General features: G+C 62.5%; 51 protein-coding genes (2 of these 51 running past the window's edge). 39 read left to right on the forward strand and 12 right to left on the reverse strand.

Annotation, left to right across the window (positions count from 1 at the left end; translation table 11 throughout):
* The 7 genes from NCT03_RS15495 to NCT03_RS15525 form a co-directional block, all read left to right on the forward strand.
* Window positions 1-778 carry the end of an NADH:flavin oxidoreductase gene (locus NCT03_RS15495; protein ID WP_250493046.1) on the forward strand. Its footprint begins 1,286 nt before the window's first position, so only the last 778 of its 2,064 coding nucleotides appear in the window; the start codon falls outside the window, past its left edge; its stop codon occupies window positions 776-778.
* Window positions 779-793: 15 nt separating this feature from the next.
* Entirely contained in the window at window positions 794-2,707 is a 1,914-nt protein-coding gene (locus NCT03_RS15500; protein WP_250493047.1) for a (Fe-S)-binding protein, read from the forward strand.
* Window positions 2,708-2,711: 4 nt separating this feature from the next.
* Window positions 2,712-3,872: an electron transfer flavoprotein subunit alpha/FixB family protein gene (locus NCT03_RS15505; RefSeq protein ID WP_250466430.1), complete on the forward strand. Its 1,161-nt coding sequence runs from the start codon at window positions 2,712-2,714 to the stop codon at window positions 3,870-3,872.
* Window positions 3,869-4,627, forward strand: a complete 759-nt coding sequence (locus NCT03_RS15510) for an adenine nucleotide alpha hydrolase family protein (protein WP_250466431.1) — start codon at window positions 3,869-3,871, stop codon at window positions 4,625-4,627. The genes NCT03_RS15505 and NCT03_RS15510 overlap by 4 nt, the downstream gene beginning before the upstream one ends.
* A 73-nt stretch (window positions 4,628-4,700) precedes the next feature.
* The gene (locus NCT03_RS15515) at window positions 4,701-5,996 is read left to right on the forward strand and encodes an aromatic ring-hydroxylating oxygenase subunit alpha (RefSeq protein ID WP_250493048.1); all 1,296 of its coding nucleotides are present in this window, start codon (window positions 4,701-4,703) and stop codon (window positions 5,994-5,996) included.
* 20 nt (window positions 5,997-6,016) lie between these two features.
* Window positions 6,017-7,219, forward strand: coding sequence for an FAD-binding oxidoreductase (locus tag NCT03_RS15520; protein WP_502800375.1), 1,203 nt, complete (start codon window positions 6,017-6,019; stop codon window positions 7,217-7,219).
* A 107-nt stretch (window positions 7,220-7,326) separates the two neighbouring features.
* Window positions 7,327-8,181 (forward strand): glycine betaine ABC transporter substrate-binding protein, encoded by an 855-nt coding sequence (locus NCT03_RS15525; RefSeq protein ID WP_244829046.1) that lies wholly within the window; start codon window positions 7,327-7,329, stop codon window positions 8,179-8,181.
* Window positions 8,182-8,240: 59 nt separating this feature from the next.
* Here the strand turns inward: NCT03_RS15525 and purU are convergent, their stop codons facing one another.
* On the reverse strand, window positions 8,241-9,116 hold the full coding sequence (purU, locus tag NCT03_RS15530; protein WP_250493049.1) for a formyltetrahydrofolate deformylase: 876 nt from the start codon (window positions 9,114-9,116) through the stop codon (window positions 8,241-8,243).
* 120 nt (window positions 9,117-9,236) lie between these two features.
* Entirely contained in the window at window positions 9,237-10,145 is a 909-nt protein-coding gene (locus NCT03_RS15535) for a choline sulfate utilization transcriptional regulator (protein WP_244829048.1), read from the reverse strand.
* 129 nt (window positions 10,146-10,274) lie between these two features.
* On the opposite strand from NCT03_RS15535, the gene betC reads away from it, so the two are divergent.
* A complete protein-coding gene (betC, locus tag NCT03_RS15540; protein WP_250493050.1) occupies window positions 10,275-11,810 on the forward strand; it encodes a choline-sulfatase in 1,536 nt (511 codons plus the stop codon).
* Between the two features lie 42 nt (window positions 11,811-11,852).
* The gene (locus NCT03_RS15545) at window positions 11,853-12,800 is read left to right on the forward strand and encodes a choline ABC transporter substrate-binding protein (protein ID WP_250493051.1); all 948 of its coding nucleotides are present in this window, start codon (window positions 11,853-11,855) and stop codon (window positions 12,798-12,800) included.
* A gap of 10 nt (window positions 12,801-12,810) precedes the next feature.
* Here NCT03_RS15545 and NCT03_RS15550 read toward each other — a convergent pair whose 3' ends face one another.
* On the reverse strand, window positions 12,811-14,127 hold the full coding sequence (locus NCT03_RS15550; RefSeq protein WP_250493052.1) for a glycosyltransferase family protein: 1,317 nt from the start codon (window positions 14,125-14,127) through the stop codon (window positions 12,811-12,813).
* 322 nt (window positions 14,128-14,449) lie between these two features.
* Here NCT03_RS15550 and NCT03_RS15555 point away from each other — a divergent pair, with 322 nt between their 5' ends.
* Window positions 14,450-15,634, forward strand: a complete 1,185-nt coding sequence (locus NCT03_RS15555) for a porin (protein WP_250493053.1) — start codon at window positions 14,450-14,452, stop codon at window positions 15,632-15,634.
* A 12-nt stretch (window positions 15,635-15,646) separates the two neighbouring features.
* Here the strand turns inward: NCT03_RS15555 and NCT03_RS15560 are convergent, their stop codons facing one another.
* The gene (locus tag NCT03_RS15560) at window positions 15,647-16,612 is read right to left on the reverse strand and encodes a GlxA family transcriptional regulator (RefSeq protein WP_250493054.1); all 966 of its coding nucleotides are present in this window, start codon (window positions 16,610-16,612) and stop codon (window positions 15,647-15,649) included.
* A 222-nt stretch (window positions 16,613-16,834) separates the two neighbouring features.
* Between NCT03_RS15560 and NCT03_RS15565 the strand changes: the two genes are divergently transcribed.
* From NCT03_RS15565 to NCT03_RS15580, 4 genes are read left to right on the forward strand one after another with little or no spacing between them, the layout of a single operon-like run.
* Window positions 16,835-17,794, forward strand: coding sequence for a choline ABC transporter substrate-binding protein (locus NCT03_RS15565; RefSeq protein ID WP_250493055.1), 960 nt, complete (start codon window positions 16,835-16,837; stop codon window positions 17,792-17,794).
* 23 nt (window positions 17,795-17,817) lie between these two features.
* Complete coding sequence (cdhC, locus tag NCT03_RS15570; RefSeq protein ID WP_250493056.1) at window positions 17,818-18,747, forward strand: 3-dehydrocarnitine:acetyl-CoA trimethylamine transferase CdhC; 930 nt, start codon at window positions 17,818-17,820, stop codon at window positions 18,745-18,747.
* A 30-nt stretch (window positions 18,748-18,777) separates the two neighbouring features.
* The gene (locus NCT03_RS15575; RefSeq protein WP_250493057.1) at window positions 18,778-19,725 is read left to right on the forward strand and encodes an L-carnitine dehydrogenase; all 948 of its coding nucleotides are present in this window, start codon (window positions 18,778-18,780) and stop codon (window positions 19,723-19,725) included.
* 13 nt (window positions 19,726-19,738) lie between these two features.
* Window positions 19,739-20,227 carry a thioesterase family protein gene (locus NCT03_RS15580; RefSeq protein ID WP_250493058.1) on the forward strand — a complete coding sequence of 163 codons (489 nt, stop codon included), beginning with the start codon at window positions 19,739-19,741 and terminating at the stop codon, window positions 20,225-20,227.
* On the opposite strand, the gene NCT03_RS15585 is transcribed toward NCT03_RS15580, so the two are convergent.
* Window positions 20,167-22,341, reverse strand: coding sequence for a heavy metal translocating P-type ATPase (locus tag NCT03_RS15585; RefSeq protein WP_502800376.1), 2,175 nt, complete (start codon window positions 22,339-22,341; stop codon window positions 20,167-20,169). The two genes, NCT03_RS15580 and NCT03_RS15585, sit on opposite strands and share 61 nt — an antisense overlap.
* A 163-nt stretch (window positions 22,342-22,504) precedes the next feature.
* Window positions 22,505-23,152: an FMN-binding negative transcriptional regulator gene (locus NCT03_RS15590; protein ID WP_250466444.1), complete on the reverse strand. Its 648-nt coding sequence runs from the start codon at window positions 23,150-23,152 to the stop codon at window positions 22,505-22,507.
* A 249-nt stretch (window positions 23,153-23,401) separates the two neighbouring features.
* On the opposite strand from NCT03_RS15590, the gene NCT03_RS15595 reads away from it, so the two are divergent.
* From NCT03_RS15595 to NCT03_RS15605, 3 genes are all read left to right on the forward strand, one after another.
* A complete protein-coding gene (locus tag NCT03_RS15595; RefSeq protein WP_250493060.1) occupies window positions 23,402-24,865 on the forward strand; it encodes a DUF1254 domain-containing protein in 1,464 nt (487 codons plus the stop codon).
* A gap of 97 nt (window positions 24,866-24,962) precedes the next feature.
* Complete coding sequence (locus NCT03_RS15600; protein WP_250493061.1) at window positions 24,963-28,667, forward strand: DUF748 domain-containing protein; 3,705 nt, start codon at window positions 24,963-24,965, stop codon at window positions 28,665-28,667.
* Window positions 28,668-28,783: 116 nt separating this feature from the next.
* Window positions 28,784-29,707 (forward strand): restriction endonuclease, encoded by a 924-nt coding sequence (locus NCT03_RS15605; protein ID WP_250493062.1) that lies wholly within the window; start codon window positions 28,784-28,786, stop codon window positions 29,705-29,707.
* 40 nt (window positions 29,708-29,747) lie between these two features.
* Here the strand turns inward: NCT03_RS15605 and NCT03_RS15610 are convergent, their stop codons facing one another.
* The 3 genes from NCT03_RS15610 to NCT03_RS15620 form a co-directional block, all read right to left on the reverse strand.
* Complete coding sequence (locus tag NCT03_RS15610; protein ID WP_244829063.1) at window positions 29,748-31,331, reverse strand: DHA2 family efflux MFS transporter permease subunit; 1,584 nt, start codon at window positions 31,329-31,331, stop codon at window positions 29,748-29,750.
* A gap of 106 nt (window positions 31,332-31,437) precedes the next feature.
* Entirely contained in the window at window positions 31,438-32,220 is a 783-nt protein-coding gene (locus NCT03_RS15615; RefSeq protein ID WP_244829064.1) for an ABC transporter substrate-binding protein, read from the reverse strand.
* A 21-nt stretch (window positions 32,221-32,241) separates the two neighbouring features.
* Window positions 32,242-33,396, reverse strand: coding sequence for a methionine aminotransferase (locus tag NCT03_RS15620; RefSeq protein WP_250493063.1), 1,155 nt, complete (start codon window positions 33,394-33,396; stop codon window positions 32,242-32,244).
* 126 nt (window positions 33,397-33,522) lie between these two features.
* Here NCT03_RS15620 and NCT03_RS15625 point away from each other — a divergent pair, with 126 nt between their 5' ends.
* Window positions 33,523-34,452, forward strand: coding sequence for a LysR substrate-binding domain-containing protein (locus NCT03_RS15625; protein WP_250493064.1), 930 nt, complete (start codon window positions 33,523-33,525; stop codon window positions 34,450-34,452).
* A 13-nt stretch (window positions 34,453-34,465) separates the two neighbouring features.
* On the opposite strand, the gene NCT03_RS15630 is transcribed toward NCT03_RS15625, so the two are convergent.
* Window positions 34,466-35,611: a branched-chain amino acid ABC transporter substrate-binding protein gene (locus NCT03_RS15630; protein WP_244829067.1), complete on the reverse strand. Its 1,146-nt coding sequence runs from the start codon at window positions 35,609-35,611 to the stop codon at window positions 34,466-34,468.
* A gap of 350 nt (window positions 35,612-35,961) precedes the next feature.
* On the opposite strand from NCT03_RS15630, the gene NCT03_RS15635 reads away from it, so the two are divergent.
* Window positions 35,962-36,396 (forward strand): MarR family winged helix-turn-helix transcriptional regulator, encoded by a 435-nt coding sequence (locus NCT03_RS15635; protein ID WP_244829068.1) that lies wholly within the window; start codon window positions 35,962-35,964, stop codon window positions 36,394-36,396.
* Between the two features lie 29 nt (window positions 36,397-36,425).
* On the opposite strand, the gene NCT03_RS15640 is transcribed toward NCT03_RS15635, so the two are convergent.
* Window positions 36,426-36,842 carry a YciI family protein gene (locus NCT03_RS15640; RefSeq protein WP_244829069.1) on the reverse strand — a complete coding sequence of 139 codons (417 nt, stop codon included), beginning with the start codon at window positions 36,840-36,842 and terminating at the stop codon, window positions 36,426-36,428.
* A 186-nt stretch (window positions 36,843-37,028) separates the two neighbouring features.
* On the opposite strand from NCT03_RS15640, the gene NCT03_RS15645 reads away from it, so the two are divergent.
* The 8 genes from NCT03_RS15645 (at window position 37,029) to NCT03_RS15680 (ending at window position 45,597) form a co-directional block, all read left to right on the forward strand.
* Window positions 37,029-38,051, forward strand: coding sequence for a LacI family DNA-binding transcriptional regulator (locus tag NCT03_RS15645; RefSeq protein ID WP_244829070.1), 1,023 nt, complete (start codon window positions 37,029-37,031; stop codon window positions 38,049-38,051).
* A gap of 2 nt (window positions 38,052-38,053) precedes the next feature.
* A complete protein-coding gene (locus NCT03_RS15650; protein WP_250493065.1) occupies window positions 38,054-39,541 on the forward strand; it encodes a sugar ABC transporter ATP-binding protein in 1,488 nt (495 codons plus the stop codon).
* Complete coding sequence (locus tag NCT03_RS15655) at window positions 39,522-40,538, forward strand: ABC transporter permease (protein ID WP_244829072.1); 1,017 nt, start codon at window positions 39,522-39,524, stop codon at window positions 40,536-40,538. Before NCT03_RS15650 ends, NCT03_RS15655 begins: the two co-directional genes overlap by 20 nt.
* 28 nt (window positions 40,539-40,566) lie before the next feature.
* Window positions 40,567-41,529 (forward strand): substrate-binding domain-containing protein, encoded by a 963-nt coding sequence (locus NCT03_RS15660; RefSeq protein WP_244829073.1) that lies wholly within the window; start codon window positions 40,567-40,569, stop codon window positions 41,527-41,529.
* 54 nt (window positions 41,530-41,583) lie between these two features.
* Window positions 41,584-42,645 carry a sugar phosphate isomerase/epimerase family protein gene (locus tag NCT03_RS15665; RefSeq protein WP_244829074.1) on the forward strand — a complete coding sequence of 354 codons (1,062 nt, stop codon included), beginning with the start codon at window positions 41,584-41,586 and terminating at the stop codon, window positions 42,643-42,645.
* Window positions 42,642-43,766 (forward strand): Gfo/Idh/MocA family protein, encoded by a 1,125-nt coding sequence (locus tag NCT03_RS15670; protein WP_250493066.1) that lies wholly within the window; start codon window positions 42,642-42,644, stop codon window positions 43,764-43,766. Before NCT03_RS15665 ends, NCT03_RS15670 begins: the two co-directional genes overlap by 4 nt.
* 161 nt (window positions 43,767-43,927) lie before the next feature.
* Window positions 43,928-45,094 carry an XRE family transcriptional regulator gene (locus NCT03_RS15675; protein ID WP_250493067.1) on the forward strand — a complete coding sequence of 389 codons (1,167 nt, stop codon included), beginning with the start codon at window positions 43,928-43,930 and terminating at the stop codon, window positions 45,092-45,094.
* Window positions 45,095-45,096: 2 nt separating this feature from the next.
* Complete coding sequence (locus NCT03_RS15680) at window positions 45,097-45,597, forward strand: DUF4411 family protein (RefSeq protein ID WP_250493068.1); 501 nt, start codon at window positions 45,097-45,099, stop codon at window positions 45,595-45,597.
* Window positions 45,598-45,657: 60 nt separating this feature from the next.
* Here the strand turns inward: NCT03_RS15680 and gnd are convergent, their stop codons facing one another.
* On the reverse strand, window positions 45,658-47,064 hold the full coding sequence (gene gnd, locus NCT03_RS15685; RefSeq protein WP_244829078.1) for an NADP-dependent phosphogluconate dehydrogenase: 1,407 nt from the start codon (window positions 47,062-47,064) through the stop codon (window positions 45,658-45,660).
* 331 nt (window positions 47,065-47,395) lie between these two features.
* On the opposite strand from gnd, the gene NCT03_RS15690 reads away from it, so the two are divergent.
* From NCT03_RS15690 to NCT03_RS15745, 12 genes are all read left to right on the forward strand, one after another.
* Complete coding sequence (locus NCT03_RS15690) at window positions 47,396-47,737, forward strand: hypothetical protein (RefSeq protein ID WP_250493069.1); 342 nt, start codon at window positions 47,396-47,398, stop codon at window positions 47,735-47,737.
* Between the two features lie 45 nt (window positions 47,738-47,782).
* On the forward strand, window positions 47,783-48,715 hold the full coding sequence (gene panE, locus NCT03_RS15695; RefSeq protein WP_250493070.1) for a 2-dehydropantoate 2-reductase: 933 nt from the start codon (window positions 47,783-47,785) through the stop codon (window positions 48,713-48,715).
* 161 nt (window positions 48,716-48,876) lie between these two features.
* A complete protein-coding gene (locus tag NCT03_RS15700) occupies window positions 48,877-49,443 on the forward strand; it encodes a chromate transporter (RefSeq protein ID WP_250493071.1) in 567 nt (188 codons plus the stop codon).
* The gene (locus NCT03_RS15705) at window positions 49,440-49,967 is read left to right on the forward strand and encodes a chromate transporter (RefSeq protein ID WP_250493072.1); all 528 of its coding nucleotides are present in this window, start codon (window positions 49,440-49,442) and stop codon (window positions 49,965-49,967) included. Before NCT03_RS15700 ends, NCT03_RS15705 begins: the two co-directional genes overlap by 4 nt.
* Before the next feature lie 95 nt (window positions 49,968-50,062).
* Entirely contained in the window at window positions 50,063-50,401 is a 339-nt protein-coding gene (locus NCT03_RS15710) for a thioredoxin family protein (protein WP_244829083.1), read from the forward strand.
* Between the two features lie 91 nt (window positions 50,402-50,492).
* A complete protein-coding gene (locus NCT03_RS15715; protein ID WP_250493073.1) occupies window positions 50,493-51,197 on the forward strand; it encodes a FadR/GntR family transcriptional regulator in 705 nt (234 codons plus the stop codon).
* A 28-nt stretch (window positions 51,198-51,225) separates the two neighbouring features.
* Window positions 51,226-52,119: an L-threonate dehydrogenase gene (gene ltnD, locus NCT03_RS15720; protein ID WP_250493074.1), complete on the forward strand. Its 894-nt coding sequence runs from the start codon at window positions 51,226-51,228 to the stop codon at window positions 52,117-52,119.
* Window positions 52,119-53,405, forward strand: a complete 1,287-nt coding sequence (gene otnK / locus NCT03_RS15725) for a 3-oxo-tetronate kinase (protein ID WP_250466459.1) — start codon at window positions 52,119-52,121, stop codon at window positions 53,403-53,405. The genes ltnD and otnK overlap by 1 nt, the downstream gene beginning before the upstream one ends.
* A complete protein-coding gene (gene otnC / locus NCT03_RS15730) occupies window positions 53,405-54,046 on the forward strand; it encodes a 3-oxo-tetronate 4-phosphate decarboxylase (protein ID WP_250493075.1) in 642 nt (213 codons plus the stop codon). Before otnK ends, otnC begins: the two co-directional genes overlap by 1 nt.
* A 138-nt stretch (window positions 54,047-54,184) precedes the next feature.
* On the forward strand, window positions 54,185-54,973 hold the full coding sequence (gene otnI, locus NCT03_RS15735) for a 2-oxo-tetronate isomerase (protein WP_250493076.1): 789 nt from the start codon (window positions 54,185-54,187) through the stop codon (window positions 54,971-54,973).
* Between the two features lie 13 nt (window positions 54,974-54,986).
* Window positions 54,987-55,952, forward strand: a complete 966-nt coding sequence (gene denD, locus NCT03_RS15740) for a D-erythronate dehydrogenase (RefSeq protein ID WP_250493077.1) — start codon at window positions 54,987-54,989, stop codon at window positions 55,950-55,952.
* 273 nt (window positions 55,953-56,225) lie between these two features.
* Window positions 56,226-56,868, forward strand: the 5' portion of a protein-coding gene (locus tag NCT03_RS15745; RefSeq protein WP_502800377.1) for a DedA family protein/thiosulfate sulfurtransferase GlpE. The gene runs 482 nt beyond the window's last position; the window shows 643 of its 1,125 coding nt (coding positions 1-643); the start codon lies at window positions 56,226-56,228; its stop codon lies beyond the right edge, outside the window.

Below are 56,868 nucleotides of genomic sequence, written 5' to 3' on the forward strand. Positions count from 1 at the left end.
GCTTGCCGCGAAGGCGCCGCAGCGCGAGCAGATGGCGGGCATCGTGCGCTGGTTTGACATGGAAACGAAGCGGCTCGGCGTGGATCGTCGTCTCGGTGTCGCCGCCGACGACAAGGCCATCATGGCCGAGAAGCCGGACATCGTCGTGCTCGCGACGGGCGGCTCGTCGTTCACGGATCAAGTGCCTGCATGGGGCGTCGAACGAGGTCTCGCGGTGAGCGCCTGGGACATTCTCTCGGGCAAGGTCGAGCCGGGCAAGAACGTGCTCGTTTATGACGGCGTGAGCACGCATGCGGGCGCGGGCGTCGCGGACTTCATCTCGAGCCGTGGCGGCAATGTCGAGATCGTGACGCCGGACGTGAAGGTCGCCGATGACGTCGGCGGCACCACGTTCCCCATCTTTTATAGAAGGCTTTATGCGCAAGGCGTGATCCATACGCCGAACTACTGGCTCGACAAGGTGTACGAGGAAGACGGGAAGAAGATTGCCGTGATCCGCAACGAGTACACGGAAGAACAGGAAGAGCGCGCGGTGGATCAGGTCGTGATCGAGAACGGCAGCACGCCCAACGATTCCCTGTACTGGAAGCTGAAGCCCGAATCGCTCAATCGCGGGCAGGTGGATGTGCACAAGCTCTTTGCATCGGAAGCGCAGCCGTGTCTTTCGGAAGAGCTTGGAAACGGGCGTTTTCTCTTGTTCCGCGTCGGCGACTGCATCTCCATGCACAACATCCACGGCGCGATCTACGACGCGCTGCGTCTTTGCAAAGACTTCTGACGAGGGCTTTAGACGATGAACCCCGTGTTTGTCATCACCGTCTTGCTGTGGGTATCGGTGGCGGGTCTCGCCTTCGCCGTGATGAAGCGCGCGGCCTATTGGCGAGAAGGACGCGCCACGACTGCCGGTGCTTATGGCTGGGCTAACCTGCTGACCATCCCGAAGCGTTACTTCGTGGATTTGCATCATGTGGTGGCGCGTGATCCGTATATCGCGAAGACGCACGTTGCAACCGCTGGCGGCGCCATTCTCGCGATGGCGCTCGTATTCCTCAACTACGGCCTCGCCATTTATTCGCCGTGGCTCGACAAGCTGATCTTCCTCGCGGCTATCGTCATGCTGGTGGGCGCGGTGTTCGTGTACCGTCGCAGACACGGCGCGAAGGAAGTGCCCGCGCGTTTGTCACGCGGACCGTGGGACAGCCTGCCTTTGCTGCTCGGTTCATTCGCGCTTGGTCTTGCATTGTTCATGCTGTTGCCGGCTTCGTGGATGTCGGGTGCACTCGCGATCATCGTTGCATTGCTGATCGCGGCGGGCGCATACACGATGACCTTCGGCGCGGCGCAAGGCGGCCCGATGAAGCATGCGATGGCGGGCTTGCTGCATCTCGCGTTTCATCCGCGTCAGGAGCGCTTTGCAGCGAAGAACGTGCACGATGTCGTGCCCCCCACCGCGCTCAAAGTGCCCGTACTCGATGCGCAGGAATATGGCGTGAGCAAGCCCATCGAGTTTCGCTGGAACCAGTTGCTGAGTTTCGATGCCTGCGTGCAATGCGGCAAATGCGAAGCGGCGTGCCCCGCGTTCGCATCGGGACAACCGCTCAATCCGAAGAAGCTGATTCAGGATCTCGTCGTCGGCATGGTCGGCGGTTCGGATGCGCTCTACGCCGGCAGCCCGACCCCCGGCATTCCGGTTGGCAGGCATTCGGGCGCACCGGGCAAGCCGCTCATCTCCACGATGATCGAAGCCGATACCATCTGGTCCTGCACCACGTGCCGCGCCTGCGTGCAAGAGTGCCCGATGCTGATCGAACACGTCGATGCCATCGTCGATATGCGCCGCAATCAGACGCTCGTGGAAGGCAACGTCCCGGGGAAAGGTCCGATCACGCTTGCGAATCTGCGTGAAACGGGCAGCGCGAACGGGTTTGACATCGGCGCGCGTTACGACTGGTCGGTGGATCTGCAAGTGCAGGTCGCGCAGCCGGGTCGTCCCGTCGATGTCTTGTTGATCGCGGGCGAAGGCGCGTTCGACATGCGTTATCAACGCACGCTGCGTGCGTTGGCGAAGGTGCTGAACAAGGCAGGCGTGGATTACGCGGTGCTCGGCGGCATTGAAACGGACACCGGCGATACGGCGCGTCGTCTCGGCGACGAAGCCACCTTTCAGGCATGCGCGAAGAAGCTCATAGGCACGCTTTCGCAGTATTCGTTCCGGCGCATCGTGACGGCGGACCCGCATGTGCTGCATAGCTTGCGCAACGAGTATCGCGCGCTTGGCGGCTTCTATGAAGTGCAGCATCACACGGCGTTGATGGCAGAACTCGTCGCGAACGGCAAGCTCTCGCCGAAGGCCGCGACCGTGCTCGCCGACAAGAAGATCACGTATCACGATCCGTGCTATCTCGGCCGCTATAACGGCGAAACCGAAGCGCCGCGCAAGCTGCTGAAGTCCATCGGCATCAAGGTGGTGGAGATGGAGCGTAACGGCATGCGCGGACGGTGCTGCGGCGGTGGCGGCGGCGCGCCCCTGACCGACATTCCCGGCAAGCAGCGCATTCCCGATATCCGCATTGCCGATGCCCGCACGATAGGCGCGGAAGTGGTCGCCGTGGGTTGCCCGAATTGCACCGCGATGCTCGAAGGCGTGGTCGGCGCGCGTCCCGAAGTGCTCGACGTGGCGGAGCTGGTCGCCGCGGCGCTGGAGTAACACGATGAACGACAACATCAAACGAATCGATCCGCGCAGGCCGTTTATCGTCACGAGCGCGGGGCTCAAGCGCATCACGCTCGGCGAGATCGGCAGCGGCGCGCTGCTTGACTTCGTCGCAACACACCATGATGCAGCGAAGCCGCGCCGCACGGCGAAAGCGTCGCGTCGCGCGGTGCTGGTGGCGGCGCATACGGATCGCGGCGCGCTCGACGATCACGGCCGTCAGGCACTGGCCGCCGCCGCCTTGCTCGCGGACGATGAAACCGAAGTCGTGTTGATCGCGTTCGGCGCGTTCAGTGACGATGCGGCGTCGCTCGGCGCGGATCGTTATATCGAGCTGCCCGGCTTCGATCGCCGCCATTTCGCACCGGATGAAGAACTGCGCGCGCTCGCTGCCTGCGTCGCGGCGTTCACGCCCGTGCATGTCTTCATGCCCGACAACGCAACCGGCGACGGCGATCTCGGCCGGCGTTACGCGGCGCGCGCCGGTGCGAGTATCGCCACACACGTGGTGGAACTCGACCTTCAGCACGTCGCTGCGTATGCACATGCTGGCCGCGCGGTGGCATTGCGTGCGCTACCCGATGTGATCTTGCTCGCACCGAATGCGGTCGATGCCAAGCTGCCTTACGTCGGCGCAGGCGCGCGCGTGAATAGCGAAGACGTCGTGCCCGCGACGATGCCGAGCGCGTATGTCGATCTCGGCATCGAGGAAATGGACGCGGCCCAAGTCGCGCTCGAAGAAGCGGACTTCATCATCTCGGCGGGCAACGGCGTGACGGACGTGCCCGCATTCGAAGCGTTGGCAAGCACCTTGGGCGCGGCTATCGGCGCGAGCCGGGTGGCTGTCGACGACGGCAAGTTCTCGCGCGACAAGCAGATCGGCGCCACGGGCAAGACGGTGGAAGCTAGCGTGTATATCGCGTTCGGCATCTCGGGCGCGGTGCAGCACCTGCAAGGCATCAAGGATTGCCGGCATGTCATCGCGGTCAATCTCGATGCGAGCGCGCCCATTGCCAAGCGTGCGGATCTGACCATCGTCGCGGATACGCAAGAGACCATCAAGGCGCTGACGGACGCGGCGTCGGCCGCGCGTGCATCGCGTACCAATGGCAGCCCGATCCTGCAGACGGCGACGCTTGCCGAAGGAGCGTACGCATGAAAATAGCCGTTCTCGTTTCTACTGGCCGGCATCCTATTAGCGGCACGGCGCGTTATAGCCGCAACGACGCGGCCGCGCTCGCCCTCGGTATCGACATTGCAAAGGAACACGGCGCGCAACTCGATGTGCTGCATGCAGGCGACCCCGCCAATCCCGCGCTTGCCGAATATCTCGCACTGGGCGCGCCGCGCGTCGAAGTGCTCAACACACCGGGCGATGCCTGCGCGGCACTCGCGCAACGTCTCGCGGGTTATCGACTCGTCTTGACCGGCACGCGTGCCGAAGGCGCGTTCGATAGCGGCACGTTGCCGTATCGGCTTGCCGATGCGTTGAACGTCGCGCTAGTCGGCTCGGCTGTCGATATCGACGTGACGAACGAAGGCGTCGAAGTGCGCCAGTTCATGCCGAAGGGCTTGCGTCGTCGTGTGCGCGTGCAGTTGCCCGCGCTCATCGCCGTGCATCCGCTCGCCAACGCGACACCGCGCTACGCGTATGCGCGTATGCGCGAAGGACGCGTCGCACCGGTTGCAGCGGCCGCGCCTGTCGATCCGGAAGCGAGCGCATGGAGCGTCGGCCCCGTGAGCGCGAAGCCCAAGCGCCTCGCCGCGCCCGAAAAGCGCACCGGCCATGCCCGCATGCTTTCCGCGACCACGACCGAAAGCCGTGGCGGAAGCGTCGTAATTGAAGGGAGTTCCGTCGAAAAAGCACAAGTGATCCTGGCGTATTTGCGCGAGCATCAACTGGTGGATTATTAAGTTCAAAGCGCAGCAAGCCCGCATTTCAGGGGTGTTGGCGGGGCACCAGACGTGACGCACAACGGAGCACACGATGAAAGTTTCGGCAGACGTTCGCGCAATGATCGAACGCCGCAAAAAGGGCCACACGCTCGAAGCGCCGTTCTACACGAGCGACGAGATTCACGCGCTCGACCTGGACGCGATTTTCCGGCAGCACTGGATTCAGGTTGCGATCGAGCCGGACGTGCCGGAGCCGGGCGACTATACGACCGTCGATATCGGCAACGATTCGATCCTGATCGTGCGCGACGACGACATGCAGATTCGCGCGTTCCACAACGTCTGCCGTCATCGCGGCGCGCGTCTTTGCAATCAGGAGAAAGGCTCGCTCGGCAATATCGTGTGCCCATATCACAGCTGGACCTATAACCTCAACGGCGACCTCATGTTCGCCGAACACATGGGCGACCAGTTCGACCGCTGCAAACATAGCCTCAAGAAGGTTCATGTGCAGAACCTCGCGGGCCTGATCTTCATCTGTCTCGCCGATGAACCGCCCGCCGATTTCTCCGTGCTGCGCGAGTCGATGGAGCCGTATCTTTTGCCGCACGGTCTCGCCGATTGCAAGATCGCGGCGAGCATCGACATCGTGGAAAAGGGCAACTGGAAGCTCACGATGGAGAACAACCGCGAGTGCTATCACTGCGTGGCGAACCATCCCGAGTTGACCATTTCGCTCTATGAATACGGCTTCGGTTATCAACGCACCCCTGCGAACGAGGACGGCATGGCCGCGTTCGAACGCACGGTGAGCGAACGCACGAAGCAATGGGAAGCGATGAACCTGCCTTCCGCCGAGATCGAACGTCTGGCGGATCTCGTCACCGGTTTTCGCACGCAACGTCTGCCACTCGACCGCGATGGCGAATCGCAGACGCTCGACGCGAAGGTGGCATCGAAGAAGCTGCTTGGCGGCTTCGAGCGCGCGGACCTGGGCGGCTTGTCGTTCTGGACGCAACCGAATTCGTGGCATCACTTCATGAGCGATCACATCGTCACGTTCAGCGTGATTCCGCTGTCCGCGGGCGAAACGCTCGTGCGCACCAAGTGGCTCGTGCATAAGGACGCGCGCGAAGGTATCGATTACGACGTCGACAATCTCACCGCCGTGTGGCGCGCAACGAACGAACAGGACCGCACGTTGGTCGAGTATTCGCAGCTGGGTGCAACGAGCAGCGCTTACGAGCCGGGCCCGTATTCGCCGTTCACCGAAGGGCTCGTGGAGAAGTTCTGCGAGTGGTATATCGGCCGCCTCGATAACTATGCGAACACGCCCGACAAGGACGTGGTCACGCATGGCGAGAAAGTCGTTTCCTTCATGCGCTAAGCGCGTTCGAGAGGCAAAACATGATGCGCGATCAGGCCACGTTCGAGCCGACTGCAAGCCGTGTCACCCAGCCGCGGTTCTGGGGGGCGCTGCCCGCGCGCTGGAATAGCGATACCGACGACACACTCGTCTGCTGTCACGTCCGGCAGGAAACGCACGACGTGAAGAGTTTTTTCTTCAAGGCGCCGAGCGAACGCAGCTTCGTGTTCGAACCGGGGCAGTTCATTACACTGGAACTCGATATCGACGGCGAGCAGATCAATCGCTGCTATACGATTTCCTCTTCGCCCACGCGGCCGCACACCATTTCGATCACGGTCAAGCGTGTACCGGGCGGAAAGGTTTCGAACTGGCTGCATGACAACGTAATTGCGGGATCGCGCGTGCGTGTGCTCGGACCTTCGGGCGAGTTCACCTGTGCGCGGCATCCGGCGCGCAAGTTCCTGTTTCTTTCGGCGGGGTCGGGTATCACGCCGCTCATGTCGATGAGCCGCGCGCATCACGAACTCGGCGAGGACGCGGATATCGTTTTCGTGCACAGCGCGCGCACACCCGACGACATCATCTTCTCGCGCGAGCTGGATCTCATTGCATCGAATCAGACGAACTTTCGCACGGCCTTCGTTTGCGAGCGCGTGGGCACGCGCACGAACTGGGCCGGTGTGACGGGCTTTCTCAGCTTGCCGCTACTGAAGCTGATTGCACCGGACTATCTCGAACGCGAAATCTTCACGTGCGGTCCAGCGCCTTATATGAAGGCGGTCCGCGATCTTCTCGATGAAGGCGGTTTCGATCGCAAGCATTATCACGAAGAGAGCTTTTCATTCGAGACCATTGCGGAGGTCGCATCGCAGTTGACGACCGCGCACGTGGCCGACGCCATCGCCACACAGACCGATTTCGTCGAAGCGCGTGAAGAGGCAGTCGGCTTTGCGCCTCGACCAGCGGCGCCTCTCGATACGACATACAAAGTCAGCTTCGCCAAGATCCGGCGCGACATCGAATGCGGTAGCAACGAGAACGTGCTCGATGCCGCGAAGAAAGCCGGGGTGCGTTTACCCTCATCGTGCACGCAAGGCATGTGCGGTACATGCAAAGTCAAGCTCGTATCGGGCGAAGTGAGCATGAAGCACGCAGGCGGCATTCGTCAGCGCGAAATCGATCAGGGCATGGTGCTGTTGTGCTGCAGCAAGCCTTTGAGCGACCTCGTGGTGGATAAATAAAACTCGGCGTCGCTTCTGGACAACTGAGTGTCGGAAAAGTGCGTTACTGGCCAATTCTGGCTGGTGATTCTGGACGCTACGGCGTGGGGCCGCAAAGGGGAAATCAAATGAAAGCGATGAGAAGACTGTTCGTGCTGAGCGCCATGGCTGCGGCACTGGCCACGAGCATGGGCGCAAACGCCGAAGATAAACCGACCATCAAGATTGGCTACGTCGAAGGCTGGGACGACAGCGTGGCGACGTCGAACGTGGCGGCGCGCATCATCGAAAAGAAGCTGGGCTATCAGGTGCAACTCGTGCCGGTGGCGGCAGGCGTGATGTGGCAGGGCGTGGCGCGCGGCGATCTGGATGCGACGCTGTCCGCGTGGCTGCCGGTGACGCACGGTGCGTATTGGAACAACTTCAAGACGAAGGTCGTCGACCTCGGACCCAACTTCAATGATGCGAAGATTGGTCTGATCGTTCCTGAAAATGTCGATGCCAACAGCCTGACCGACCTCGAAGCGAAGAAGGCCGAATTCGATTCGCGCATCGTCGGTATCGATGCGGGCGCGGGCGTGATGCAAAAGACGAGCGAAGCCATCAAGGCTTATAACCTCGACTACAGGCTGATGCCGAGTTCGGGCAGCGCGATGACCGCTGAACTTGCGCGTTCGGAAGCGGCGAAGAAGCCGATCATCGTGACGGGCTGGAAGCCGCACTGGATGTTCGCGAAGTACAAGCTGAAATTCCTCGAAGATCCGAAGAAGGTCTTCGGCGAAGCGGAACACGTCGATAGCGTGGTGAATCCGGAACTTGAAAAGAAGGCCCCGCCGGTCGTGGCCTTCCTGAAGAAATTCCAGTGGAAACCGGGTGAAATCGACAGCGTGATGCTCGCGACGCAAAACGGTGAGAAGCCGCAAGCCGCCGCCGATGCATGGATCGGCGCGCATGGCGATCGCGTGGACAGCTGGGTGAAGTAAGGTCTCAGCGCCTGGATCAAGAAGGGGTGCCGCGAATCCGCGGCACCCCTTTTTTGTGCTTACCTTAGAACGACAGTGCGCTCGCCGTTGATGAACACGCGCCGTTCCGTGAACGCCTTGATGGCGCGCGCAAGCGTGATGCATTCGACATCGCGTCCCGTTGCAAGCAGGCGCTCGGGGCTATAGGAGTGATCCACGCGCTCCACTTCCTGTTCGATGATCGGGCCTTCGTCGAGATCGTCGGTGACGAAGTGCGCAGTGGCGCCAATCAGTTTTACGCCGCGCGTATGCGCCTGGTGATAGGGCTTCGCGCCCTTGAAGCCAGGCAAGAACGAATGGTGGATGTTGATCGCGCGGCCCTTGAGTTTGCGGCTCGTATCGCCGGAAAGAATCTGCATGTAGCGCGCGAGAATCATCAGTTCCGCACCGGATGTCTCGAAGAGATCGAGCAGACGCGCTTCCTGCTGCGCCTTGGTATCGGCCGTGATCGGCAGATGATGAAAGCGCAGACCGTGTTGTTCCGCAAGCGGCGCCAGGTCCGGATGATTCGATGCAATGCCGACGATATCCATCTTCAGTTCGCCCATGCGCCAGCGGAACAGCAGGTCCGCGAGGCAGTGTTCGAGCTTCGACACCATGATGAGCACCTTGGGCCGCGCGCTGAGATCGTGCATCGACCAGTTCATCGAGAAGCGTTGGGCAATGGGTTCGAACTCGCGCTGCAGCATCGGCAGATCGAGCGTGTCGTCTCGGCTTGCGCCATGAAACACGCAGCGCACGAAGAAGCGTTCGCTCAGGTCGTCGTCGAACACGGTGAGTTCGTCGATATAACCATGATGGCGTTCGAGAAAGCCGACGATGGCGGCAACTTGCCCCGCCGCGCTCGGACACGCAACGGTCAGCACCAGTTGATTGGGACGGGTTTCAGCGGACATGCACGCTCCACATTTGATAAAGGTCGCCACGCCGCTCGTGCGGCGAACGTTATCGCTAGTAGAGCAAATGCACGGGCACGACGGATAGAAGCGAAGCGCCGTCGCGCTGGTATGCAAGCGTCAGGCGATCACGTCGCATTCATCGAGCAGCCAGTTGCTGAACGCGCGCACGACGGCAGACGGCTCGCGTTGCGTGACGAGCACGTAGCCGCGATCGGTGACGAGCGGAGTATCGTCTAGCGCGATGAGATGACCTTTGGCGATGAGGTCATCGACGAGCGGCGCCCAGCCAAGCGCGACGCCCTGGCCCATCACGGCCGCATGCGTGACGAGCGCGTAACTGTTGAAGGTGAAGCCGCCTTGCGCCGGCGGCGCGCTCAGCCCATGCGCCTCGAACCAGCCGGCCCATGAAAGCCAGCGTTCGGGCAACGTAGCCTGCAGATGCAAGAGCGGCAAGTCGAGCAGATCGGCGGCACTCGACGGCTTGTTGCGTGCCACGAGCGCCGGGCTGCATACCGGCACGACGCTTTCAGGAAAGAGCCGGATGGCGTGCGGCGAACTCCACTGCGCGCGCGAACTGCCGAATGCGATCACCACGTCCGCCGGTTCGCCGTCGGCATCCGATACATTTTGCGAGGTGACGATCTTCACATCGACATCGGGCATCAGCGCCTTGAATTGCGGCAGGCGCGGCATGAGCCAGTAAGTCGCGAAGCCGAAATCGGTCAACAGCGTGAGCGTGCGCTGAGCGTTACGCGCGCGAATCTCGCCGGTAGCCGTGCGGATGATATCGAGGCCTTGACGGACCGCTTCGAAGAGACGCGCGCCGTCTTCAGTCAAGGTGACGCCCCGGTGCCCGCGCTCGAAAAGCGGCACGCCGAGCGCTTCTTCGAGTTGCACCACGCGCTGGCTCACGGCGGGCTGTGTCGAGCCTAGTTCACGCGCGGCGGCAGTGAAGCTCGCGAGACGCGCGGCGGACTCGAACATCGAGAGCGCCTGCATGGGCGGTAGACGGTCCTGGCGCGGCATAAATCCCCCTTATGGGCGCATAACGATTTGCTCTCTTCACAGCGGCCATTTGAACGGCAATAGTCACATGAAGCGAACCTGCATCGCCATGCGCGTGTCCGCTGTCGATTCTATTCGAGGTATGCATTCATGCTTGAGACAAAACAAAATATCCTTATTCTCATGGCCGATCAGCTCACGCCGTTCGTGCTTGCGGCATACGGCAACGGAGTGACGAAGACGCCGTGCATCGACGCGCTCGCGCGTGAAGGCGTGGTGTTCGAATCGGCCTACTGCGCGAGTCCGCTCTGCGCGCCGTCACGCTTTTCGTTGCTCGCGGGTAAGCTGCCTTCGCAAATCGGCGCTTATGACAACGCGGCCGAGTTCCCTTCGGAGACGCTCACGTTCGCGCACTACTTGCGTGCCGAGGGATATCGCACGATTCTTTCCGGCAAGATGCATTTCTGCGGCGCGGACCAGTTGCACGGCTTCGAGGAGCGGCTGACGACCGACATCTATCCCGCCGATTTCGGCTGGACGCCCGACTGGGAGAATTTCGAGGCGCGTCCCTCGTGGTATCACAACATGAGTTCCGTGATCGACGCAGGTCCGTGCGTGCGCACGAATCAACTCGACTTCGACGACGAAGTGACCTTCACCACGCGTCAGAAGCTGTTCGATATCGCGCGCGAGCGCAATGCGGGCAAAGACGTACGACCGTTCATGATGGTCGCGTCGCTGACGCATCCGCATGACCCGTATGCCATTCCGAAAAGATACTGGGACCTGTATGGCGATGACGACATCGACATGCCTTCGTATCGCGATTCGCTCGAAGCCAGCGACCCGCATTCGCAGCGCCTGCGTCATGTCTGCGAGACGGATCGCACGCCGCCAACCGAGAGACAGATTCGCAATGCTCGCCGTGCGTATTACGGCGCGGTGTCGTACGTGGACGATCAATTCGCATCGATACTCGAAGCGCTGGAACAGGCGGGTCTCGCAAATGACACAACCATCGTCGTGACGTCGGATCACGGCGAGATGCTCGGCGAGCGCGGCCTCTGGTACAAGATGACGTTTTTCGAGGGCGGCTGCCGTGTGCCCTTGATCGTGTTTGCGCCGAAGCGTTTCGATGCGCATCGCGTGAGCGCTTCGGTATCGCATCTCGATGTGTTGCCCACGCTCGTCGAACTTGCGCGCGGCGATGCGCCGTCAGCGTGGCCGGATAGCATCGATGGGCAAAGCCTCGTGCCGCATCTCGCGGGCGCGGACGGCCATGACGAAGCCATCGGCGAGTTCCTCGCGGAAGGTGCAATCGCGCCTATCGTGATGATCCGGCGGGGGCGCTACAAGTTCATCCATACGAGTGTCGATCCCGATCAACTCTACGATGTCGCCGCCGATCCCCTCGAACGCAATAACCTCGCGAGCGATGCGCGGCACGCGTCGCAGGTCACCGCGTTCCGCGATGAGATCGCGCGACGCTGGGACCTGGAAGCGCTGCATCGCGATGTGCTCATGAGTCAGCGCCGCCGCCATTTCCATTTCGCCGCGACCACGCAAGGTGCGATCCAGTCATGGGACTGGCAGCCGCATGTCGATGCGAGCCAGCGCTACATGCGCAATCACATCGACCTCGATACGCTCGAAGCCATGGCGCGCTTTCCAGCGGTCGAGCGCTAGTCCCGCGCTAGTCACCAGCAACTCCAACGACAGGAACGCCCCATGAAAAAGCCCTTGTTTCATGCGCTCATTGTTGCCGCGCTCGTCGCCGTGGTCTCGCCCACATTCGCCGCCGATCCCTCGACCTGCACGCAGGTGCGCATGGCAGGTCCGGGATGGACCGACATCGACGCCACCAATGCGATGAGCGGCGTCATTCTGAAAGCGCTCGGCTACAGGCAGAACGTGGCGAACCTGTCTGTGCCGATCACGTATCAAGGCCTCAAGAAAGGCCAGATCGACGTGTTCCTTGGCAACTGGATGCCGGCGCAGGCGCCGCTCGTGAAGCCGTTCATCGACGACAAATCGGTGCAGGTGGTGCGCGCCAATCTATCCAACGCGAAGTTCACGCTGGCCGTGCCCGACTATGTCGCCGCAGCCGGCGTGCATTCGTTCGCCGATCTCGCGAAGAACGCCGACAAGTTCGATGACCGCGTCTACGGTATCGAGCCGGGCGCGCCCGCGAATCAGAACATCAAACGCATGATCGACGACAAAGCCTTTGGGCTGGGCGGATGGAAGCTCGTGGAATCGAGCGAGACGGGCATGCTCACGCAAGTGGATCGCGCGGTGCGGGACAAGAAGTGGATCGTGTTTCTGGGCTGGGAGCCGCATCTCATGAACACCAAGTTCAAGCTCGCCTACCTCGATGGCGGGGATCTATACTTCGGCCCGAACTTCGGCGGCGCGACGGTCAACACGGTGGCGCGTAACGGCTACGAGCAGCAATGCCCGAACGTCGGCCGCCTGTTCAAGCAGATGGCGTTCGACGTAGATCTGGAAAACGGCGTGATAGCCGACGTGCTGGAGAAGAAGACGCGTGTCGATACAGCCGCCACGGACGCATTGAAACGGCATCCGGAACTGCTGAAGACGTGGCTCGATGGTGTGACGACTGCGAGCGGCGGGAACGGCCTGGAAGCCGTTCAGACCGCGCTCGGGGTGAAGTGATCGAAAACGATCAGTTGAGTTGCAAGCTGACGCGTTCCTGCTGCGACATCAGCATGGCGCGCATGGGCGACTGGATGGCGAGGAAGTGGACCATCAGGCTGGAAGGCTGCTGAAAATACCACGGCGTATTGATGCCGATGCAGTCCAGTCCGTCCTCGAGCGCCCAGTCGAGACGTTCGCGCAAGAGGTTTGCAATGATCGTCTGATCGCCGCCGTTCGCATACGTGCTCGACTTGTCGGGCGCGGCGCTCACGGCGCGATAGATCTCTTCGACGAACTCGACATTGTGGTCCGTGCGTTTGAAACCGAGCACGCCTGCATTGATGATCCAAGGACCGATGTCGTGCGCGGCGAGAAGATCGCGATTCGCGAAGAGCGGTTCGAGCGGCTTGGATTGATCGACGAAAAGAATGTCGGCATCGACCCACATGACCCATTCGTGATGCGGCAGATATTTGCGCAGGAACCACGGCTTGAGCCAGGTGCCCGTCGTGCCTGGTTCCACCTCGGCGGGCGTATCGCGATAGACGTAGAGCGTGTAGCCGTGACGCTCGCAATAACGCTTGAAGTTCAATTCGGCGATTGCGCCGTACTCGCGCACGTTAGCCGTGTAGTAGGTCACGAGCGCGATGGGCTGGCCGGGGTTGTAGACGCTGAAGGGTTCGGCGGGCACATTCGCATGGGCTGAAAAATCGAGCAGGCGCGCGCCTTTTTGCTGGCAATCGTTGATGTGCTCGGCGAGCGCGTTGCGAAAGCTCGGATGAATGTAGCCGTACATCTTCTCTTCGTCCATCACGATGGTCCACAGATTCGGATACGTAGCCCAGACAGGCGTGAAGCGTGGATTGCAGAACATGGCGCACGTGACACCACCGCGCTCGCCCATCGGTTCGATGACGTCGAGCGGGGCGAGCAAGGTTTCTTCGTCATCGGTTGCGCCGCCGATCTTGCATTCGCCGATGCAACGAACGATGAAGTTGCGAATGTCCTTCGTGTTACGCCAGACCTGCACGGCGGCCTGATGACTGCCCGTGTTGCCGTTGAGCGAAGGAAGCAGATGTTGCCTTCCTTCGGCCATGGGTTCGACGGGATACATGTTCAGCACGAGGCAGTCTTCGCTGAAGCAGACGAGCAAAGCCATTTCAGGCATCTGCCGCAAGTGATGCAGCACGAGTTCGTACTTGAGAAGCGTTCGTTGGGCTTTGCCCTGCATACCCGCCATGGAAACAGCGGTGTGCTCATAGCCCATGCGAGAGCTGTAGTGCTTGTGATTGGCAAGAACGTGAGGGGCGTCGACGTGGAAGATGCTCAGGCAGCGAGTGGTCATGTTCGATCAGTGGTTGATGCAGATGTTGCGATGTAGCGCTTTTTTACAGATTCAGAAGTATGGGTAGGAGCAGAGGAATCCGATATCGGGCATGTCCGAAATAGAAGGGCTGCAAATGAGCGCGAGTCGCAACTGGACATGTTTGCGTCGCACCGGGTCGAGCCGTGGCTTATATGTGGCCTTACTTTTACGACGTTGGCGCACGCACGCCGATGCATCGAAATGCAGCGTTTCAGCGGCAGTCTTTAGCACTTTCAGCAGGACACGACGAACGATCAGCAACCTTCAACGACACGACAACCCACAAGAAGAGGAGCAGCAGATGAGAAGAGGACATGCCGCACGAAGCGTTTCGAGACTCGCCCGCGGCCGTCGTTCCAGTCTTGCGGGACTCGCGCTCGCGGCGAGCGCGGCAGGCGCGCCGGCCCTATCGCACGCGCAGAGCAGCGTGACGCTCTACGGCATTCTCGACGCAGGCATCACCTATGTGAACAACACCGGTGGCTCGCATGTCGTGAAGTTCGACGATGGCGTGTCCTACGGCAACCGCATCGGCTTTCGTGGCGTGGAAGATTTGGGCGGCGGACTGCAGGCGATCTTCGCGCTGGAATCGGGCTTCCGCCTCGGGACCGGGCGCTATGCATTCGGCGGCGCGGAGTTTGGACGGCAAGCCTATGTGGGCCTCAAGAACCCGTGGGGGCAAATCTCGTTCGGTAATCAGCTAGATATGACCGAGGAGATGGTCTACCTCTACAACATCTCGGCATGGGGAAGCGGCTATGCCATCCACCAGGGCGACTTCGACCGGATGAACGGCGACCGCTTGCCGAACTCGGTCAAGTTCCTCTCGAACAATATCGCGGGCTTCACCTTCGGCGGCATGTATTCGTTCGGCAATAACGCGGGCGACTTTCATCGCAACAGCGCGTGGAGCGTGGGCGCGCACTATGCGGCCAACACCTTTAACGTGGGCGCGGCCTATACGCAACTGAACAACCCGTTCGGCATTTACGCGTTCGATCCCTACGCGATGATCGGCGCGCGCACGTTCTTGGGCCAGCCGACGGTATCGGTCGATCCGGCCACGGGCGCAGTCACGGACCTCTACAGCACGAACTCGTTTCCCGTCGATAAACAAGGCGCCTTTGCAGTCGGCGGCGCGTGGACGCTCGGCGACCTGATGCTCTCGGGCAACTTCACGTACACGACCATCAAGGGCCTCGGCGTGACCTCGCATATGCAAGTCTACGAAGGCGGCGCGTCGTATTCGTTCAGGCCGGATCTCGCGCTTTACGGCGGTTATCAGCACACGCGCTTCGAAGGCAATCACTGGAACCAGGGTTCGCTCGGACTGCACTATCTGCTTTCGAAGCGTACCGACGTCTATGTTTCCGGCGATTATCTGCGTGCGTCGGGTCCGATTGATGCCGTAATCGGTTATAGCTTCACGCCGTCGACTTCGAATACGCAGTCGGATGTGCGCATCGGCATGCGGCACTCGTTCTAGGCGAGACGAAGATCATGCGGCGGCAGGCACGGCGCGCAACGCGCTGCGGTCCTGCCGCGGACTTGCATTGAAGCGCGCGCGATACGTCCGCGAAAAGTGCGACGGCGATTCGAACCCGCACGCGACACACACGGCGAGTATCGACATATCGGTTTGCTGCAGTAGTTCGCGTGCGCGCGTGAGACGCAGCCCGAGATAAAAATGCGTCGGCGTGTCCTTTAGCGCGGTGCAGAACAGGCGTTCGAGCTGACGTCGCGTGACGCCGATGGATTGCGCGAGCTCATCGGGCGAGAGCGGCTCTTCCATATGCTGCTCCATCACGCCGATCACCTGAATCAACTTGCGATTGTGAATGCCATAGCGCGCCGCGATCTTCATGCGCTGATGGTCCGAGCGCTGCCTGATGCGCCCCAGCACGAACTGCTCCGACACTTGCGCCGCGAGTTCCGCGCCATGATCGCGCGCGATCAGGTCCAGCATGAGGTCGATGGACGCAGTGCCGCCCGCGCACGTAATGCGCCGCGTATCGATCTCGAACAACTCCTGGCTCGTTTCTATCGCGGGATAGCGCTCGGCGAAGGCCGCCGCCGCTTCCCAGTGCAACGTCGCGCGCTTGTCCGCGAGCAGGCCGGCTTCGGCGAGTATGAAGCTGCCCGTATCGATGCCGCCAAGCGTCGCGCCCGCGCGATCCAGCCGCTTCAACCACTCGCCGATGCCGCGTGTATAGCGCGCGAGCGGCTCGAATCCCGATACGACGAACACGGTATCCGCATGTGTCACGCTGTCGAACGCGCTTTCCGCATTCAGCGAGATGCCGTTGCTCGCGGCCACCGGCCCGCCATCGGGCGACAGGATATGCCAGCGATACAACTCGCCGCTGAAGCGATTTGCAACCCGCAAGGGCTCGATCGCCGACATGAAGCCAATGGACGAGAACTCGGGCAGCAGCAGGAAGTGGAAGTCTTGGGGAACGGGCATCGAATGGCGTGTGGCGCTTTGGACGAACGCTCCACGCTAGCAAGCACAAAAAGCCCGCGCAATCCGGCGTGGCCCGTATTCGCAGGCCTTTCTTCTAGCACGTCGCATGCGGTCAAGTCGCGGTCGCAAGCGGTCGTTCGTTCGCCTTTATGCGGCGTTACTTTTGATGCACGCCGGCACGACGAACCGGCATCCAATGAACCCTCACCGGAACAGCACGCCATGAGACATCGCCTGGTTTCGAAACTGCTCCTGACTGGCGCCTGTGCCGCGACCGCACTGACTCACGGCGCCTTCGCGCTTGCCGCCGATGATGCGAGCTGCCGCAACGTGCGCTTCGTGGATATCGGCTGGACGGACATCACGTCGACGACCGCGCTCGCTTCCGTCGTCTTCGAAGGGCTCGGTTATGCGCCGAAGACCACGGTCGCCTCCGTGCCCATTTCGCTCGCGGGTCTGAAGAGCAAGCAGATCGACGTGTCGCTCGGCTACTGGTGGCCGGTGCAGGAAAAGGCGGTCGAGCCGTTCCTCGAATCGAAGAGCATTCAGAAGCTCGATCCGCCGAATCTCTCTGGCGCGAAGGCCACGCTTGCCGTGCCGAGCTATGCGTATGACGCGGGCATCAAGTCGTTCGCGGATATCGCCAAGCATCGCGATGAGCTCGACGGCAAGATCTACGGCATCGAACCGGGCAGCAGCGCAAACGCCAAGATTCAGAGGATGATCGACACGAATCAGTTCGGGCTCGGCGGATTCAAGCTCGTGCAATCGAGCGAGGCGGGCATGCTGGTGACGGTGGAACGCGCCATTCGCGACAAGAAGCCGGTCGTGTTTCTTGGCTGGGAGCCTCATCCCATGAACATTCAGATGAAGATCAACTATCTCGCTGGCGGCGATGAAGTCTTCGGCCCCAACTATGGCGAAGCGCGCGTTTACACGCTCACGAATACCGACTTCCTCACACGCTGCCCGAACGCCGGCAAGTTCGTATCGAACCTCAAGTTCAATACCGATCTCGAAAACCGTCTCATGGAACCGGTGATGAACAAGGAACGCCCCGCCGAAGCGGCAAAGGCGTATCTCAAGAAGAATCCGCAGGTGCTCGATTCATGGCTTGCGGGCGTGAAGACCGTCGATGGCAAGGATGGTCTGCCAGCGGTGAAGCAATACCTCGGACTTTGAACTGAATAAGGACAAGCGCCACCATGAACCATGACGTGATCGTGACCTGCGCGGTAACGGGAGCAGGCGACACAACGGCCAGACATCCGGCAATACCCGTCACGCCCAGGCAGATTGCCGAAGCGGCTATCGAGGCCGCGCGTGCGGGCGCGACCGTGGCGCATTGCCATGTGCGCGATCCGCAAACCGGGCGCGGCAGCCGCGACCCGGCGCTGTATCGCGAAGTGGTGGATCGCATTCGTTCATCGGATGTCGATGTCATCATCAACTTGACGGCGGGCATGGGCGGCGATCTGGAAATCGGCGCGGGCGAAGAGCCGATGCGCTTCGGCAAGGGCACCGATCTCGTCGGCGGTCTCACGCGTCTTGCGCATGTCGAGGAACTGCTTCCGGAAATCTGCACGCTCGATTGCGGCACCCTCAATTTCGGCGATGGCGACTACATCTACGTCTCGACGCCCGCGCAACTCCGAGCCGGGGCAAAGCGCATCCAGCAGCTTGGCGTGAAGCCGGAACTCGAGATTTTCGATACCGGTCATCTCTGGTTCGCGAATCAGTTGCTGAAGGAAGGCCTGCTCGATGCGCCGCCGCTTTTTCAGCTTTGCATGGGCATTCCTTGGGGCGCGCCGCCCGACATGGGCACCATGAAGGCCATGGTCGATAACCTGCCGCCTGGCGCGCATTGGGCGGGCTTCGGTATCGGCCGCATGCAGATGCCGATGGTCGCGCAAGCCATGCTACTCGGCGGTCATGTGCGCGTGGGTCTCGAAGACAATCTGTGGCTCGATCGCGGCGTGCATGCGAGCAACGGTTCGCTCGTGCAGCGCGCGGTGGAGATCATCGAACGTCTTGGCGGACGCGCGCTCACGCCGGCGGAAGGGCGTCGCAAGCTCGGTTTGCCGGCGCGCGGCGAACGCTTGCTGGAGCGTCGCGCGCTCGGGCAGTTGGCATAGGTTCAGGATCACTACATTCGGATGGACGATATGCAAGTCAGGCAATTCGCCGCGCTCGGCGCGGGTGTGATCGGCAGCGGCTGGGTGGCGCGCGCGCTTGCGCATGGGCTAGATGTCACCGCGTGGGACCCGGCGCCTGGCGCTCAAGCGCAGTTACGCGCGAACGTCGCCAATGCGTGGCCGGCGCTGGAACGCGTGGGACTGGCGAAAGGCGCGTCGCAGGATCGCCTGCGCGTGGTGGAAACTGTCGAGGAGTGCGTCGCCGATGCGGATTTCATTCAGGAGAGCGCGCCCGAACGCGAGGAACTGAAGCTCGCGCTGCACGAACGCGTGAGCCGCGCGGCGAAGGCCGATGCGATTATCGCGTCATCCACTTCGGGCCTTCTGCCCAGCGATTTTTACGCACGCGCCGTACATCCCGAGCGCTGCGTGGTCGGGCATCCGTTCAATCCGGTTTATCTTTTGCCGCTCGTCGAAGTGCTTGGCGGCGAGTTGACTTCCGGCGATGCGATCGATACCGCGATGAGCTTCTATGCATCCATCGGCATGAGGCCGCTTCGCGTGCAGAAGGAAGTGCCGGGCTTTATCGCGGACAGATTGCTCGAAGCGTTGTGGCGCGAGGCGTTGCATCTGGTGAACGAAGGCGTGGCGACGACCGGCGAGATCGACGATGCAATTCGGTACGGCGCGGGCATTCGCTGGTCGTTCATGGGCACGTTCCTGACCTATACGCTGGCGGGCGGCGAAGCGGGCATGCGACACTTCATGCAGCAATTCGGCCCCGCGCTCGAATTGCCATGGACGAAGCTCGTCGCGCCGACGCTCACCGATGAACTCATCGACCGCGTGGTGGACGGCACGTCGCGGCAGACGAACGGACGCGGCATCAAGGAACTGGAGAGGTATCGCGACGACTGCATCACGAGCGTGATCGAGGCGATTGCGCAGGCGAAGGCACGGCACGGTATCGAAGACTAACGGGGCGAGATTCATGAGCACGATTTATCGCGACACCGTGAAGGCCGAATGGGTCGATTACAACGGCCATCTGCGTGACGCGTACTACATGCTGATCTTTAGCCTCGCGACCGATGCGTTCATGGACGGCATCGGTCTGGACGACGCGGGCAGGCGCGCGCGGCAGCGCACGCTCTACACGCTCGAAGCCCATGTGAGCTATCTGCGCGAGATCAAGGAAGGCGCGGCGGTGCGAGTGGACGCGTGGGTCGTCGCGCGCGACAAGAAGCGCGTGCATCTTTATCTGGAGATGTTCGAAGCGGACGAGGCGGAGCCGGTATCGGCGTGCGAGCAGATGATGATGCACATCGATTCGAGCGGCGCGCCGAAGTCGGCTTCGTTCGATGAAGACGTGGCGCGAAGTATCGATATGCACGCGGTGATTGCCGCGTGCGATGCGCGTTATGCGGGGCGGGTGATTGGTTTGCCCGCGCGTTCCGCTGGCAGCTCGGTTCCCGCCTGAGCACGCCAGCGCCGCAACAACAACGCGTTCGCCACCACGCTCACGCTCGAAAACGCCATCGCCGCGCCGGCGAACATTGGGTCAAGCATGCCGAATGCGGCAAGCGGAATGCCGATCAGGTTGTACACAAACGCCCAGAAAAGATTCTGCTGAATCTTGCGATACGTCCGGCGCGAAATGTCGATGGCATCCGCCACGAGCGCCGGGTCGCCACGCATGAGCGTGATGCCCGCCGCTTCGATCGCCACGTCCGTGCCGCTGCCCATCGCGATGCCGACATCGGCGGCGGCGAGCGCGGGTGCGTCGTTGATGCCGTCGCCCGCCATCGCCACGATGCCGTGGTTCGATGCCTTCAATTCCGCGATCACGCGCGCCTTGTCCGCGGGCAAGGTCTGCGAGAAAACCAGCGCCGACGGAATGCCCAGCGCGCGCGCAACCGCCTGCGCGCTACCCGCGTTATCGCCCGTAACGAGCGCGGCCTTCACGCCCAGTTGCGCGAGTCTTTCGATGGCGGACCGCGCCGTCGGCTTGATCGTGTCGCCGAACGCGAGCAGGGCGAGGACGGTCGCCTTGCCGTCAGCGCGGTCCAAGAGCCATGACACCGTGTTGCCCTGCGCTTCGAGGTTGCGCGCCTCGACGGCAAGCGCTTCGGGCACGGCCGCATGCAATTCCTCGACCCAGCGCGCACTGCCTATCGCCACGTTGCGCGCGCCGATGAAAGCCTCCGCGCCGCGTCCGGCAATTGCTTTCGCCGACGTCGCCTCGTATCGCGCAATGTCCGGCGTGCTATCGGCGAAACCGACTACCGCTTTCGCCAATGGATGCTCGCTCATTCTTTGCACCGCCGCCGCCAGCGCGAGTGCTTCCGCGCGCTCGAATCCCGGCGCGGCTTCGAACGCGACGAGACTCGGTTGGCCGGCCGTCAGCGTGCCGGTCTTATCGAACGCAACGACGCTAATGGCATGCGCCTGTTCCAACGCCTCCGCGTCCTTGATCAGGATGCCGTGACGCGCCGCGACGCCCGTGCCGGCCATGATGGCGGTCGGCGTGGCGAGGCCGAGCGCGCACGGGCAGGCGATCACGAGCACGGCGACCGCGTTGAGCCAGGCGGTCTCGGCATCCGCGCCATGCAGAAGCCAGCCCGCCAGCGTGATGAGCGCAATTACCAGAATTGCCGGTACGAAAACGGCGGACACGCGATCGACCAGGCGCTGGATCGGCGCTTTTTCCGCTTGCGCCGATTCGACCAGCCGGATGATCCGCGCGAGCGTCGTTTCCGCGCCAATGGCCGTCGTTTCGATCGCGATCACGCCTTCGCCGTTGATCGATCCGCCCGTCGCGCGCGCGCCCGGCTCTTTCGCAACCGGCAGACTCTCGCCCGTGATCAGCGATTCGTCGACATGCGTGCGTCCCTCGCGCACGATGCCATCCACCGGCACGCGCTCGCCCGGCCGCACGATGGCGATGTCGCCCACGCGCACATCGGCGAGCGCAATCTCGCTTTCATGCGAAGGATCGGCGCGATCGCGCACGCGCGCCGTGGTCGGACGCAGCGCGTTAAGGGCGCGGATGGCGTCGGTGGTCTGGCGTTTGGCGCGCGTCTCCAGCCATTTGCCAAAGCGCACCAGCGTGATGACGACCGCCGATGCCTCGAAGAACAGATGCATCGGCATGCCGCCGTGCGCGAACATCTGATAGACACTCAGCGCCCACGCCGCCGATGTCCCCAGCGCCACGAGCAAATCCATGTTGCCCGCGAACGCCCGCAGCGCCCGATAACCGCCGACGTAGAAACGCGCGCCGAAGCCAAACTGGACGATGCTCGCGAGCGCCAGTTGCAGCCACGGCGAGAGCGCTGCGCCGAACATCGGCGCAAGCAAGGGCAGCGTGACGAGCGCGCTCGCGACCACCGCGACGAGTTCGGCATCGAGCGCTTGCGGCGTTTTCGCATCGACACGCGGCGCGTCGGGCTCGACCTTCGCCGCTTCGTAACCGGCTTTCGTAATGGCCGCGACCAGTTGTTGGTCGGTGACGGCATCGTTCGTATGGACGGTGGCTTTTTCGGTCGCGAGATTCACGGCGACCGATTCCACGCCCGGCACGCGTCCGAGCATTTTCTCGACGCGCGCGACGCACGACGCGCACGTCATGCCGCTCACGGCGAATACCGCGGTTCTGGTTTGATTGACTGGTGCCGATGACATGATGAAACGCTCCTTCTGGCCACGCATGAAGCCAGTATCGACCTTCCAACGATTGGAAGGTCAAGAGCGCATTTCAGTCGCGAGGCGGTTCGATCGAGCCGAACATGGCGTCGGCGAGCGCGCCGGCTTCCTCGCCGCCGCGCTGACGCAAGCCCTCGACCGCGCCGATACGGTCTGCTTCCGCCTTGTTCTGCGAAAGCTTTGCCTTGCCGACCAGCCGCGTCACCTCGATTTCGATGCCGACGATCGCGCCCAGCAATTGATCGATGAAATCGCGCGGCGCGTCGCCCATTTTCCACGGCATTGCTTCGCCCGCTTCCATCTTGCGCGTGAGTTTCGCAACGACGCCGCGCACGTAGGCTTCGTCGTCACGCACGGTGATTCGGCCATGCGCGTGCACGACGAGGTAATTCCACGTCGGCACTTGACGGTGGGTTTCCTGCTTGCTCGGATAGAAAGTCGGCGAGATATAGCCTTCCGCGCCCTGAAAGATCACCAGCACGTCCTCGCGCGCCCCGACTTCGCGCCACACGGGATTTGCACGTGCCACGTGCGCGCGCAAGGTGCCGTGTTCGCCGATGGCGGGATCGAGTTCGAAAGGAATGTGATTGGCGTCAAGCCCATTCGGGCCATGCGTGACCAATGCGCCAAAAGGATGCGCGGCGATCAGCGCGCGCAGGGCTTCCGGGCGGTTTTCCTCGAAATGGGCGGGAATATACATGCGTCGGACTCGTTCGAAAGGTTCCAAAACATTCATGTTACGCGATGCCGTGAAGCGAGTCTCGACGAGTGGTCAGACGTATTTGCGCGACGAGTAGCGCCTTTTATGCGTGTTGTCTTGCCTATCATCAGCGGATACGTTAAAACCCCAATTTCGAGATCGAATTTTCGGCGCGCTACCTCGGGGATCAGGACGGCGGCGGGCTGCTCGTCTGCGAACCCATCGAAATAAAACCGGATTTCCATTCGAATGAATAAGCACCGACGCTGGACGTTTCCGCTCAACGCCGCTTTATGGGTCAGCACGAGCCTTTCTGCCGCGGCCTTGCTCGCCGGCTGCGCGGGAACCGCGACGCCCGAGGCGGCAGATACGGGCGGCTGGGTGAAAAACCAGGTCGTCGATGCCTACACGTTCGGCTTTCCGCTCGTCGCGTCGGACATCGCGCGGGAACGTGCAAGCGGGGCGGCGCGGCCGGGTCAGGCGCCGCTCAACACGTTCCGCCACGCCATCGCGTTGCCGCCCGCGGGCGCGACCGGCTGGCCGAGCGTCGATACACTCGATTCCTCCGCATGGCTCGATGTCTCCGCCGATCCCGTGATCGTGACCGTGCCCGCCGCGCCGCGCGCACGCTATCTCGATACCCGCGCGTTCGATGCATGGAGCAACGCGCTGTATTCGAGCGCCGACACGACGCCGTTTCCGAAGGCGCAGCTCATCGCCTTCGTGCCCGCCGGCTTTACGGGCACGCTGCCCGCCGGTGCGACGCGCGTCGAAACGCGCACGCGCTACGTCTGGCTTTCGGTGCGCGTGCGGGTGAACGGCATGCGCGACGTGCGCGAAGTCAGAAAGCTGCAGACGTCGATGCGCATCGATACGCTTACGCCCACCAAGGGCTCGCTCGCCGATCCTACTTCGACTGTGACGGGCGCGTGGCCGGGCAATGCCACGGGCCAGACGCCTAGCGTGCCGCCTTTGCCGAGCGCGGCGCCGACGGCATCGCCCGGCGCGCAGGCCGAAGCGCTCGATGCCAACGCGTTTTTCGCGCGCCTTGCCCGCTCGCTCGACGACAATCCGCCCGCCGCCGACGATGCGCCCGCGATGTCCCGCCTCGCCGATCTCGGCGTGAAGCCGGGCGAACCGGTGCAGTTCAAGAAGGCCGACGCGCCGCTTCTGGCGTCCGGTGTCGCGGATGGCCGCGCGCATCTCGCGACGGCGCCATCGAACGCGATCACGAAGAACGGCTGGACGTGGTTCGGCGACGATGTCGGCAACTACGGCACGGATTACATTCTGCGGGCTTATCTCGCGCGCCATCAGCCGTTTTCGGGGACGAAGGCGGGCGAAGCGAAGCCGGTTGCGCGCGTGGACAGCGACGGCCATCCGCTCAACGGCGCGAACACCTACGTGCTGCACTTCGCGCCGAACCAGTTGCCGCCGGTGCGCGGTTTCTGGACGCTCGCGGCCTACACGAAGGATGGCGCGTTCGCCAACGGCAAGCTGCCGCGTCTGTCGCTAAGCGACCGCGACCGCCTCAAGAAAAACCGCGACGGTTCGGTCGATGTCACCGTAGCGGCCGAAGCACCGCCGCGTGCGCGCGCATCGAACTGGCTGCCCGCGCCCGACGGCGACTTTCAGCTGACGATGCGCCTCTACGCGCCCAAACCGCAGGCAAGCGACGGCACGTGGACGCCGCCGGCCGTCGAACGGCAGTGAAGCATTTGATGAACGTTTGCGCGATGCCTCGTCGTATACTCGAAGCATCCTCTACCTGACAGGGCGATGCGCCGCCGCGCGTCGCAGCGCGCATCGAATGGCAAGCGTCACCAAGTCTTCACTGGCCTCGGCCGGGCAAACCCTGCGCGGCGTCGTGCATGCACGGCGTACGCGGCGAATCGCGATTGGCCTGATCGTCTTCATGGTGGTCATCGGCCTTCTCGGCTTCTTCGTCGCGCCGCCGGTCATTCGTCATATCGCCGAGCAACAGCTTGGCAAGCAACTCGACCGGCCGGTGACCATCCGGCGCATTTGGCTCAATCCCTATTCGCTCGATTTCGAAGCTGATGACGTGCATATCGGCGAAGCGCCCGCGAATCTCGCGAAAGCGCCCGGCGCGGCGGCCGGTTTCGTCGATGTGTCGCGGCTCGTCGTGCGCACGTCGTGGTCGTCCATCTTCCGGCTCGCGCCCGTCGTCAATGAACTGAAGATCGATTCGCCGCGCATCAGCATCGTGCGTTTCGACGGCGAGCATTTCAATTTCTCCGATCTGATCGAGAAATTCTCGAAGCCTTCCTCGCCGCCATCGGACAAGCCGGCGCGCTTCTCCGTGTCGAACATTCGCGTGGAGAACGGCCGGATCGTGTTCGACGACCGGCTCCTGAAGGCGAAGCACACCATCGACCAGTTCGCGCTCGGTATCCCCTTCATCGCGACGCTGCCCTCGGCCACCGATATTTTCGTGACGCCGTTATTACAGGCGCACATCGACGGCTCGCCGCTCGTCGTGAAGGGCCGCACGAAGCCGTTTTCGGAGTCGCGCGAGTCGGAGATCGCGCTCACGCTCGACGGACTCGACGTGCCGCAGATGGCGTCTTACGCGCCGGCTTCCGTGCCCGTCGCGGTGAAGAGCGGCAAGCTCACGACCGACCTCAACGTGCGCTTTGCCATTGCCGGCGATGCACCGACCATTCGTATCGACGGCACTGCGGATTTGGCCGATCTCGCCGTCACCGATAAAGCGAACGCACCGCTCGTCGCCGCGCGCGCGTTGCATGTGAAGATTGCCAACGCCGAGCCGTTGCGCGATATCTATCATCTCGACGAAGTGACGCTTGCGGGTCCGGATGTACGGCTCGCGCGCGATCCGTCCGGCACGCTCAACGTGCAGAAACTCGCGCCGCCGCCCGCGAAGGCCGAGGTGAAGAAGCCCGAAGCGAAGGACGCGCCGCCGCTCGATCTGGCTATCAAGCACGTTGCCATCGACGACGGCAAGATCGCGTTCGATGACCAGTTGATGAAGCAGCGCGTGCAGGAAACGCTGACAGGTCTAGCCGTCACGCTCGATGGTTTTTCGACGCTCGACAAGACGCCCGCGCGCTACACGCTCAAGACGGCGTTCGGTCACGGCGGTTCGCTCGGCGCTTCCGGCAACGTCGCGCTCGCCGCCAAGACCGCCGACGTCAAGTTGGCGCTCGAAGCATTGGCGCTGCCGCCGTTGCAGCCTTATATCGCGAATTCGCTGGCGGCGCGCGTGACGAGCGGCACGCTCGGCGCGAATCTGCCGGTGTCGGTCGATTGGTCGAAGCCGGAAGCAAACGTGCAGGTCGGCGCGGGCGATGTGAAACTCGACGCGCTCACGCTCGTGCCGAATGCATCGAATGGCGCGGATGCCGCCGCACCCATCAAGCTCGATGCCGCGCTCGCGAAGATCGTCAAGGTGGATGTGCCCGCGCGTCAGGTCGCGCTCGACAGCGTGCAGTTGAAGGGACTTTCGCTCGATGCCACGCGCCGCAAGGACGGCAGTATCGACCTGGCCGCGCTCGCTGGAGCGCATGAGGTTGCGCCGGAGCCGAGCGCCACGCGCAAGATTCAGAAGGCGCAGGAAGCGGGACCGGCGTGGCGCTATCAAATTGGCCAGATCGCGCTCGATAACGCCTCGGCTAATGTCACCGACTTGACGCCCACGACGCCCGTGAAGCTGCGCATTGCGCCGATGTCGGTAGCCGTGAAGCAGTTCAGCGACGATCTCTCGAAACCGCTCGATGTTACCGGCAAGCTCACGCTCAACGGGCGTGGCGCGCTCGATATAAATGGCACGGTCACGGTCACACCGCTCAAGCTCGCGCTGCATGTGAAGGGCGATCAGGTCGATGCCGCCGCCTTCGAACCGTATTTCGGCGACAAGCTCAACGTCGATATCGCAAGCGCGTTCCTCAACGCCAATGGCGATGTCGGCTTGTCGGGCAGTGGCAAGACGCTCGCGGCTTCCTACAAGGGCGATGTTTCGCTGACAGACGTGCGCATGCAGGACAAAGCGACGTCCGACCGTTTCGCCGGCTGGAAACTGCTCGGCCTCACCAACGTAAAGGTGAATTATGGCGAGCGCGGCACGGACGTTGACGCGGCGCGCGTGACCTTCGCGAACTTCTACGGCCGCGTGTTGCTCGACGCGCAAGGCAAGCTGAACCTGAAGAGCGTCGTGGCAAGCGACAACGGCCCGCGGCAATCGGTGACGCGCGATCAGTCGAAGCCCGAGGCATCGGCGGCGGCATCCGCGGCGGTCGCGGCGAGTGCACCGGTCAAGACGGCGGCGGCCTCCGGTCCGCCGGTGAACATGCGCTTCGGCCAGCTCGTATTGCAGAACGGCCGTGTGACCTACACCGACAACTTCATCAAGCCCAACTTCACGGCGAATCTCGTGTCGATCAACGGGACCATCGGCGCATTCGGCACACATTCGACGACGCCCGCGCCCGTCGATGTCGCCGCCAAGCTCGCCGCGAACGGACCGGTTTCGATCAAGGGACAGGTGAATCCGCTCATCGAAAAGCCCGCGCTCGACTTGACCGCGAGCGCGCACGACGTCGAGCTCACCAACCTCACGCCGTATTCGTCGAAGTATGCGGGCTATCCGATCACGAAGGGCAAGCTCAACGTCGATCTGCATTACATGCTCGGCGACGACAAGCTCACGGCGAACAATCACCTGTTCATCGACCAGTTGACGTTCGGCGATCACGTCGACAATTCGACGGCGACGAAGCTGCCGGTGCGGCTCGCCGTGTCGTTGCTGAAGAATTCGCGCGGCGAGATCGACGTGAACATTCCCATTTCGGGATCGCTTTCGAATCCGGAGTTTTCTATTGGCGGGCTCGTCTGGCAAGCCATATTGAATCTGGTGCAAAAGGCGGTGACCGCGCCGTTCTCGCTGCTCGCGCATGCGTTCGGCAGCAGTGGCGAGGAGCTGAATTACGTCGAATTCGACGCAGGCTCGGCGACGCTCAACGATGCCGCGCAGAAGAAGCTGGAGACGATTTCGAAGGCGCTCGCGGATAAGCCGTCGATCAGGCTGGATGTGACGGGGCGCGTCGATCCGAAAGTCGATGAACCCGCGTTACGCAGCGCTTGGCTGGATGGCCAAATCAAACGCGCGAAGGTCCGCGACATGTCGGATGGCGGCGAGAATGTGGACTGGCAGTCGGTGAAGGTATCGGATGCGGATTACGACAAGTATCTGACGAAGGTTTATAAGTCGGCGGATTTCAAGAAGCCGAAGAACTTCATCGGTTTGACGAAGTCGGTGCCGGACGAGGACATGAAGAGCGCGCTGACTGAAAACGCACCGGTCGATGAAGGCGCGTTGCGCGATCTGGCGCAGCGCCGCGCGCAGGCGGTGAAGGAGTACTTCGACGGGAAGATCGACAGCAGCCGGATTTTTGTCGTCGCGCCCAAGCTGAACGCGGACGGGATCAAGGATAAGGGCGCGGGGGAGCGGGTGGAGTTGGGGTTGAAGGGTTGAAGTGAGCGTGCTTTAGAATCGGCGTGCCTCGCGTAATGAATTTCAACAGTCGTGTCTCGACACAGGTAGGCAATTGCAGGTTTGCACCGGTGTGTGTGCGCTACTCAGAAATTGCAATGGCCGAAACATCACGACAGCGCATGGGCGAACTGTTAAGGAAACTGTTTGAGATTCTGAAGGCGCAACCGGAGGGCTTAGGCGCAGCCCAAGCACTCAAGACGCTCGCTTCTAGCGTGACTCTTTCTCCATATGAAGCGAGCTTCTATGAGAACTCCGGCGCAAGACGCTTCGAGAAGACGGTGCGCTTTGCGACTATCGCCTGCGTAAAAGCTGGGTGGCTCACCAAGCACAAAGGCATTTGGTCTATCACTGACGAGGGCTTGTCCGCGTATGACCGTATTAAAGAGCCCGCTGCGTTTCGTCGCGAATCGGATCGACTCTACGCCCAATGGAAAGCGGCTCAACTGCGTGATCCAAGCGGGTTGAGTTATGCATCGGCCAAACTCAGCGAGCAGTCCGACTTGACGTTTGATGTTGACGCCGAAACTGCGAGCATGACTTACGAGCAAGCAGAGGAGCAGGCTTGGGGCGAGATTGAGCAGCATCTTCTGAAAATGCCGCCTTACGATTTTCAAGATCTTGTTTCAGACCTGCTGCGAGCAATGAGCTATCACATCGGCTGGGTATCGCCACCGGGCAAAGATGATGGTGTTGACATCATCGCAAACAATGACCCTCTTGGCACTCGGCCACCACGCATTAAGGTGCAAGTGAAGCGCGTCGCACATCGGGTAGATACGGACGGCCTCAAATCCTTTATTGCGATTATCAACGAGGACGACGTCGGCTTATTCATCTCCACCGGCGGCTTTACTCGCGACGCCCAATCTTTTGCACGAAATCAAGAGCGCCGCAAGATTACGTTGATCGACTCCGAACGATTGATCGAATTATGGATTCAGTTTTACAGCAAGCTTGATGACAAGGCGCGCGCCCGTATGCCGCTGACGCCCATTTATTTTTTGACGCCGCAAAGTTGAGTACCGCGTGCCGTCCATTAGTAACGGCACGCGAAAAATCTCAATGCGCCCCCGCCGCCGCCCCACCGCCGCCACCCTTCGCCACCTTTGTAATCCAGATCAGCGGAATGATCAGAATGAAGATGACCGCTGAAATGAGGAAGATATCGTTGAGCCCCATCATCGCGGCTTGAGTGTTGACGGTGAAGTTGAACATCCCACGCGCCTGGGCTTCACCGATATTCAGCGTCGATTGCGACATGCCGAGCGACTGCAAGAACGCCGGGTTATAAATATTCGCCTGCTCCGTCAGCCGCTCGTGATGCAGCGCGATCCGATGATCCCACTCGTTGCCCGCAAGCGATGTCCCCACCGCGCCGCAAAACACCCGCGCGAAATTCGACAAGCCTGCCGCCGCCGGTATTTTCGATGGCGGCAAGCCCGACAGCACGATGGCCGTGAGCGGCACGAAGAACATCGCCATCGGAATGCCTTGCAGGAGCGTCGGCAGCACGAGATGCCAGGTATCGATCTCGATCACATACTTCGAGCGCAGCCAGAATACGAACGCGAAGCCCACGAACGCCATGGTCGCGATCACGCGTGCGTCGCTGCGCGGCAGCACCTTGCCCATTACCGGCGCAAGAATCACGGCGAAGATGCCGAGCGGCGCGGTGACGAGACCCGCGTCGACGGAACGGTAGTTCAAATACTGCTGCATCCATTGCGGCAACAACACGAGATTGCCGAAAAACACGCCATAAGCGACCGAAATGGCCACCGTGCCGCCGAAGAAATTGCGTCCCGCGAAGAGCCGCAAATCGACGACCGGATTCTCCGCCGTCAGCTCCCACACGACGAAAAACGCGAATGAAATGGCTGCCGTTATCGCGAGAATGACGATGACCGGCGACTGGAACCAGTCGAGATCACGTCCCTTGTCGAGCATGATCTGCAAGGACGCGACCCACGCGATCAGCAGCCCGAGCCCGACGATATCGATAGGCGCCTTGCGGCTCGGCGACTCGCGGTTGCGGTAGATGATCCACGTCACGCCCGCCGCGAAAATGCCGACCGGGATGTTGATATAGAAGATCCACGACCAAGAATAACTATCCGTGATCCAGCCGCCGAGCGCGGGACCGGCGATCGGGCCGACGGTCGCGGTCATCGCCCAGAGCGAGAGCGCCATCGACGATTTCTCTTTCGGATACGAGCCGAGCAGAATGGCCTGCGAGAGCGGAATCAGCGGCCCAGCCACCGCGCCCTGCAAGACGCGCGCGAAAAGCAGCACGGGCAAATTGGGCGCAAGACCGCACAACCATGAGGAGAGCACGAACATGAGGATCGCGCCGACAAACAGATGAATTTGCCCGAGTCGCTGCGTGAGCCAGCCGGTCAGCGGAATGGAAACCGCGTTCGACGCGGCGAACACCGTAATGACCCAGGTGCCTTCGTTGACCGAGACGCCGAGATTGCCGGAGATGGTCGGAATCGCGACGTTGGCGATCGACGAATCCAACACGTTCATGAAGGTAGCGAGCGCCACCGCGAAAGTGGCGAGCACCAGTTGCCCGCCTTGCAGTGGTGCGGGCGCGGCCGGTTGTCCAGGGGCGGCGGGGTTCGTTCGAGGCGGCGTGCTCAATGCTTTTCCTGTGAGGGCGCCGCGGCGCTTCGACGCGCCGCGTGTGGTGAATCAAGCCGCCAGTGTGCCTGTGCCGTGGGAAAGTTGCTGAACGCCCGCTCATCCCTCACTTCGCCGAAATATCGATTTCCCCCAAATACTTCTTCGCGAACTTGTCGATCGTGCCGTCGGCCTTCACCTTCGCGATGGCCGCGTTGAGTTTGCTCTTCAGCGCATCGTCGCCCTTGCGCACGCCGTACGCAATGCCGCTGCCAAGAATCTTGTCGTCCCGCACCGGCGCGCCGACGAACGCAAAGCCGTTGCCGTCGGGCTTCGACAGAAAGCCGGTTTGTCCCGCAGGCGCGAGCACCAGCGTGGCATCGAGCCGGCCGGACTTGAGGTCCGTGTAGACCTGGTTCTGATCCTGATACGGCACGACCTTCACGCCTTCGTTTTCCCAATGCGCCTTGGCAAAGGTCTCCTGGATCGAACCCTGCAACACGCCCACGCTCTTGCCCTTTAGCGACGCGGGCGTCGGTTCGAGTCCACTGCCCGTTTTCGCGATGAGTTGCGTCGGCACGCGATACACCACCGTCGTGAAGTCGATGGCCTGACGGCGCTGGTCGGTCGCGTTCATCGCCGAATTGATGGCGTCGAACTTGCGGCCCTGCAGCGCGGGAATCAACCCGTCGAAAGAGGTCTCGACCCACTTGCAGCTCATCTGCGCCGCCACGCACACGGCGTTGCCGACATCGATATCGAGTCCTTGCAGTTCGCCCGTCGACGCCTTCGACTCGAACGGCGGATACTGCGCTTCGAGCCCGAAACGCAAGGTATCGGCGGCGAACGCCGCGCCGCTCGCGAACGAGCAGGCAAGGAATAGGGCGGTGGCGGCGTATTTGATCTTCATCGTGTCGTGTCTCGAATGTTTTTAGATGGAGCAAAGGCGGCGCGCGCCTTCGATCAGCGTGTCGTCGTCCTTCGCGAACGAAAGCCGGATCACGCGGTTGTCGGTGCCGTCGGTATAAAACGCGGACAACGGAATGGTCGCCACGCGCGCCTCGCGAATCAGGCGCAGCACGAAGTCGCTGTCGCTTTCATCCGAAATCGCGCCGTAGCGTGCGAGCATGAAGAAACTGCCCGCGCTCGGCAGCAACTCGAAGCGCGATCCCGCGAGCGATGTCGCCAGCAAATCGCGCTTGTGCTGATAGAACGGTCCGAGGTTGAGATAGCTCGATTCGTCGGCGAGCGCTTCGGCGAAAGCCATTTGCATCGGCGTATCGGCGGAAAACGTCATGAACTGGTGAATCTTGCGGATCTCGGCAGTCAACGCGGCGGGCGCGAGACAGTAGCCGACGCGCCAGCCCGTCACGTGATACGACTTGCCGAACGACGACACGATCACGCTGCGCTCAGCCAGTTCCGGGTAGCGCGCCATGCCGTGATGCGGCGCGCCGTCGAACACTACGTGCTCGTAGACTTCGTCCGACAGCACGATGATCTTCGTGTCGCGCGTGAGCGCCGTGAGACGCGCGATGTCTTCATCGGCGAAGGCGCTGCCGGTCGGATTGTGCGGCGTGTTGACTAGGATCATGCGCGTTTTCGGCGTGATGGCCGCCGCGACTTCGTCCCAGTCGATCTGAAAATTCTCCGCCGATAGCTGGATGGCGATAGGCGTCGCACCCTGAAGCTGCACGATCGGCGCGTAACTGTCGAACGACGGCTCGAAGTAAATTACCTCGTCGCCGGGATGCACGAGCGCGCTGATGGTCGCGTAAAGCCCCTCGCTCGCGCTCGCCACGACCGTCACTTCCGTGCCCGGATCGTACTGCGCGCCATACAGCTTGTGCGTCTTGTCGGCGATGGCTTCACGCAGCGCCAGCACGCCCGACATCGGCGAATATTGGTTATGTCCTGCTCGCATGGCTCGCTCGACGCCTTCGATCAGGCGCGGATCGCATGCGAAGTTCGGCGCGCCTTGAGAAAGATTGAGCGCGTGATGTTCGTCGGCAAGCTGGCCGATCACGGTGAAAATTGTCGTGCCGACGCTCGGCAGCTTCGACTCGGGGATGCAGGCGCTTTGCACGGCAAATGTCTCCGGTATTGCAGTTCGTCGATTGAACCGCGGCAATAAAGCCGGAACAATCGAAACTTTGTCATACTAGCCATGCTTCGAATTCATGGCTGCGTAGATAAACCCGCGAACGACCACATGAAACCTTTGCCATCCCTGGACGTGCTGAAGACCTTCCTCGTGGTCGCGCGCAAGCTCAATTTCACGCGCGCCGCCGATGTGTTGAACGTGACGCAAGGCGCGGTGAGCCGCCAGATTGCCGGACTGGAGGCGCATCTCGGCTATGCGCTCTTCGTGCGGCAGGCGCGCGGCCTTGCGCTCACGCATCATGGCGCGTTGCTCATCGCGCCGTTGCAGCAGGCTTTCGAACAGATCGCCGATGCGCTCGCGAAAGGTGGCGCACAGTCCGGAACACTGCGTCTGAAGTGTCCGACCTGCGCCATGCGCTGGGTTTTGCCGCGTGTCATTCGTCTGCAGAACGAGCGTCCGGAACTGGTGATCGAAGTGACAGCAGCCGTGTCGCACAGTGTCGAGTTCAACGCCGAACAGTTCGATGCAGCCATCGTGTTTGGCGCGCCGGCGCCAGCGCAGAAGGGTGTCAGCTCGCACCATCTGTTCGATGAAGTGTTGACGCCCGTCTGTGCGCCCGAGCAGTTCAAGGTTCGGCGGGACCGCGCACCGACGCCCGACGATCTGGCCGGCAAGACGCTTTTGCATCCCACACGCGACCGGCGCGACTGGCTCTTGTGGCTCGGCGCTTATGGTTACGCCGGCCTGCCTTCGATGAAGGCGCAGCATTTCGACACGCTCGACCTCGCCATCACATCGGCGATGCAGGGTCTCGGCGTAACCATCGGCGACTTGTCGCTGATCGAGGACGACTTGCGCGCGAAACGCGTGATCGCGCCGTTTTCGCTGTGTGTGCCGAGCGGCGCGGCGTACTACCTCGTCTACCCCGAGCGGCCCGCACCGTCGCCGACCTTGCAGCAGTTCGCGAAATGGCTGGAAGGGGAGGCGGCACGGACGCGTGAGACGCTCCAGGCTTACACGAACGCCGTGCAAGCCTGAGCACGTGCAACGCTTACATGCCGTGCTTCGTCACCACGGTGTCCCACTGGCCGTTCTTCACCTGGTAGAGCGTCGATGACGCGTTCTTCAACGCGCCGTTGTCATCGAATGCGATCGGGCCGGTGATGCCATCGAAGGAGATCTTCTTCAACGCCGGCCGATACACCTTGGGATCGGCGGAACCGGCCTTCTCCATTGCGTTGATCGCGGCCCACGCGGCGTCGTAGCCGAACGGCGCATACGAGAGAATCGCCACCCCGAAGCGTTTCTGGAACTTGTCGCTGAACGCCTTGCCTTGCGGCAGCTTGTCGAGCGGGCTGCCGTATTCCCACGCCTGCGCGCCTTCGGCCGCGTCGCCGGCGAGCTTGAGGAAGTCGGCATCCATCACGCCGCCGCCGCCCACGAACTGCGCGGTCATGCCGAGCTGCTTCATGCGCTTGACCACGGCTGCCGCTTGCCGATCCAATCCGCCGAAGAAAATCAGATCGGCGTTGGCCGCCTTCAGACGCGTGAGCTGCGCGCTGAAGTCGACCGTCTGGTTGTCGCTGAATTCGCGCGCGACGATCGTGCCGCCTTTCGCTTTCACCGCTTTCTCGAACTCGTCGGCTTCGCCCTGACCGAAGGCCGTGCGGTCGTCGATGATGCCGATCTTCTTCGCCTTCGTCGTCGTCACCGCGTAGGCGCCGGCGTTGCCCGCATTCTGCGCATCGCTCGAAATGACCGTGAAGACGTTTTCCAGGCCACGCGTGGTAATGGTCGGGTTAGTCGCCGCGGGATCGATCAGCGGAATGCCGGCGGTGTTGTAGATCGGCGATGCAGGCAGCGTCGTGCCCGAGTTGAAGTGTCCGACGACCACGGCCACGCCGTCATCCACGAGCTTCTGCGCGGCCTGCACGCCGATGCGCGGGTCGGCCTGATCGTCTTCCGCCGCGATTTCGAACTTCGCCGTCTTGCCGCCGATGCTGATCTTTTTGGCGTTCGCTTCATCGAGCGCGAGCTGCACGCCGTTCTGGAGATCTTTGCCGTAGCCCGCGTTTGCGCCGGTGAGCGGCGCGGCAAAACCGACTTTCACCGTCATGTCCTCGGCGGCCGCGGCGAACGGCAGCGCGGCAAGCGCGACGGCGGCGCAGACTAGCTTGAGGCTCGTGTGGATACGCATGGTTTCCTCTCCTTGTTGGTCTGACTGACTGTTTCGACTATCGAATGGGACATCGCCACAAGTGCGCCGGCAAGAAGGGCTTTCCCCTCGCGCGCATCCGGCGCACGGTGAACGAGGCGGGACATGCGCAATTTAGGGAGCCAAATTCGCCGCGTCTTGTTGTTAAGTCGCGTGACGGATGCGGATTTCGGCATAGCGTCGGCGGACCGAATACCTAAGCGGGATGCGGCACTGCGGGATTTGAAGCAAGTCGCGCCACGACGATTCGCGCCGCGTTCCGAGAGCCTCCTGTCGCGTCGATGAAAACGCGGCCCTTGACAGAGTGCATATGCACAAATATGCTAAACGGCATGGCTACGAATCCGAACTCTTCTCTCTTCGATTGCAACTGCTTTGCAATCCGTCAGGCCGCGCGCTATGTCTCGCAGCTGTACGAGCGGCATCTGAACGTGGCCGGCATCACGGCCGCGCAATACACGCTCATGTTGGCTATCGCGCGCCGGCCCGATGTGTCGATGGCGGATCTCGCCGACGCCATGGTCATGGACCGCACCACGCTCGTTCGCGCGCTCAAGCCTTTGCAACGCGATGGCATCGTCGAAGCGGAGCAGCAGGCGGCGAGTTCGCGTGCAGTCGGGCTGCGGCTGACGTCGCAAGGCAAGGAGACGCTCAAGAAAGCGGTCGAGCAATGGCGCATCGCGCAGGCCGAGTTCGAAGCGAAGTTCGGCGAGAAGCGCGCGAAGGCCTTGCGTCAATCGCTATTCGAACTGACCGCGACGGCTTGAGGCGAAAGCACGAATGCTCCGCGTCTGGCTCAAGAGCGCGGCTTGTTGTGCGCTTCATCGAAGCCCGCCGCCGCTTCCTGCACGTCGGGCGGAAAGTCGCCGAACTCCATGACTTGCCGCACTTCGATCACCTCGTTGTCCGAAGCGGGACAACGCTTCGCCCATTCGATCGCCTCTTCGCGCGATTTGACCTGCAGCATCCAGTAACCGCCCAGCACTTCCTTGGCTTCGGCGAAAGGGCCGTCGACGACGCGCGGCTTGCCGCCTTCGAACGAAACGCGCGCGCCCATCGAAGGGGGATGCAGTCCGTCGAGCGCAAGCAACACGCCTGCTTTCTGCAGTTCTTCGTTGTACTTCATCATTGAGGCGACGGCTTCGGCGGAGGGCAGCGTGCCCGGTTGCGCGCTTTCGTAGCCGCGCGGGATCATCAGCATCATGAAACGCATGGAATGCTCCTCGATAAGTTGCAAGCGTGGCATTTGCCCGCTCACACCATACGACGAGCCAGCCGCAAGCAAATCGACAGACGCACGCCTTAAGCGTTTATCCCTAGCCGATTCCGGTTGCTTTAAGCGCGTCTCGCGCCGAATAATGTAATCCATTACATCTCGTTCGCCGCGGTGGCGCGCAGCATGTCGGATACGGTTCGTACACGCGAGGAAGTATCGATAGCGGATGTCGCCGAGCGCGCGGGCGTGTCGGTCGCGACGGTATCGCGCGTGCTCAACGGCCATGCGAACGTGCGCGAGACGACGCGCGAAAAAGTGCGCGTGGCGGTCGCTGCGAGCGGTTACCGCATCAACGAACTTGCGCGCAATCTCCGCACGGCGGAAAGCCGTCTGCTGCTCACCATGGTGCCGGACTTCGGCAATCCGTTTTATGCGGCTATCGTACGTGGCATCGACAGCGTGGCGCGACAAAACGGCTATTTCATGCTGATGTGCGATACCGGCGCCGACCCCTTGCGCGAGCGCAGTTACTTCGACCTGTTACGCGGACGCCGCGCGGATGGCGCAATCTGTCTCGACCCCGCCGCCGTGCAAAAGGCGCTTGCCGAAGAGGCCTCGACCTTGCCGTGGGTAGCGTGCTGCGAATTCGATCCGGGCGCGGGCGTGCCTTACGTGGGCATCGACAATCATCTTGCAGCGGGCGATGTCGTGCGGTATCTGCTTGGCAAGGGACACGAACGCATCGCGCTCATCAACTCGGGACACGGCTATCTGTACGGACGCCAGCGGCTGGCCGGTTATCGCGATGCGCTTCGGGACGCGGGTATCGAAGCCAATCCGGCGTGGCAGGTCGAACTCGAAAGCCTCGATTACGACGCCGGCGAACGCGCGGCCACGCAGCTTGCCTCGCTTGGCGAGCGCACAAGACCGACCGCGATCTTCGCCGTTTCTGACACGCTCGCCATCGGCGTGATGAACGGTTTGCGCGGCGTCGGCTTGCGCGTACCGGAAGATGTCGCGGTAGTGGGCTTCGACGATATCGCGGTGGCCGCACATGTCTATCCGCCGCTTACCACTGTCTCGCAGCCCATGCAGGCGCTCGGTGAAACGGCGGCGGAACTGCTGCTCAAGCGCCTGCGCGATCCACGCGCGGACGTGCCGGGCGTGCTGCTGCCGCATCGACTCATTCAACGAAGGAGCGCGTGAAAATGAGCCTTGCCGTGCGCTTCGAGGGAATCGAAAAACAGTTCGGGCCGGTGCGCGTGCTGCACGGCGTGAGCTTCGATCTGAAGCCGGGACGCATCCACGGCTTGCTTGGCGAAAACGGCGCGGGCAAGTCCACGCTCATGAAAATCCTCGCTGGCTACGAGCGCGCCAACGCAGGCGAGATGGTGATCGACGGAAGACGAGCCGACTTCAGAAGTTCGCGTGAAGCGGAACATGCCGGCATCGTGCTGATCCACCAGGAACTGAACCTCGCGGATCATCTCAGCATCACGCAGAACATGTTTCTCGGGCACGAGTTGCGGCGCGGCTTCTTTCTCGATGAACCGGCCATGCGCGATGCCGCCCGCGACGCGCTCACCGAAGTCGGCCTGCACAAGAACCCGGACACGCGCGTGCGCGACTTGATCGTCGCGGAAAAGCAGTTGGTCGAGATTGCCAAGGCGATGCTGCGCAATGCGCGCCTGCTCATCATGGACGAGCCCACCGCGACGCTCACGCCTTCGGAAACGCAGCGTCTTTTTGCGCTGATGGCACGGCTGAAGGAAGCGGGCGTGACCATCGTCTATATCTCGCACAAGCTCGACGAAGTGGAGCGCGTGACCGACGAAGTGATCGTCATGCGCGATGGCCGCTTCGTCGCGCGCTCGCCGACCGATGAAATCACGCGTCATCAAATGGCGAACCTGATGGTCGGCCGCGAAGTCTCTGACATGTTCCCGGACAAGCCGCCGCTCGCCGCCGATGCGCCCGTCGCCTTCAAGGTCGATCAAGCGTCGGTGCCGGGCTGGGCGGAAGGCGTGAGCTTCTCGGTGCGCGCGGGCGAAGTGTTCGGCTTCGCGGGTCTCGTCGGCGCGGGACGCACGGAACTCTTCGAAGCGCTCGTGGGTTTGCGGCCGCTGAGCGCGGGAACCATCGCGATTAAAAATGGCACCGTGAAGCTCAAAAGCCCGCGCGACGCCATGCGTCACGGCATCACTTACTTGAGCGAAGACCGCAAGGGACGCGGCCTGCATGTCGACATGGCGTTGAAAGACAATCTCACGATGATGACGCTGGAACGCTACGCGCATCCGCTCGTCGACATGCACGCGGAACGCGTGGCGCTCGAAGTCGCCGTGAAGGACTTCGGCATACGCACGGGCAATGCGAAGAGCCGCGCGCGCATGCTCTCGGGCGGCAATCAGCAGAAGCTCGCGCTCGCCAAGTTCCTGCATCCCGATCCGCGCGTGATCGTGCTCGACGAACCGACGCGCGGCGTCGATGTCGGCGCCAAACGCGACATCTATTTCCTGATTCATCGCCTGGCCGCCGAAGGCCGCGCGGTGATCGTGATCTCTTCCGAGCTGATCGAACTCATCGGGCTTTGTCATCGCGTCGCGGTGATGCGCGCGGGCGAGCTCGTCGCGACGCTCGGCATGGAACTCCTGACCGAAGAGAGGTTGATCGCGCATGCGACCGGCACACACTGAAGACACCGCGCAGGAAAGCCGCCTCGCCGCCTACTCACGCATACTGTTCGGCGTCGGGCCGCTGATCGGGCTGATCGCGCTTTGCGTCGGCGGAACCATGCTCAACGGCGACTTCGCCACTTTCGACAACGCCATGAACGTGCTCACGCGCACATCGTTCATCGGCATCATCGCGGTGGGGATGACCTTCGTCATCATCTCGGGCGGGATCGATCTGTCGGTCGGGTCAATGGCCGCGCTCATCGCGGGCAGCATGATCTACATGATGAACGGGCTGCTGCAGGGCGTGCGCGGACATGCCGTGCCGCCGCTCGCGATTCTCGCGCTCGGCATCGTGCTGGCGCTCGTGCTCGGTGCGTTGTTCGGGCTCGCGCATGGCTTGCTCGTGACCAAGGGGCGCATCGAGCCGTTCATCGTCACGCTGGGAACGCTCGGCGTGTTTCGCGCGCTTCTGACATGGCTCGCGGATGGCGGCGCGCTCACGCTCGACAATTCGCTCGTCGATCTCTACGGCCCGGTCTATTACGCGAGTCTCTTCGGCGTGCCCGTGCCGATCTGGGTGTTCCTGATCGTCGCGGCGGGCGGCGCTATCGTGCTCAATCGCACGGTGTTCGGGCGTCACGTGCAGGCTATCGGCTCGAACGAACAGGTTGCGCGTTATGCGGCCATTCGCGTGGATCAGGTGAAGATCGCGACCTACGTGCTGCTTGGACTGTGCGTCGCGGTCGCGACCGTGCTCTACGTGCCGCGGCTCGGTTCGGCCACGCCGACCACCGGCCTCTTATGGGAGCTCGAAGCCATCGCGGCCGTGGTGGTGGGCGGCACCGCGCTCAGAGGCGGCGAAGGGCGCGTGATCGGCACGGTCATCGGCGCGATTCTGCTTTCGGTCATCAACAACATCTTGAACCTGACGAGCATCATCAGCGTGTATCTGAATGCGGCGGTGCAGGGCGCCGTGATCATTTTCGTGGCCTTCCTGCAGCGTGGACGTCGATAGAAGTATCTAAAACACAGGAGACATCGTCATGAAACTCGTGCTTCGCGCGCTCGCCGCGCTTACCTTGACGGCGAGCGCGTTCGCCGTTTCCACGTCCGTATCCGCCGCCGATAAAGTCGTGCTCGGCGTCGCCATTCCGACCGCGACGCACGGCTTCACGGGCGGTATCGTCTGGTGGGCCAACGAAGCGAAGAAGGAACTGGAGAAGGCGCATCCCGACCTCAAGGTGATCGTGAAGACGGCGGCCGGCGCGCCCGAACAGGCCAACCAGTTGCAGGATCTCGTGACGGTCAACAAGATCAATGCGCTCGTGATTTTCCCGTTCGAATCGGCGTCGCTCACGCAGCCGGTCGCGCAGGTGAAGAAGAAAGGCGTGTACGTGACGGTCGTGGATCGCGGCTTGACCGACACCAGCGCGCAGGACGCGTACGTCGCCGGCGACAACACTGCGTTCGGCAAGCTACCTGCCGAGTATCTCGCGAAGACGCTGGACAACAAGGGCGATATCGTCGCGTTGCGCGGCATTCCGACGACCCTCGACAACGAACGCTGGGCCGCGTTCGAAGGCGTGATCAAGCAGCATCCGGACATGAAGATTCTCGATGCGAAATACGCCAACTGGAATCGCGACGACGCCTTCAAGACCATGCAGGACTATCTCACGCGCTTCAAGCACATCGACGCCGTGTGGGCCGCCGACGACGACATGATGATCGGCGTACTGAAGGCGATCGAGCAGGCAAAGCGCACCGATATCAAGGAAGTGTTCGGCGGCGCGGGATCGAAGGAAGCGGTCAAGCGCATCATGGATGGCGACAAGCTCGTAAAGGCCGACGTCTCGTACTCGCCGAAGTTCATCTACGACGCGATCAAGCTCACCGCCGAAGCGCGCCTGAAGGGCGACAAGCTGCCGCCGACCACGATCATTCCCTCGGTGCTCATCACGAAGGAGAACGCCAAGCAGTTCTATTACCCGAACTCGCCGTTCTGAGTGGCGGGCCGGTTTCGACCGGCCCTTCGCGTTGTTCAAATATCGAGGCGAAAGATGAAGACCATCAAGGGCCCCGCGATCTTTCTCGCGCAATTCATGGGCGACGACGTGCCGTTCGACTCGCTCGCGCATCTCGCGTCGTGGGCGAAAGGACTCGGCTACGCGGGCATTCAGGTGCCGGCGGATCCGCGTCTGATCGATCTGGAGAAGGCCGCATCCAGCGATGCGTATTGCGACGACATTCGCCGCACCGTCGAGGATGCGGGCGTCGCGATCACCGAACTGTCGACGCATCTGCAAGGGCAACTGGTCGCGGTGCATCCGGCCTACGACACCTTGTTCGATGGCTTCGCCGCGCCCCATGTGCGAGGCAATCCGGCCGCGCGCACCGAATGGGCGACCGGGCAATTGAAGTACGCGGCGGCGGCATCGAAACGGCTCGGGCTCGCCGCGCATGTGACCTTTTCGGGCGCGCTCGCGTGGCCGTATTTCTATCCGTGGCCGCAGCGTCCGGCGGGTCTCGTCGAAGCCGCATTCGAGGAACTTGCCGCGCGCTGGCGACCGATTCTCGATGAGTTCGAGCACGCGGGCGTCGACGTGTGTTACGAACTGCACCCCGGCGAAGACCTGCACGATGGCGTGACCTTCGAGCGCTTTCTCGCGGCGGTGGATGACCATCCGCGCGCGAATATCCTGTTCGATCCGAGTCATTTCGTTTTGCAGCAACTCGATTATCTGGCGTTCATCGACATCTATCACGCGCGCATCAAGGCTTTTCATGTGAAGGACGCGGAGTTCCGGCCGAATGGCCGCCAAGGCGTGTACGGCGGATATTCGGGATGGGTCGAGCGCGCCGGGCGCTTTCGCTCGTTAGGCGACGGGCAGATTGACTTCAAGGCGATCTTCTCGAAGATGGCGCAATACGATTTCCCAGGCTGGGCCGTGCTCGAATGGGAATGCGCGTTGAAGCATCCGGAAGACGGCGCGCGCGAAGGCGCGGTGTTTATCCGCGATCACATCATCCGCGTGGCCGAACGCGCCTTCGACGACTTCGCGGGCAGCGGCGCGAACCGCGAGCAGTTGCGCGGCGTGCTCGGCATGGGAGAAACGCGATGAAGCGCGTGCGGCTGGGCATGGTCGGCGGCGGCGAGGGCGCGTTTATCGGCGCGGTGCACCGGATCGCGGCGCGGCTCGACGACCGTTATGAGTTGGTGGCGGGCGCGTTGTCATCTGACCCGCAGCGCGCGGCGGCGAGCGCATCGGCAATCGGTTTGCCGCGCAGCTATGGCGATTATCGCGAAATGGCGCGCGTCGAGGCGGGGCGTTCGGACGGCGTGGAAGCGGTGGCTATCGTCACGCCGAATCATCTGCATGCGCCCATTGCCACGGCGTTTCTCGAAGCCGGCATCCACGTGATCTGCGACAAGCCGCTCGCGGTATCGCTGGCCGAAGGCGAGGCGCTGCAAAAGCTCGCGCGCGACAAGGGGCTGGTGTTCGCGGTGACATACACGTACACGGGCTATCCGCTCGTGCGGCATGCGCGCGGCATGGTGCGGCAGGGATTGCTCGGCGATATCCGCGTGGTGCAGGTCGAATATGCGCAGGACTGGCTTTCGTTGCCGGTGGAAACGCAGGCGAACCGTCAGGCCGTGTGGCGCACCGATCCCGCGCTCGCGGGGCCGGCGGGATGCCTCGGCGATATCGGCACGCACGCGTATCAGCTTGCCGACTACGTGACGGGGATGCGGCCGTCGGAATTGGCGGCGGAAGTGACGACGTTCGTGGCGGGGCGGCGTATCGACGATCACGTGCAAGCGATGCTGCGCTACGCGAACGGCGCGCGCGGCATGTTGTGGGCGAGCCAGGTCGCGGCGGGCGAAGAGAACGCGTTGCGCCTGCGCGTTTATGGCACGAAGGCCGGTTTAATGTTCGATCAGCAGGAGCCGAACGAATTGTGGTTCACGCCGGTGGGCGGCGCGTCGCAGCGAATCACGCGCGGACGCGTGCAAAGCGCCGAGGCGCTGCACGCGACGCGGGTTCCGGCGGGGCATCCGGAAGGGTATCTGGAGGCTTTCGCGCAGCTTTATACGGATGCGGCGGCGTGTATCGCTAGCGGGACGACGCAGGGGGATGACTGGTTGACCACGGTCGACGATGGCGTCGCGGGGTTGAGGTTCGTGGAGGCGGTGTTGAGGAGTAGTGGGAGGGATGGGGCTTGGGTGGAGGTATCTGACTGAAGCGGTGTGCCTGCTTCAAGTCAACGACACAGTGCTATTTCCAATGGTAGGCTCTTGTCATTCATTCCTGAATGACGATCAAGGCGTTTCCTTAGCGGCCGGACCTTGAGCATCGTTTGACGCAATCGAGGTGGCAGCAGGTGGCAGCGACACTCCCTGTAATGACCGAGGCACGAATCAATCCCGCGATACTTTCCTGGGCGCTCGAGCGTTCGGGTATCGACGCGCCTGCACTGGCCGACAAGCTGGGAACACCGGCTGCACGCGTCTCTTCGTGGGAAGCCGGCGTGCGAATGCCTACCTTCAGGCAGGCCAAGCGGATTGCGGAGCTTACGCATATACCCTTTGGCTACCTCTATCTTGCCGAGCCGCCTGAAGAACCCCTGCCCATTGCAGATTTCCGGACTGTCGGCGATGGTCCGGTCAAGCCGCTCAGCACGAATTTCCGCGAGTTGCTAAACGACGTCTTGAGGAAGCAAGCGTGGTTCAGGGAATACCGGCAGCAGCAGGGCGAGCCATCGCTAGATTTTCCCGGACGGCTCGACATGCACAGCGCCGCCACCACCGTCGCGGCCAATATGAAACGCGCGCTCAAGATAACCGCGCAGGATCGCGCCGAAAGCGGCAACTGGGAAGACTACTTGCGCTTGTTGATCGGGCGCATCGAGGCGGCGGGCGTTCTCGTCATGCGTTCGGGAATCGTCGGGAACAATACGCATCGTCCGCTTTCGGTCGATGAGTTTCGTGGCTTCGCCATTGCCGATGAACTTGCGCCCGTCATCTTCCTGAATGCGAGGGACGCAAAGGCCGCCCAGATCTTCACGGTGATACACGAACTGGCTCATATCTGGCTCGGGGCGAGCGGTATATCCAACGAGCGGCTCGGGGACGTCGCGGCGCGCGATAGCGACATCGAACGTCAATGCAACGCTGCCGCGGCCGAATTCCTCGTTCCCGCCGAGGAGCTTCGCGGCCGCTGGACGCCGCGTCAGGACTTCGCAGCGCAAGTGCGCGAGCTCGCGCGAATGTTCAAGGTAAGCGGAATCGTGATCGGTCGTCGCGCGGTCGAACTGCGCTTCGCGACGTGGGACGAATTCAGCCGCTTCTACGAATCCGAACGTCGAGACTGGGCCGCGGCCGGAGCGCGCAGGACTCGCGGCGGCAATGCCTACAAGACGCTGGCGGTCAGAAACAGCAAGTTACTCACGAAGGCGGTACTGGAATCGGCTCTCGAAGGCCGCATGCTGCTGCGCGACGCAGGCAGCATGCTTGGAATCAGTCCTGCAAAGCTCAGACAACTCGCGGACAGTGTGTACGGGGAAAAGTAAGCATGTATCTGTTGGACAGCAACATTTTTGTCGAGGCGCAGAATCGGTATTATGCAAGCGATATTTGCCCCGGCTTCTGGGATTGGCTGGACGACGCGAATGCGAAGGGGCTGATTGCGAGCGTCGGCGAAGTCTACGACGAACTCGCGGGCAAGGGAGACAGTCTTGCGGAGTGGATCGAGGCGCGGCGCGGAACCGGTTGGTTCGTGGATGTGACAGACGAAGAAACCCAATCTTCTTTTATCGAAATCGTTCAGCATATCGAATCAATTGACCGATACACCCGGCCGAGCAGAGATCAGTTCCTTGGCGGTGCGGACCCGTGGCTCATTGCGAAAGCCCGAACGATGGGTTGCGGCGTTGCGACTCACGAACGTTTCCACGAGCACACGACCAAAGTAAAGATTCCGAATGTCTGCGTCAATTTCGGCGTGCCGATTCGCGACACGTTCGACATCTTGCGCGAGCTTCGAATTTCTTTTGGCTGGGCGCGTGCGGCCTGAACCATCGAAAAAAAAGGCGGCTCCAAAAGAGCCGCCCCGCTTCAACTCAAACCAGCACCCTCAAGCCCAGTTAGCGTGAAAGCTTCCCGGCTTATCGGTGCGCTCGAACGTATGCGCACCGAAAAAGTCCCGCTGCGCCTGCACGAGATTCGCAGGCAGTGTTTCCGACCGGTAGCTGTCGAAGTACGCCACCGCCGATGAAAACGCCGGCACCGGCACGCCCGCCTTCACCGCCGCCACGACAACATCGCGCAATGCGTCCTGGTACTTCGCGGCGATATCGCTGAAATACGGATCGAGCAGCAAATTGGCTAGCCCCGCGTCCTTCTCATATGCGTCCGTGATCTTCTGCAGGAAGCGCGCGCGGATAATGCAACCCGCCCGGAAAATCTTGGCGATGGTGCCGTACTGCAAGTTCCAGTCGTATTCGTCCGATGCCGCGCGCAACTGCGCAAAGCCCTGCGCGTAGGAAACGATCTTGCTCAGATACAGCGCACGCCGCACCGATTCGATAAATGCCTCACGGTCGCCGTCGAACTTCGGCGACGGACCGGTGAGGACCTTGCTCGCCTTCACGCGCTGATCCTTCAGCGACGACAAAACACGCGCGAACACCGCTTCGGTAATCAGCGGCAACGGTGCGCCGAGATCGAGCGCGTTCTGGCTCGTCCACTTGCCCGTGCCTTTCTGCGCCGCGCGATCCAGAATGACATCGACGAGATCCTTGCCGGTTTCGTCGTCTTTCTTCGAGAAAATCTTCGACGTGATTTCGATCAGGTAGCTGTCCAGCTCGCCCTGATTCCACTCGACATACACCTTGCCGAGTTCTTCGTTCGACAGACCCGCCACGCGCTTCAGCACGTCGTAGCTTTCGGCGATCAATTGCATGTCGCCATACTCGATGCCGTTGTGCACCATCTTCACGAAGTGACCCGCGCCGTCCGGGCCCATGTACGCGACGCACGGTTCGCCGTCCGGCGCCTTCGCGGCGATCTCGGTGAGGATCGGTGCGACGAGTTCGTAGGCTTCTTTCTGGCCGCCCGGCATGATCGACGGGCCCTTGAGCGCGCCTTCCTCACCGCCCGACACGCCCGTGCCGATGAAATGCAGCCCCGACTTCGCGAGGTCCTGATTGCGGCGAATGGTATCGGTGAAATGCGTATTGCCGCCGTCGATGAGAATGTCGCCCTTGTCCAGCAGCGGACGCAGCGCGTCGATGGTGGCATCCGTGCCGGCACCGGCCTTGACCATCAACAGAATGCGGCGCGGAGTTTCGAGCGACTGGACGAACTCTTCGAGCGTGTACGCGGGCACGAGCTTCTTGTCGGGATGTTCGGCAATCAGTTCATCGGTTTTTTCGCGGCTGCGGTTGTAGACCGAAACGGCGTGGCCGCGGCTCTCGATATTCAAGGCCAGGTTGCGGCCCATGACGGCGAGGCCCACTACGCCGATAGCTTGCTTGCTCATTGCTTGATCTCCGGATGGCCGAAGCCCGCGGCTCGTGGCGCAAGGCTTCGGGGATGAAACGTATCGATAAATGCGGCGTTCGCACGATGAAGAGATCGTCTTCACGCGCGGTTCGCGCCGGGGCCGGCTGAAGGCCCGGTGCGACGCGCTGCGGCGCGGCCGGAATTCTACCGGCGGCGCGGCCGCTGACGCGAACGCAGACCGACCCGAATTTACCACTTTGAGCGCCATCCGGCAGGGAAAGCGCGCTCTCGGCATGGCGTTCGGGCAGCGCACGTGGCGTCGTCATAGAATGACCAGCCCAACGAGCACGCCGCGAGGCAATTCATTCATGGCGCAGGCCCGGCGCGCGCGAGCGCATCATTATTCGGTCTACGTAGTCGAGCTGGCGGACGCAGTCTGGAACGAGGCGCGCTTTCGTCGTGCGAATCCGGATTACGTGTTGGGCAAGCCGTTCGTCTATGTCGGCATGACGGGAATCGATCCCGACGTACGCTTCGACAAGCACAAGGCGGGCATTCAGTCGAACCGCTTCGTGCGCGATTTCGGCTTGCGGCTCTTGCCGCAACTGTATGAGATGTACAACCCGATGCCCTACGAGGGCGCGCGCGAGATGGAAGTGGAACTTGCAATCGGCTTGCGCGAGGCGGGTTATGGCGTCTGGCAGGCGTGAAGAACGATCACGAACACGAGCACCATCAACGACACGGAGCGTGACATGCGGATTCTGGTAGTGGGCGCGGGCGCCATCGGCGGATACTTCGGCGCGCGGTTACTCGAAGCAGGCAGGGACGTGACCTTTCTGGTGCGCGAACGCCGCGCGCAAAAGCTGCGCGAGAGTGGCCTCGTGGTGAAAAGTCCGGCCGGCGATCTCCATTTCGACGCGCCGCCGCTCGTGCTGGCAAGGGACATCGATAAGCCGTTCGATCTCGTCATCCTGAGCTGCAAGGCTTATGACCTGGCCAACGCCATCGATTCGTTCGCGCCCGCGGTCGGACCGGACACCGCGATCCTGCCGCTTCTGAACGGCATGGGCCATCTCGACGTGCTCGATGCGCGCTTCGGCACGGCAAAAGTGCTCGGCGGGCAGTGCGTGATAGGCGCGACGCTCGGCGCTGAAGGCGAAGTGCTCCATCTGAACGAGATGCAGTCGATGACCATCGGCGAGCGCGCGGGCGGGCGTTCGGCGCGCATCGACACAATCGCCGCGCAATTGAGCGACGCGCGGTTCGATCTGCAGGTGAGCGAGGACATTCTGCAGGCGATGTGGGAGAAGTGGGTCTTCCTGGCGACGCTCGCCACGGGAACGTGCCTGATGCGCGCGCCCGTTGGCGACATCGTGAGCGCGCCGGGTGGCGATGATGTGTTGCGTCGTCTCTTCGACGAATGCAGCGGGATCGCGGCCGATAACGGTCATTCGCCGGGCGAGGCGCTCGTCACGCGTGCACGCGGTTACTTCACGGACCGCAGTTCGCTGATGACGGCGTCGATGCTGCGCGATCTGGAAAACGGCGCGCGGATCGAAGCGGATCATATCGTCGGCGACTTGCTGGCGCGGCGCAAGACGTCGGTGGATGGCGCTTCCGTGCTGGCAATCGCGTTTGCGAATCTGAAGGCTTACGAAGCGCGGCGGGCGCGGCTGGCTGGCTGAGGACGGCGATGCCGCCGCGTTCGCCTTCGCCTTCGGAGCGGCGAACCGCCATGCGTACCGCATCGCTTTCAATCAACCCACAACGATAAACACCTCTTCTGGCGCACATCGGGACGCTGTACCCTTTCGGCTTTCCCGATGAACGTTCACGCCCGCGCCTCATGTCATCCGATCTCGCTCTCACCGGCCACACCGCCGCGCCGCCCACCGTCTCGCAGATCTTCACCGGCTTTCTCACGCTCGGCCTCACCGCGTTCGGCGGCGCGTTGCCGCTCGCGCGGCGCGAGATCGTCGAACGCCGCAAATGGCTGACTGCCGACGAGTTCACCGATCTCCTCGGCCTCTGCCAGTTCCTGCCGGGCGGCAACGTGATCAACCTGTCGGTGGCTATCGGCATGCGCTTTCGTGGCCTGGCCGGCGCGTTCGCGGGCCTGCTCGGGCTGATCGGCGGGCCGTCGCTGATCGTGATCGCGCTGGGCGTGATCTATCAGCGCACGCATCAGGACCCTCGTATCGCGCATCTGTTCGCGGGGCTTGCGGCGGCGGCGGCCGGGCTGCTGATCGCGATGGCCATCAAGATCATGTGGCCGCTGCGCAAGAAGCCCGAAGCGGCAGTCATCGCGCTCGTCATGCTCGCGGCCATCGCGTTCCTGCGCACGCCCTTGCTTCCGTCGATGCTCGTGCTCACGCCGATCTCGGTCCTCATTGCGTGGAAGGTGCGCCGATGATCGCGAATCTGCTTTCGCTCGCCGCCATCTTCAGCCAGCTCTCGCTGCTCGCATTCGGCGGCGGCAACACCATTCTTCCCGAGATGCAGCGGCAGGTCGTGCAAGTACACGACTGGATGACGAAGGCCGACTTTTCCGCGCTCTTTGCGCTGGCGCAGGCGGCGCCCGGGCCGAACATGATGGTCGTCACGCTGATCGGCTGGCATGTCGCGGGCTGGCCGGGCGTGCTGGTCACGTCGATCGCGAAGTTCGGGCCGTCATCGCTCGTGACGATTGCCGCGCTGCACGCGTGGGAGCGCTTCAAGGACCGGCCGTGGCGGCGCTATGTGCAACTCGGTCTCGTGCCGATCACGGCGGGCCTCGTGGCGGCGAGCGCGCTGCTGATTGCCGAGGCATCCGATCAGACGTGGATGCTGGTCGCGATCACCGCTGTCGTGGCGGTCGTGTCGTACAAGACGAAACTGCATCCGCTGTGGTTGCTGGCGGGCGGAGCGCTGATCGGGCTGACGGGAATCGGGCAGTGAACCGGGCTAGAAGTGCGGTTCCGCAAAGGCCGGCTCAAGCACGCGGGCGCACTTTCTGCTGAAATCGAACCGGACAAGACAGCCAGGACGAAGCCATGACCATGACCACCGAATACGCGAAAACCGCGCCCGAGCGCGCTGAACTCGATGCATCGACGGCGCCCGTCGTCATCGAATTCGGCACCGACTGGTGCGGCTTCTGCCGCGCCGCGCAGCCGCTGATCGCACAGGCGTTCCAGGAACATCGCGATATCCGTCACATGAAGATCGAGGACGGCAGCGGCCGACCGCTCGGCCGCTCGTTTCGCGTCAAGCTGTGGCCGACGCTCATTTTCATGACAGGCGGCAAGGAAGTCGCGCGGCTGGTCCGTCCCGGCGACGCGTCCGAAATACGCGATGCGCTGGCGCTGATCGACGATCCTTTGGAGCAGTAGCCGCTTCCCGGCTAGGGGTTAAAGCTGATACGATCTCGGCCATGCAAACTTGTATGATGACCCGATGACCGTACAAGAGCCGTCCATCCGCATGTTCAAAAAGATCCCGTCCCGCGCCCTGAGCGATACGGTCGCGCAGCAATTGCAAAAGCTGATCGAGAAGGGCAGTTTCACCGCCACCGGCAAGCTGCCGACCGAAGCCGTGCTCGCGCAGGAGTTTGGCGTGAGCCGCACGGTGATCCGCGAGGCCATTTCGCGGCTGAAGAACGAAGGCATGGTTGAACCTCGGCAAGGCAGTGGCGTCTTCATCGTCGAGCGCGCGGGCATTCGGCCGTTGCGGATCGACTACGCGCAGGCCGTCGAGCCGGGCTCCGTGCTGCACATCCTCGCGCTGCGCCGGGCGATCGAAGCCGAAGTCGCGTCCGAAGCCGCGATGCGCCGCACCGACGAGCAAATGGCCGCCATCGACGCCGCGCTCGTTCGTATCGACGAAGCCGTGCGCGCCGGCCAGAACGGCGTGGCGGAAGACGTGGCGTTCCATCGCGAGATCGCGACCGCCACGGGCAATCCCTATTTCCTCAAGACGCTCGCTTTTCTGAGCCAGTACCTCGAAGCCGGAACCATCGTCACGCGCGGCAACGAAGCGCTGCGCGAAGACTTCTCGCGCCAAGTGCGCGAGGAACACGCCGCCATCGCCGAGGCCATTCGCGCCGGCGACCCCATGGCCGCGCGCAACGCCGCTCAGACACATCTCTACAACGCCGCGCGCCGACTGGCGGAAGCGGGCCTTTGCTAACCGCTTCATCGAAAATCAAGAGAACGCTATGTCAAGAAACGTGGGAGTCATCGGGCTGGGCGCAATGGGTCTGGGCGTCGCGCGCTCGCTATTGCGCGCGGGCTTCGCCGTGCATGCATGCGATGTCCGCCAGCAAGCGCTCGATTCGTTCGCGGCCGAAGGCGGCATTGCATGCGCGTCGCCGGCCGAAATGGGCGGCAAGTGTGAGGTCGTCGTCACGCTGGTCGTGAACGCCGCGCAAACCGAAGCGGTTCTATTCGGCGATAACGGCGCGGTCCCGGCGATGAAACCGGGCAGCGTCGTGCTCGCCTGCGCGACGGTCGCGCCGGGTTTCGCGGTGGAGCTCGGCAAGCGCGTCGCGGCAACCGGCGTGCTGATGCTGGACTCGCCGGTATCGGGCGGCGCCGCCAAGGCGGCATCCGGCGAAATGACGATGATGACCTCCGGCCCCGCCGATGCCTACGCCGCCTGCGAAGACGTGCTCGATGCCATCGCGGGCAAGGTGTATCGGCTGTCGGAGGAGCACGGCGCGGGCTCGAAGGTAAAGATCATCAACCAGTTGCTGGCGGGCGTGCATATCGCCGCCGCCGCCGAAGCCATGGCGCTCGGCCTGCGCGAAGGCGTGGACCCGGACGCGCTCTACGACGTCATCACGCACAGCGCGGGCAATTCGTGGATGTTCGAGAACCGCGTGCCGCACATTCTCTCGGGCGACTACACGCCGCTATCCGCCGTCGATATCTTCGTGAAGGACTTGGGCCTCGTGCTCGATACGGCCCGCACGTCGAAGTTTCCGCTGCCGCTTTCGGCGGCCGCGCATCAGATGTTCATGATGGCCTCGACTGCCGGACACGGCGGCGAGGACGATTCCGCAGTCATCAAAATTTTTCCGGGCATCGAAGTCCCGAAGGGAGCGAAATAATGGCGCAGGCCTTGCTTGGCTGCATCGCAGACGATTTCACCGGCGCGACCGATCTCGCCAACATGCTCGTGCGCGGCGGCATGCGCACGGTGCAAAGCATCGGCGTTCCGGCAGCCGGGACGAAGATCGAAGCCGACGCGTTGATCGTCGCGCTGAAATCGCGCACGATTCCCGCCGAGGACGCCGTGCGTCAGTCGCTCGAAGCGCTCGAATGGCTGCGCGCGCAAGGCTGCCGCCAGTTCATCTTCAAGTATTGCTCGACCTTCGATTCCACCGACAAGGGCAATATCGGCCCGGTCGCGGACGCCTTGCTCGAAGCGCTGAACGACGACTTCACCATTGCCTGCCCCGCGTTTCCAGAGAACGGCCGCACGATCTTTCGCGGCAACCTCTTCGTCGGCGACGTGCTGCTGAATGAATCGGGCATGGAGAACCATCCGCTCACGCCAATGACCGATCCCAACCTCGTGCGCGTGCTGCAACGGCAAACGAAGTCGAAGGTCGGCCTGATTCGCTACGACACGGTCATGAAGGGCGCGGATGCGGTACGCGCGCGCATCGCCGAACTGAAGAAGGATGGCGTGCGCCTGGCTATCGCGGATGCCATTTCCGACGCCGATCTCTTCGTACTCGGCGACGCCCTCGGTGACCTCAAGCTCATCACGGGCGGCTCGGGTATCGCGCTTGGACTGCCGGAAAATTATCGCGCGGCGAATCTGCTTGCTCATGCGGAAGATGCGGGCGAGCTGCCGAAGATCGAAGGCAGGTCGGTGGTGCTCGCGGGCAGCGCGTCGAAGGCCACGAATGCGCAGGTCGCGGAGTGGCGCGCGTCGAAGCCGAGTTTTCGCGTCGATCCGCTGGCGCTGTCGCGCGGCGAAGCGGTCGTCGATCAGGCGCTGGAATTCGCGCGCAGTCATGGCGATGAAACCGTGCTCATCTACGCAACGTCTTCGCCGGATGACGTAAAGGCCGTGCAGAAGGAACTGGGCGTGGAGAAGGCGGGACAGCTGGTTGAAGACGCGCTCGCCGCGATTGCGCGGCAACTGCGCGACGCAGGCGTGCGCAAGTTCGTGGTCGCGGGCGGCGAGACATCGGGCGCGGTCGTGCAGGCGCTCGACGTGCGTTCGTTGCGTATCGGGCCGCAGATCGATCCGGGTGTGCCCGCGACGCAATCCATCGGCGCCAATGCAGACGATGCGCCGCTCGCGCTTGCGCTCAAGTCGGGCAACTTCGGCACGACGGATTTCTTTGCGAAGGCCTTGAAGGCGCTGGATGGGGTGGCGTGATGTCGTCGAACGAAAACCGTATCCGCGAGGAAATCTGCGTGACGGGCGCGAGCCTGTACGAACGTCGCTATACCGTGGGCAGCGCGGGCAATATCAGCGCGCGTCTCGACGATGGCTGGCTCATCACGCCGACCGACGCGTGCCTCGGCCGGCTCGATCCGGCGGATATCGCGAAGGTGGATCTGGAAGGCAAGCATGTGTCGGGCGGACGTCCATCCAAGACGCTGGCGCTGCATCGGCGCATCTACGAGAACAATGCGGATGCGCACGGCGTCGTGCATACGCATTCGACGCATCTCGTCGCGCTGACGCTCGCGGGCGTCTGGAAAAACGAGGACGTGTTGCCGCCGATCACGCCGTACTACGTCATGAAAGTCGGCCATGTGCCGCTGATTCGCTATCGACGTCCGGGCGATCCGGCCGTGGCGGAAGAAGTGGCGGCGCTGGCATCGACGGTGCGCGCGGTCTTGCTTGAGCGGCTCGGACCGGTGGTGTGGGAAAAGTCGGTGGCGCATGCGTCGTATGCGCTGGAGGAACTGGAGGAGACGGCGCAGCTTTACTTATCGATGATGCCGAGGCCTGCGCCGTTGCCCGACAGCGCGCTCGAGGATTTGCGCACGACGTTCGGCGCGCGTTGGTGAGAGCCGTGCGACGTTGCGAAGGCCGCGCGCGGTAACGACGCCGCAGCGGCACTCGGCGACCGCAACCAAGAGCAAGTAACGCGCTGACTTTAGTGGTCAAGACACGGAATCGAACGCATTGAAAAGGAGACAACCGCAATGCCCCGCTTTGCAGCCAACCTCACGATGATGTACCCGGAACACGAGTTCCTCGACCGCTTCGGCGCAGCCGCGAAAGACGGTTTCAAGGCGGTCGAATTCCTGTTTCCCTATGACTTCTCGGCATCGGACATCAAAACCCGATTGCAGGACAACAACCTCACGCAAGCGCTTTTCAACGCGCCGCCGGGCGACTGGGCCGCAGGCGAACGCGGCATCGCGTCCTTGCCGGGCCGCGAGGACGAATTCAAGAAGAGCGTGGACAAGGCGCTCGAATACACCGCCGCGCTCGGCAACAAGAAACTGCACTTCATGGCGGGACTCATCAAGCCCGGCGATTCGCGCGAGGAGCGCAAGGCGATCTACCTGAAAAATCTCGCGTATGCAGCGAAGCAGGCGGAATCGGCGAACGTGGATGTCGTGATCGAGCCGATCAACACGCGCGACATTCCCGGCTTCTTCCTCAATCGTCAGGACGAAGCACAGGCTATCTGCGATGAAATCGGCGCGCCGAATCTGCAAGTGCAATTCGACATCTATCACTGTCAGATCGTGGAAGGCGATATCGCGGTCAAACTCAAGCGCGACATGAAACGCGAGAACGCGGGCATCGGCCATATTCAGATTGCGGGCGTGCCGGATCGACACGAGCCGGATCTGGGCGAACTCAACTACCCGTATCTGTTCGATCTCATCGATTCGCTGGGCTACGAAGGCTACATTGGCTGCGAGTATCGCCCGAAAGCGGGTACGTCCGCGGGCCTCGGCTGGCTCAAGCCTTACCTATAAAAAAGGAGACGACATGAAGGTTCTGATCACGGGAGGCGCAGGCTTCCTCGGGCAAAAGCTCGCCAAACGTCTGCTGGAAAAAGGCGAACTCGACGGCAAGCCGGTCACCGAGCTCGTACTGCTCGATGTCGCGCGCCCGAGCGATGCCGCGCTTCTCGACGACAACCGCGTCAAAGCCGAAACCGGCGACATCTCGGACAAGGCCACGCTCGAGCGCTACATCGATACGAAGACGGAAGCGATTTTTCATCTCGCGGCCATCGTGAGCGGCCAGGCGGAAGCCGACTTCGACCTCGGCATGAAGATCAATCTCGATGCCTCGCGCGCGCTGCTCGAAGTGTGCCGCGCGCGGGGCCACGTGCCGCGCGTCGTGTTCACGAGTTCGGTCGCGGTGTATGGCGGAACGCTGCCGGAAGTCGTGCAGGACGACACCGCGCTCAACCCGCAATCGTCGTATGGAACGCAAAAGGCCATCGCGGAATTGCTGCTGTCCGATTTCTCACGGCGCGGTTTCGTCGATGGCCGCGTGCTGCGCCTACCGACCATCAGCGTGCGGCCGGGCAAGCCGAATGCGGCGGCGTCGTCGTTTGCGAGCGGCATCATCCGCGAGCCGCTCAATGGCGAGCGCTCGGTATGTCCCGTCGATGGCGACACGCGCGTCTGGCTGCTCTCGCCGAAAAGCGCGGTGGACGCGCTCATCGCCGGATGCGAGATCGAGCGCGCGAAGCTGGGTCTTCGGCCGGTGATCAATCTGCCGGGGCTTTCGGTGAGCGTGAACGAGATGGTCGCGGCGCTGCGTGAAGTCGCGGGCGATGAAGTCGTGGCGCGCATCGACTTCGAGCCGGAGCCGCGCATCGAGAAGATCGTGGGAAGCTGGCCGGGCGCGTGGAATCCAGCGCGCGCTGAAGAACTCGGGCTCACGGGCGACAAGTCTTTCGCCGATGTGATTCGCGCGTATATCGCCGATCAACGCGGTTAAATGAGGCAGGACGCCGTGTTTTCACGGCGTCCGCGCGAGCCAACCCGCAGCGCACCCGGCAACCGCCTCAAAGGTTGCACGATGCAAGCTTGTATCCCCTTTCCGCGCTACACTCCTCCCTTAAATGTGACGAACGCCGGTCCGGCGCCGCGTGCACCGCAGTGAACCACGAGCGGTAGCCTGCTCGTTTCTCATTCCAGCGCCGATCCGCGCTGCCGCCACGCGCAAAACCCGTCGTCTCGTCAGGCTGCCCCTTGCGCGGAGAATCCCATGTTGCTCCACCAGCTCGTCGATCGATTCGGCCCGTTGATCGTATTCGTCAATGTGATGGGCGCGGCGCTCGGGCTGCCCGTGCCCGCCATGCCAACGATGATCGTCGTCGGCGCGTCCATCGCGCTAATGGCGGTGAATGGCGCGGCGTTCTGGCCACCGCTTATCGGTGTTCTGTGCGTGGCGGTCGCGGGCGGAGTGATCGGCGATCTCGTCTGGTTCCAAGGCGGCCGCAAATACGGCGACCGCACGCTCAAGACCATCTGCAAGCTCTCGCTGTCGCGCGATACCTGCGTCAAGAAAACCGAGCGCTTCTTCGGCCGGTGGGGCGTGCGCATTCTGCTCGTGGCGAAGTTCATTCCCGGTTTGTCGCTCGTGTCCGTGCCGCTCGCGGGCGCCATGGGCGTGAAGCTGCGCAGCTTCATTACCTGGGACGGTCTTGGCATTGCGCTGTGGGGCACGGTTGGCCTTACGGTCGGCGTGCTGTTCGCGGCCGAACTGGAAATGGTCTTCGCCATGATTTCGCAGCTCGGCCGGCAGGCCATCATGGTCGTCGCGGTGCTGCTCGCGGTGTATGTGGCGTATCGCTGGTGGCGTCGCCGCGCGCTCATGGCGACGCTGGAAAAAGCGCGCATCAGCGTGGACA

The organism is Caballeronia sp. GAWG1-1, from assembly GCF_023631465.1.
GTDB lineage: Bacteria > Pseudomonadota > Gammaproteobacteria > Burkholderiales > Burkholderiaceae > Caballeronia.

Excerpts from the sequence above, each read along its gene's own strand:
- NCT03_RS15665 (WP_244829074.1), top strand. The coding sequence starts at position 41,584 with ATGAAGACCATCAAGGGCCCCGCGATCTTTCTCGCGCAATTCATGGGC.
- NCT03_RS15500 (WP_250493047.1), top strand. The coding sequence starts at position 794 with ATGAACCCCGTGTTTGTCATCACCGTCTTGCTGTGGGTATCGGTGGCG.
- NCT03_RS15650 (WP_250493065.1), top strand. The coding sequence starts at position 38,054 with ATGAGCCTTGCCGTGCGCTTCGAGGGAATCGAAAAACAGTTCGGGCCG.
- NCT03_RS15670 (WP_250493066.1), top strand. The coding sequence starts at position 42,642 with ATGAAGCGCGTGCGGCTGGGCATGGTCGGCGGCGGCGAGGGCGCGTTT.
- NCT03_RS15520 (WP_502800375.1), top strand. The coding sequence starts at position 6,017 with ATGATGCGCGATCAGGCCACGTTCGAGCCGACTGCAAGCCGTGTCACC.
- NCT03_RS15715 (WP_250493073.1), top strand. The coding sequence starts at position 50,493 with ATGTTCAAAAAGATCCCGTCCCGCGCCCTGAGCGATACGGTCGCGCAG.
- NCT03_RS15505 (WP_250466430.1), top strand. The coding sequence starts at position 2,712 with ATGAACGACAACATCAAACGAATCGATCCGCGCAGGCCGTTTATCGTC.
- NCT03_RS15660 (WP_244829073.1), top strand. The coding sequence starts at position 40,567 with ATGAAACTCGTGCTTCGCGCGCTCGCCGCGCTTACCTTGACGGCGAGC.
- NCT03_RS15680 (WP_250493068.1), top strand. The coding sequence starts at position 45,097 with ATGTATCTGTTGGACAGCAACATTTTTGTCGAGGCGCAGAATCGGTAT.
- NCT03_RS15690 (WP_250493069.1), top strand. The coding sequence starts at position 47,396 with ATGGCGCAGGCCCGGCGCGCGCGAGCGCATCATTATTCGGTCTACGTA.
- cdhC (WP_250493056.1), top strand. The coding sequence starts at position 17,818 with ATGAACCATGACGTGATCGTGACCTGCGCGGTAACGGGAGCAGGCGAC.
- NCT03_RS15515 (WP_250493048.1), top strand. The coding sequence starts at position 4,701 with ATGAAAGTTTCGGCAGACGTTCGCGCAATGATCGAACGCCGCAAAAAG.
- NCT03_RS15565 (WP_250493055.1), top strand. The coding sequence starts at position 16,835 with ATGAGACATCGCCTGGTTTCGAAACTGCTCCTGACTGGCGCCTGTGCC.
- ltnD (WP_250493074.1), top strand. The coding sequence starts at position 51,226 with ATGTCAAGAAACGTGGGAGTCATCGGGCTGGGCGCAATGGGTCTGGGC.
- NCT03_RS15575 (WP_250493057.1), top strand. The coding sequence starts at position 18,778 with ATGCAAGTCAGGCAATTCGCCGCGCTCGGCGCGGGTGTGATCGGCAGC.
- NCT03_RS15545 (WP_250493051.1), top strand. The coding sequence starts at position 11,853 with ATGAAAAAGCCCTTGTTTCATGCGCTCATTGTTGCCGCGCTCGTCGCC.
- NCT03_RS15705 (WP_250493072.1), top strand. The coding sequence starts at position 49,440 with ATGATCGCGAATCTGCTTTCGCTCGCCGCCATCTTCAGCCAGCTCTCG.
- panE (WP_250493070.1), top strand. The coding sequence starts at position 47,783 with ATGCGGATTCTGGTAGTGGGCGCGGGCGCCATCGGCGGATACTTCGGC.
- NCT03_RS15590 (WP_250466444.1), bottom strand. The coding sequence starts at position 23,152 with ATGTATATTCCCGCCCATTTCGAGGAAAACCGCCCGGAAGCCCTGCGC.
- gnd (WP_244829078.1), bottom strand. The coding sequence starts at position 47,064 with ATGAGCAAGCAAGCTATCGGCGTAGTGGGCCTCGCCGTCATGGGCCGC.
- purU (WP_250493049.1), bottom strand. The coding sequence starts at position 9,116 with ATGTCCGCTGAAACCCGTCCCAATCAACTGGTGCTGACCGTTGCGTGT.
- otnI (WP_250493076.1), top strand. The coding sequence starts at position 54,185 with ATGCCCCGCTTTGCAGCCAACCTCACGATGATGTACCCGGAACACGAG.
- NCT03_RS15525 (WP_244829046.1), top strand. The coding sequence starts at position 7,327 with ATGAAAGCGATGAGAAGACTGTTCGTGCTGAGCGCCATGGCTGCGGCA.
- NCT03_RS15580 (WP_250493058.1), top strand. The coding sequence starts at position 19,739 with ATGAGCACGATTTATCGCGACACCGTGAAGGCCGAATGGGTCGATTAC.
- NCT03_RS15625 (WP_250493064.1), top strand. The coding sequence starts at position 33,523 with ATGAAACCTTTGCCATCCCTGGACGTGCTGAAGACCTTCCTCGTGGTC.
- NCT03_RS15550 (WP_250493052.1), bottom strand. The coding sequence starts at position 14,127 with ATGACCACTCGCTGCCTGAGCATCTTCCACGTCGACGCCCCTCACGTT.
- NCT03_RS15655 (WP_244829072.1), top strand. The coding sequence starts at position 39,522 with ATGCGACCGGCACACACTGAAGACACCGCGCAGGAAAGCCGCCTCGCC.
- NCT03_RS15615 (WP_244829064.1), bottom strand. The coding sequence starts at position 32,220 with ATGAAGATCAAATACGCCGCCACCGCCCTATTCCTTGCCTGCTCGTTC.
- NCT03_RS15710 (WP_244829083.1), top strand. The coding sequence starts at position 50,063 with ATGACCATGACCACCGAATACGCGAAAACCGCGCCCGAGCGCGCTGAA.
- NCT03_RS15645 (WP_244829070.1), top strand. The coding sequence starts at position 37,029 with ATGTCGGATACGGTTCGTACACGCGAGGAAGTATCGATAGCGGATGTC.
- NCT03_RS15700 (WP_250493071.1), top strand. The coding sequence starts at position 48,877 with ATGTCATCCGATCTCGCTCTCACCGGCCACACCGCCGCGCCGCCCACC.
- NCT03_RS15675 (WP_250493067.1), top strand. The coding sequence starts at position 43,928 with ATGACCGAGGCACGAATCAATCCCGCGATACTTTCCTGGGCGCTCGAG.
- NCT03_RS15630 (WP_244829067.1), bottom strand. The coding sequence starts at position 35,611 with ATGCGTATCCACACGAGCCTCAAGCTAGTCTGCGCCGCCGTCGCGCTT.
- denD (WP_250493077.1), top strand. The coding sequence starts at position 54,987 with ATGAAGGTTCTGATCACGGGAGGCGCAGGCTTCCTCGGGCAAAAGCTC.
- NCT03_RS15585 (WP_502800376.1), bottom strand. The coding sequence starts at position 22,341 with ATGCTCGGACGCGTGCCGGGCGTGGAATCGGTCGCCGTGAATCTCGCG.
- NCT03_RS15635 (WP_244829068.1), top strand. The coding sequence starts at position 35,962 with ATGGCTACGAATCCGAACTCTTCTCTCTTCGATTGCAACTGCTTTGCA.
- NCT03_RS15560 (WP_250493054.1), bottom strand. The coding sequence starts at position 16,612 with ATGCCCGTTCCCCAAGACTTCCACTTCCTGCTGCTGCCCGAGTTCTCG.
- betC (WP_250493050.1), top strand. The coding sequence starts at position 10,275 with ATGCTTGAGACAAAACAAAATATCCTTATTCTCATGGCCGATCAGCTC.
- NCT03_RS15605 (WP_250493062.1), top strand. The coding sequence starts at position 28,784 with ATGGCCGAAACATCACGACAGCGCATGGGCGAACTGTTAAGGAAACTG.
- otnK (WP_250466459.1), top strand. The coding sequence starts at position 52,119 with ATGGCGCAGGCCTTGCTTGGCTGCATCGCAGACGATTTCACCGGCGCG.
- NCT03_RS15535 (WP_244829048.1), bottom strand. The coding sequence starts at position 10,145 with ATGCCGCGCCAGGACCGTCTACCGCCCATGCAGGCGCTCTCGATGTTC.
- NCT03_RS15510 (WP_250466431.1), top strand. The coding sequence starts at position 3,869 with ATGAAAATAGCCGTTCTCGTTTCTACTGGCCGGCATCCTATTAGCGGC.
- NCT03_RS15600 (WP_250493061.1), top strand. The coding sequence starts at position 24,963 with ATGGCAAGCGTCACCAAGTCTTCACTGGCCTCGGCCGGGCAAACCCTG.
- NCT03_RS15595 (WP_250493060.1), top strand. The coding sequence starts at position 23,402 with ATGAATAAGCACCGACGCTGGACGTTTCCGCTCAACGCCGCTTTATGG.
- NCT03_RS15640 (WP_244829069.1), bottom strand. The coding sequence starts at position 36,842 with ATGCGTTTCATGATGCTGATGATCCCGCGCGGCTACGAAAGCGCGCAA.
- NCT03_RS15555 (WP_250493053.1), top strand. The coding sequence starts at position 14,450 with ATGAGAAGAGGACATGCCGCACGAAGCGTTTCGAGACTCGCCCGCGGC.
- otnC (WP_250493075.1), top strand. The coding sequence starts at position 53,405 with ATGTCGTCGAACGAAAACCGTATCCGCGAGGAAATCTGCGTGACGGGC.